Origin of the sequence: Enterobacter sichuanensis, assembly GCF_009036245.1 — a bacterium.
In the GTDB taxonomy this organism is placed as follows: Bacteria; Pseudomonadota; Gammaproteobacteria; order Enterobacterales; family Enterobacteriaceae; genus Enterobacter; species Enterobacter sichuanensis.
The window spans coordinates 4228347-4284099 of the sequence record NZ_CP027986.1; the positions used below are offsets into that span (position 1 = coordinate 4228347).

General features: G+C 52.0%; 66 protein-coding genes, 2 tRNA genes and 4 rRNA genes (2 of these 72 only partly in view). 26 read left to right on the forward strand and 46 right to left on the reverse strand.

Features of this window, described 5'->3' with window-relative positions; genetic code table 11:
- The 10 genes from accB to C1N69_RS20510 form a co-directional block, all read left to right on the forward strand.
- Positions 1-263, forward strand: the 3' portion of a protein-coding gene (gene accB, locus C1N69_RS20465) for an acetyl-CoA carboxylase biotin carboxyl carrier protein (protein ID WP_013098992.1). It extends 202 nt beyond the left edge of the window; the window shows 263 of its 465 coding nt (coding positions 203-465); its start codon lies off the left edge, out of view; its stop codon occupies positions 261-263.
- Between the two features lie 10 nt (positions 264-273).
- Positions 274-1623: an acetyl-CoA carboxylase biotin carboxylase subunit gene (accC, locus tag C1N69_RS20470; RefSeq protein WP_003860388.1), complete on the forward strand. Its 1350-nt coding sequence runs from the start codon at positions 274-276 to the stop codon at positions 1621-1623.
- A gap of 107 nt (positions 1624-1730) precedes the next feature.
- Positions 1731-1973, forward strand: coding sequence for a YhdT family protein (locus tag C1N69_RS20475; RefSeq protein WP_047959562.1), 243 nt, complete (start codon positions 1731-1733; stop codon positions 1971-1973).
- Positions 1963-3411 carry a sodium/pantothenate symporter gene (gene panF / locus C1N69_RS20480; RefSeq protein WP_094919376.1) on the forward strand — a complete coding sequence of 483 codons (1449 nt, stop codon included), beginning with the start codon at positions 1963-1965 and terminating at the stop codon, positions 3409-3411. The genes C1N69_RS20475 and panF overlap by 11 nt, the downstream gene beginning before the upstream one ends.
- 11 nt (positions 3412-3422) lie before the next feature.
- Positions 3423-4304, forward strand: coding sequence for a 50S ribosomal protein L11 methyltransferase (gene prmA / locus C1N69_RS20485; protein ID WP_025756650.1), 882 nt, complete (start codon positions 3423-3425; stop codon positions 4302-4304).
- 129 nt (positions 4305-4433) lie between these two features.
- The gene (locus C1N69_RS20490) at positions 4434-5174 is read left to right on the forward strand and encodes a carbonic anhydrase (protein ID WP_155031950.1); all 741 of its coding nucleotides are present in this window, start codon (positions 4434-4436) and stop codon (positions 5172-5174) included.
- Positions 5175-5504: 330 nt separating this feature from the next.
- Positions 5505-6470 (forward strand): tRNA dihydrouridine synthase DusB, encoded by a 966-nt coding sequence (gene dusB, locus C1N69_RS20495; protein WP_025756648.1) that lies wholly within the window; start codon positions 5505-5507, stop codon positions 6468-6470.
- 23 nt (positions 6471-6493) lie between these two features.
- On the forward strand, positions 6494-6790 hold the full coding sequence (fis, locus tag C1N69_RS20500; RefSeq protein WP_000462905.1) for a DNA-binding transcriptional regulator Fis: 297 nt from the start codon (positions 6494-6496) through the stop codon (positions 6788-6790).
- Between the two features lie 176 nt (positions 6791-6966).
- Positions 6967-7131 carry a DUF2556 family protein gene (locus tag C1N69_RS20505; protein ID WP_025756647.1) on the forward strand — a complete coding sequence of 55 codons (165 nt, stop codon included), beginning with the start codon at positions 6967-6969 and terminating at the stop codon, positions 7129-7131.
- Between the two features lie 139 nt (positions 7132-7270).
- Positions 7271-9352, forward strand: a complete 2082-nt coding sequence (locus tag C1N69_RS20510) for a putative bifunctional diguanylate cyclase/phosphodiesterase (protein WP_095441898.1) — start codon at positions 7271-7273, stop codon at positions 9350-9352.
- Here C1N69_RS20510 and envR read toward each other — a convergent pair.
- The gene (gene envR / locus C1N69_RS20515; RefSeq protein WP_095441897.1) at positions 9268-9984 is read right to left on the reverse strand and encodes an acrEF/envCD operon transcriptional regulator; all 717 of its coding nucleotides are present in this window, start codon (positions 9982-9984) and stop codon (positions 9268-9270) included. The two genes, C1N69_RS20510 and envR, sit on opposite strands and share 85 nt — an antisense overlap.
- 388 nt (positions 9985-10372) lie before the next feature.
- Here envR and C1N69_RS20520 point away from each other — a divergent pair, with 388 nt between their 5' ends.
- The 7 genes from C1N69_RS20520 to C1N69_RS20550 all read left to right on the forward strand — a co-directional run bounded on the left by C1N69_RS20520 (position 10373) and on the right by C1N69_RS20550 (position 19788).
- Positions 10373-11512, forward strand: coding sequence for an efflux RND transporter periplasmic adaptor subunit (locus tag C1N69_RS20520; RefSeq protein ID WP_155031799.1), 1140 nt, complete (start codon positions 10373-10375; stop codon positions 11510-11512).
- An 11-nt stretch (positions 11513-11523) separates the two neighbouring features.
- Positions 11524-14637 carry an efflux RND transporter permease subunit gene (locus C1N69_RS20525; RefSeq protein WP_047959576.1) on the forward strand — a complete coding sequence of 1038 codons (3114 nt, stop codon included), beginning with the start codon at positions 11524-11526 and terminating at the stop codon, positions 14635-14637.
- A 302-nt stretch (positions 14638-14939) separates the two neighbouring features.
- Positions 14940-15161, forward strand: a complete 222-nt coding sequence (locus C1N69_RS20530) for a lipoprotein (protein ID WP_008502867.1) — start codon at positions 14940-14942, stop codon at positions 15159-15161.
- Positions 15162-15634: 473 nt separating this feature from the next.
- On the forward strand, positions 15635-16660 hold the full coding sequence (locus tag C1N69_RS20535; RefSeq protein ID WP_094919383.1) for an amino acid ABC transporter substrate-binding protein: 1026 nt from the start codon (positions 15635-15637) through the stop codon (positions 16658-16660).
- Positions 16661-16727: 67 nt separating this feature from the next.
- Positions 16728-17909, forward strand: coding sequence for an amino acid ABC transporter permease (locus C1N69_RS20540; RefSeq protein WP_047959578.1), 1182 nt, complete (start codon positions 16728-16730; stop codon positions 17907-17909).
- A 9-nt stretch (positions 17910-17918) separates the two neighbouring features.
- Positions 17919-19022: an amino acid ABC transporter permease gene (locus tag C1N69_RS20545; protein ID WP_155031951.1), complete on the forward strand. Its 1104-nt coding sequence runs from the start codon at positions 17919-17921 to the stop codon at positions 19020-19022.
- 7 nt (positions 19023-19029) lie between these two features.
- Positions 19030-19788: an amino acid ABC transporter ATP-binding protein gene (locus C1N69_RS20550; RefSeq protein WP_014171880.1), complete on the forward strand. Its 759-nt coding sequence runs from the start codon at positions 19030-19032 to the stop codon at positions 19786-19788.
- 105 nt (positions 19789-19893) lie between these two features.
- Here C1N69_RS20550 and rrf (C1N69_RS20555) read toward each other — a convergent pair.
- The 6 genes from rrf (C1N69_RS20555) to C1N69_RS20580 form a co-directional block, all read right to left on the reverse strand.
- Positions 19894-20009 (reverse strand): 5S ribosomal RNA (rrf, locus tag C1N69_RS20555).
- A gap of 43 nt (positions 20010-20052) precedes the next feature.
- Positions 20053-20128: transfer RNA gene (locus C1N69_RS20560), tRNA-Thr, on the reverse strand.
- A 14-nt stretch (positions 20129-20142) separates the two neighbouring features.
- A 5S ribosomal RNA gene (rrf, locus tag C1N69_RS20565) occupies positions 20143-20258 on the reverse strand.
- A 70-nt stretch (positions 20259-20328) separates the two neighbouring features.
- Positions 20329-23230: ribosomal RNA gene (locus C1N69_RS20570) — 23S ribosomal RNA — on the reverse strand.
- Between the two features lie 182 nt (positions 23231-23412).
- Positions 23413-23488: transfer RNA gene (locus C1N69_RS20575), tRNA-Glu, on the reverse strand.
- Between the two features lie 85 nt (positions 23489-23573).
- A 16S ribosomal RNA gene (locus tag C1N69_RS20580) occupies positions 23574-25113 on the reverse strand.
- The 16S, 23S and 5S rRNA genes sit together here with 2 tRNA genes alongside, the layout of an rRNA operon.
- Positions 25114-25588: 475 nt before the next feature.
- Between C1N69_RS20580 and C1N69_RS20585 the strand changes: the two genes are divergently transcribed.
- On the forward strand, positions 25589-26143 hold the full coding sequence (locus tag C1N69_RS20585; RefSeq protein ID WP_155031800.1) for a gamma carbonic anhydrase family protein: 555 nt from the start codon (positions 25589-25591) through the stop codon (positions 26141-26143).
- Here the strand turns inward: C1N69_RS20585 and C1N69_RS20590 are convergent.
- The 6 genes from C1N69_RS20590 to dprA are packed head-to-tail and all read right to left on the reverse strand — an operon-like array spanning position 26119 to position 29902.
- Complete coding sequence (locus C1N69_RS20590; RefSeq protein WP_094919583.1) at positions 26119-26367, reverse strand: DUF1488 family protein; 249 nt, start codon at positions 26365-26367, stop codon at positions 26119-26121. The two genes, C1N69_RS20585 and C1N69_RS20590, sit on opposite strands and share 25 nt — an antisense overlap.
- Entirely contained in the window at positions 26364-27182 is an 819-nt protein-coding gene (gene aroE, locus C1N69_RS20595) for a shikimate dehydrogenase (protein WP_094919584.1), read from the reverse strand. The genes C1N69_RS20590 and aroE overlap by 4 nt, the downstream gene beginning before the upstream one ends.
- A gap of 4 nt (positions 27183-27186) precedes the next feature.
- Positions 27187-27759, reverse strand: coding sequence for an L-threonylcarbamoyladenylate synthase type 1 TsaC (tsaC, locus tag C1N69_RS20600; RefSeq protein ID WP_155031801.1), 573 nt, complete (start codon positions 27757-27759; stop codon positions 27187-27189).
- A complete protein-coding gene (locus tag C1N69_RS20605; RefSeq protein WP_025759202.1) occupies positions 27752-28306 on the reverse strand; it encodes a DNA topoisomerase family protein in 555 nt (184 codons plus the stop codon). The genes tsaC and C1N69_RS20605 overlap by 8 nt, the downstream gene beginning before the upstream one ends.
- Positions 28307-28332: 26 nt before the next feature.
- Complete coding sequence (smg, locus tag C1N69_RS20610) at positions 28333-28806, reverse strand: DUF494 family protein Smg (RefSeq protein ID WP_008503477.1); 474 nt, start codon at positions 28804-28806, stop codon at positions 28333-28335.
- The gene (gene dprA / locus C1N69_RS20615; protein ID WP_047959583.1) at positions 28778-29902 is read right to left on the reverse strand and encodes a DNA-protecting protein DprA; all 1125 of its coding nucleotides are present in this window, start codon (positions 29900-29902) and stop codon (positions 28778-28780) included. Before dprA ends, smg begins: the two co-directional genes overlap by 29 nt.
- Positions 29903-30029: 127 nt before the next feature.
- On the opposite strand from dprA, the gene def reads away from it, so the two are divergent.
- The 5 genes from def to mscL all read left to right on the forward strand — a co-directional run bounded on the left by def (position 30030) and on the right by mscL (position 34807).
- The gene (gene def / locus C1N69_RS20620; RefSeq protein ID WP_025759205.1) at positions 30030-30539 is read left to right on the forward strand and encodes a peptide deformylase; all 510 of its coding nucleotides are present in this window, start codon (positions 30030-30032) and stop codon (positions 30537-30539) included.
- 25 nt (positions 30540-30564) lie between these two features.
- Positions 30565-31512, forward strand: coding sequence for a methionyl-tRNA formyltransferase (fmt, locus tag C1N69_RS20625; RefSeq protein ID WP_045286886.1), 948 nt, complete (start codon positions 30565-30567; stop codon positions 31510-31512).
- Between the two features lie 52 nt (positions 31513-31564).
- Positions 31565-32851, forward strand: coding sequence for a 16S rRNA (cytosine(967)-C(5))-methyltransferase RsmB (gene rsmB / locus C1N69_RS20630; RefSeq protein WP_155031802.1), 1287 nt, complete (start codon positions 31565-31567; stop codon positions 32849-32851).
- A gap of 22 nt (positions 32852-32873) precedes the next feature.
- Positions 32874-34250: a Trk system potassium transporter TrkA gene (gene trkA, locus C1N69_RS20635; RefSeq protein WP_025759209.1), complete on the forward strand. Its 1377-nt coding sequence runs from the start codon at positions 32874-32876 to the stop codon at positions 34248-34250.
- A 146-nt stretch (positions 34251-34396) separates the two neighbouring features.
- A complete protein-coding gene (gene mscL / locus C1N69_RS20640) occupies positions 34397-34807 on the forward strand; it encodes a large-conductance mechanosensitive channel protein MscL (RefSeq protein WP_025759210.1) in 411 nt (136 codons plus the stop codon).
- Here mscL and C1N69_RS20645 read toward each other — a convergent pair whose 3' ends face one another.
- From C1N69_RS20645 to C1N69_RS23045, 33 genes are all read right to left on the reverse strand, one after another.
- Positions 34808-35023, reverse strand: coding sequence for an alternative ribosome-rescue factor A (locus C1N69_RS20645; RefSeq protein WP_094919586.1), 216 nt, complete (start codon positions 35021-35023; stop codon positions 34808-34810). It lies immediately after the preceding gene.
- A gap of 57 nt (positions 35024-35080) precedes the next feature.
- Positions 35081-35506: a Zn(2+)-responsive transcriptional regulator gene (gene zntR / locus C1N69_RS20650; protein ID WP_025759212.1), complete on the reverse strand. Its 426-nt coding sequence runs from the start codon at positions 35504-35506 to the stop codon at positions 35081-35083.
- A 2-nt stretch (positions 35507-35508) separates the two neighbouring features.
- Entirely contained in the window at positions 35509-35877 is a 369-nt protein-coding gene (locus C1N69_RS20655; protein ID WP_045286776.1) for a DnaJ family domain-containing protein, read from the reverse strand.
- Between the two features lie 107 nt (positions 35878-35984).
- Positions 35985-36368 carry a 50S ribosomal protein L17 gene (rplQ, locus tag C1N69_RS20660; protein WP_001216368.1) on the reverse strand — a complete coding sequence of 128 codons (384 nt, stop codon included), beginning with the start codon at positions 36366-36368 and terminating at the stop codon, positions 35985-35987.
- 40 nt (positions 36369-36408) lie between these two features.
- Positions 36409-37398 carry a DNA-directed RNA polymerase subunit alpha gene (locus C1N69_RS20665; protein WP_002919219.1) on the reverse strand — a complete coding sequence of 330 codons (990 nt, stop codon included), beginning with the start codon at positions 37396-37398 and terminating at the stop codon, positions 36409-36411.
- A gap of 25 nt (positions 37399-37423) precedes the next feature.
- Positions 37424-38044, reverse strand: a complete 621-nt coding sequence (rpsD, locus tag C1N69_RS20670) for a 30S ribosomal protein S4 (RefSeq protein WP_004868345.1) — start codon at positions 38042-38044, stop codon at positions 37424-37426.
- 32 nt (positions 38045-38076) lie between these two features.
- A complete protein-coding gene (rpsK, locus tag C1N69_RS20675) occupies positions 38077-38466 on the reverse strand; it encodes a 30S ribosomal protein S11 (RefSeq protein WP_003863312.1) in 390 nt (129 codons plus the stop codon).
- Between the two features lie 16 nt (positions 38467-38482).
- A complete protein-coding gene (gene rpsM / locus C1N69_RS20680; protein ID WP_008503488.1) occupies positions 38483-38839 on the reverse strand; it encodes a 30S ribosomal protein S13 in 357 nt (118 codons plus the stop codon).
- A gap of 146 nt (positions 38840-38985) precedes the next feature.
- Positions 38986-39102 carry a 50S ribosomal protein L36 gene (rpmJ, locus tag C1N69_RS20685; RefSeq protein ID WP_000868187.1) on the reverse strand — a complete coding sequence of 39 codons (117 nt, stop codon included), beginning with the start codon at positions 39100-39102 and terminating at the stop codon, positions 38986-38988.
- A 31-nt stretch (positions 39103-39133) separates the two neighbouring features.
- Positions 39134-40465: a preprotein translocase subunit SecY gene (gene secY, locus C1N69_RS20690; RefSeq protein WP_003863305.1), complete on the reverse strand. Its 1332-nt coding sequence runs from the start codon at positions 40463-40465 to the stop codon at positions 39134-39136.
- 7 nt (positions 40466-40472) lie between these two features.
- Positions 40473-40907 (reverse strand): 50S ribosomal protein L15, encoded by a 435-nt coding sequence (gene rplO / locus C1N69_RS20695; protein ID WP_003863304.1) that lies wholly within the window; start codon positions 40905-40907, stop codon positions 40473-40475.
- A gap of 3 nt (positions 40908-40910) precedes the next feature.
- The gene (gene rpmD, locus C1N69_RS20700) at positions 40911-41090 is read right to left on the reverse strand and encodes a 50S ribosomal protein L30 (protein ID WP_003863301.1); all 180 of its coding nucleotides are present in this window, start codon (positions 41088-41090) and stop codon (positions 40911-40913) included.
- Between the two features lie 6 nt (positions 41091-41096).
- Positions 41097-41597, reverse strand: a complete 501-nt coding sequence (rpsE, locus tag C1N69_RS20705) for a 30S ribosomal protein S5 (RefSeq protein WP_003863299.1) — start codon at positions 41595-41597, stop codon at positions 41097-41099.
- Between the two features lie 14 nt (positions 41598-41611).
- On the reverse strand, positions 41612-41965 hold the full coding sequence (gene rplR, locus C1N69_RS20710; RefSeq protein WP_003863297.1) for a 50S ribosomal protein L18: 354 nt from the start codon (positions 41963-41965) through the stop codon (positions 41612-41614).
- Positions 41966-41974: 9 nt separating this feature from the next.
- Complete coding sequence (rplF, locus tag C1N69_RS20715; protein WP_003863296.1) at positions 41975-42508, reverse strand: 50S ribosomal protein L6; 534 nt, start codon at positions 42506-42508, stop codon at positions 41975-41977.
- 12 nt (positions 42509-42520) lie between these two features.
- A complete protein-coding gene (gene rpsH, locus C1N69_RS20720; protein ID WP_006178918.1) occupies positions 42521-42913 on the reverse strand; it encodes a 30S ribosomal protein S8 in 393 nt (130 codons plus the stop codon).
- A 30-nt stretch (positions 42914-42943) separates the two neighbouring features.
- Complete coding sequence (rpsN, locus tag C1N69_RS20725) at positions 42944-43249, reverse strand: 30S ribosomal protein S14 (protein WP_003863291.1); 306 nt, start codon at positions 43247-43249, stop codon at positions 42944-42946.
- Between the two features lie 14 nt (positions 43250-43263).
- The gene (gene rplE, locus C1N69_RS20730) at positions 43264-43803 is read right to left on the reverse strand and encodes a 50S ribosomal protein L5 (RefSeq protein WP_001096202.1); all 540 of its coding nucleotides are present in this window, start codon (positions 43801-43803) and stop codon (positions 43264-43266) included.
- Between the two features lie 14 nt (positions 43804-43817).
- Positions 43818-44132 (reverse strand): 50S ribosomal protein L24, encoded by a 315-nt coding sequence (gene rplX / locus C1N69_RS20735; RefSeq protein ID WP_155031803.1) that lies wholly within the window; start codon positions 44130-44132, stop codon positions 43818-43820.
- Positions 44133-44142: 10 nt separating this feature from the next.
- Positions 44143-44514, reverse strand: a complete 372-nt coding sequence (gene rplN, locus C1N69_RS20740) for a 50S ribosomal protein L14 (protein WP_002919748.1) — start codon at positions 44512-44514, stop codon at positions 44143-44145.
- A 166-nt stretch (positions 44515-44680) separates the two neighbouring features.
- Positions 44681-44935, reverse strand: coding sequence for a 30S ribosomal protein S17 (gene rpsQ / locus C1N69_RS20745; RefSeq protein WP_008503489.1), 255 nt, complete (start codon positions 44933-44935; stop codon positions 44681-44683).
- Positions 44935-45126: a 50S ribosomal protein L29 gene (gene rpmC / locus C1N69_RS20750; protein ID WP_013099027.1), complete on the reverse strand. Its 192-nt coding sequence runs from the start codon at positions 45124-45126 to the stop codon at positions 44935-44937. The genes rpsQ and rpmC overlap by 1 nt, the downstream gene beginning before the upstream one ends.
- Complete coding sequence (rplP, locus tag C1N69_RS20755; RefSeq protein WP_002919759.1) at positions 45126-45536, reverse strand: 50S ribosomal protein L16; 411 nt, start codon at positions 45534-45536, stop codon at positions 45126-45128. Before rplP ends, rpmC begins: the two co-directional genes overlap by 1 nt.
- A gap of 12 nt (positions 45537-45548) precedes the next feature.
- Positions 45549-46250 (reverse strand): 30S ribosomal protein S3, encoded by a 702-nt coding sequence (rpsC, locus tag C1N69_RS20760; protein ID WP_000529945.1) that lies wholly within the window; start codon positions 46248-46250, stop codon positions 45549-45551.
- Positions 46251-46267: 17 nt separating this feature from the next.
- Entirely contained in the window at positions 46268-46600 is a 333-nt protein-coding gene (gene rplV, locus C1N69_RS20765; protein ID WP_002919773.1) for a 50S ribosomal protein L22, read from the reverse strand.
- A gap of 14 nt (positions 46601-46614) precedes the next feature.
- Positions 46615-46893: a 30S ribosomal protein S19 gene (gene rpsS / locus C1N69_RS20770; protein WP_001138117.1), complete on the reverse strand. Its 279-nt coding sequence runs from the start codon at positions 46891-46893 to the stop codon at positions 46615-46617.
- A 16-nt stretch (positions 46894-46909) separates the two neighbouring features.
- The gene (rplB, locus tag C1N69_RS20775; RefSeq protein WP_008457150.1) at positions 46910-47731 is read right to left on the reverse strand and encodes a 50S ribosomal protein L2; all 822 of its coding nucleotides are present in this window, start codon (positions 47729-47731) and stop codon (positions 46910-46912) included.
- Between the two features lie 17 nt (positions 47732-47748).
- On the reverse strand, positions 47749-48051 hold the full coding sequence (rplW, locus tag C1N69_RS20780; protein ID WP_000617546.1) for a 50S ribosomal protein L23: 303 nt from the start codon (positions 48049-48051) through the stop codon (positions 47749-47751).
- Positions 48048-48653, reverse strand: coding sequence for a 50S ribosomal protein L4 (gene rplD / locus C1N69_RS20785; protein ID WP_000424395.1), 606 nt, complete (start codon positions 48651-48653; stop codon positions 48048-48050). The genes rplW and rplD overlap by 4 nt, the downstream gene beginning before the upstream one ends.
- Positions 48654-48663: 10 nt before the next feature.
- Positions 48664-49293, reverse strand: coding sequence for a 50S ribosomal protein L3 (gene rplC, locus C1N69_RS20790; RefSeq protein WP_003863274.1), 630 nt, complete (start codon positions 49291-49293; stop codon positions 48664-48666).
- Positions 49294-49325: 32 nt separating this feature from the next.
- Positions 49326-49637, reverse strand: coding sequence for a 30S ribosomal protein S10 (rpsJ, locus tag C1N69_RS20795; protein WP_001181005.1), 312 nt, complete (start codon positions 49635-49637; stop codon positions 49326-49328).
- A gap of 244 nt (positions 49638-49881) precedes the next feature.
- Positions 49882-50025, reverse strand: coding sequence for a hypothetical protein (locus tag C1N69_RS22765; protein ID WP_161599387.1), 144 nt, complete (start codon positions 50023-50025; stop codon positions 49882-49884).
- A gap of 230 nt (positions 50026-50255) precedes the next feature.
- A complete protein-coding gene (locus C1N69_RS23045; RefSeq protein WP_244956312.1) occupies positions 50256-51716 on the reverse strand; it encodes a peptidoglycan-binding domain-containing protein in 1461 nt (486 codons plus the stop codon).
- 146 nt (positions 51717-51862) lie between these two features.
- Between C1N69_RS23045 and gspC the strand changes: the two genes are divergently transcribed.
- The 3 genes in view from gspC to gspE are tightly spaced (at most 9 nt apart) and all read left to right on the forward strand, a layout consistent with a single transcriptional unit that may run on beyond the window.
- Positions 51863-52678, forward strand: a complete 816-nt coding sequence (gene gspC, locus C1N69_RS20805) for a type II secretion system protein GspC (protein ID WP_155031804.1) — start codon at positions 51863-51865, stop codon at positions 52676-52678.
- 9 nt (positions 52679-52687) lie between these two features.
- Positions 52688-54664: a type II secretion system secretin GspD gene (gene gspD / locus C1N69_RS20810; protein ID WP_155031953.1), complete on the forward strand. Its 1977-nt coding sequence runs from the start codon at positions 52688-52690 to the stop codon at positions 54662-54664.
- A protein-coding gene (gene gspE / locus C1N69_RS20815) for a type II secretion system ATPase GspE (RefSeq protein ID WP_155031805.1) crosses the window boundary here: on the forward strand, positions 54661-55753 show its 5' portion. 383 nt of this gene lie beyond the right edge of the window; 1093 of the gene's 1476 nt are visible here — the first part of the coding sequence; its start codon is at positions 54661-54663; the stop codon falls past the right edge of the window. Before gspD ends, gspE begins: the two co-directional genes overlap by 4 nt.

Consider the following 55753-nt stretch of genomic DNA (forward strand, 5'->3'; position numbering starts at 1 on the left):
CCGCACCTGCCGCTGCAGCAGAAATCAGTGGTCACATCGTACGTTCCCCAATGGTTGGTACTTTCTACCGCACCCCGAGCCCGGACGCGAAGGCGTTCATCGAAGTGGGTCAGAAAGTCAACGTAGGCGATACCCTGTGCATCGTTGAAGCGATGAAAATGATGAACCAGATCGAAGCAGACAAATCAGGTACTGTGAAAGCGATTCTGGTCGAAAGTGGTCAGCCGGTTGAATTTGACGAGCCGCTGGTCGTCATCGAGTAACGAGGCGAACATGCTGGATAAAATTGTTATCGCCAACCGCGGCGAGATCGCACTGCGTATTCTTCGTGCCTGTAAAGAGCTGGGCATCAAGACCGTCGCTGTGCACTCAAGCGCGGATCGCGATTTAAAACACGTATTGCTGGCGGATGAGACGGTCTGTATTGGCCCGGCTCCGTCCGTAAAAAGCTATCTGAACATCCCGGCTATCATCAGCGCCGCTGAAATCACCGGCGCGGTGGCAATTCATCCGGGTTACGGCTTCCTCTCTGAGAACGCCAACTTTGCTGAGCAAGTTGAACGCTCTGGCTTTATCTTCATCGGTCCGAAAGCTGACACCATCCGCCTGATGGGCGACAAAGTGTCCGCGATCACCGCGATGAAGAAAGCCGGTGTTCCAACTGTTCCAGGCTCTGACGGCCCTCTGACCGACGACATGGATGCTAACCGTGCTCATGCGAAACGCATTGGCTACCCGGTTATTATCAAAGCGTCCGGCGGCGGCGGCGGTCGCGGTATGCGCGTTGTGCGCAGCGATGCTGAACTGGCGCAGTCCATCTCCATGACCAAAGCTGAAGCGAAAGCCGCGTTCAGCAATGACATGGTATACATGGAAAAATACCTGGAAAACCCACGCCACATCGAAATTCAGGTGCTGGCTGACGGTCAGGGTAACGCTATCTATCTGGCAGAACGTGACTGTTCCATGCAGCGTCGTCACCAGAAAGTGGTCGAAGAAGCACCCGCACCGGGCATCACTCCGGAACTGCGTCGCTACATCGGCGAGCGTTGCGCCAAAGCGTGTGTCGATATCGGCTATCGCGGTGCGGGTACCTTCGAGTTCCTGTTCGAAAACGGCGAGTTCTACTTCATTGAGATGAACACCCGTATTCAGGTTGAACACCCGGTTACCGAAATGATCACCGGCGTTGACCTGATCAAAGAGCAACTGCGTATTGCTGCCGGTCAGCCGCTGTCCATCAAGCAGGAAGAAGTTGTGGTGAAAGGCCATGCGGTCGAGTGCCGTATCAACGCCGAAGACCCGAACACCTTCCTGCCAAGCCCGGGTAAAATCACGCGTTTCCACGCGCCGGGTGGCTTTGGTGTGCGTTGGGAGTCTCATATCTACGCCGGTTACACTGTACCGCCGTACTATGACTCGATGATCGGCAAGCTTATCTGCTACGGTGAAAACCGTGATGTGGCGATTGCCCGCATGAAGAACGCCCTGCAGGAACTGATCATCGACGGTATCAAAACCAACGTTGATCTGCAGATGCGTATCATGAGCGATGAGCACTTCCAGAATGGTGGTACCAACATCCACTATCTGGAGAAAAAACTCGGTCTGAACGAGAAGTAATAAAGCAGCGTTGCAAAAAGGCCGGATTTCCGGCCTTTTTTATTTCTGGGGCCAGGAAAGCCTCATCATGTACAATCCCCGCTTTCTTCATCCACAAGGGACAAACAATGGACAAACGTTTTGTTCAGGCCCATAAAGAAGCGCGCTGGGCGCTGTGGCTGACCCTTCTCTATCTTGCTGCATGGTTAGTAACCGCTTACTTACCTGACTCCAGTATCGGTATTACCGGCCTGCCGCACTGGTTTGAAATGGCCTGCCTGCTCGTACCGCTGATCTTCATCCTCCTTTGCTGGGCAATGGTGAAGTTCATTTATCGCGACATTTCCCTGGAGGACGACGATGCAGCTTGAAGTCATTCTGCCACTGATCGCTTACTTGCTGGTCGTATTTGGGTTGTCCGTGTATGCCATGCGTAAAAGGAGCACCGGCACCTTTCTGAACGAATACTTCCTCGGCAGCCGTTCGATGGGGGGCATTGTTTTAGCGATGACGCTGACAGCCACCTATATCAGTGCCAGTTCGTTTATAGGTGGTCCCGGTGCCGCCTACAAATACGGATTAGGCTGGGTGCTGCTGGCGATGATCCAGCTTCCGGCCGTCTGGCTCTCTCTGGGGATACTCGGCAAGAAGTTTGCTATCCTGGCGCGTCGCTATAACGCCGTGACGCTAAACGACATGCTTTTTGCCCGTTATCGCAGCCGTTTACTGGTATGGCTGGCAAGTCTTAGCCTGCTGGTCGCCTTTATTGGCGCAATGACGGTGCAGTTTATCGGCGGAGCCCGTCTGCTGGAAACCGCAGCAGGGATCCCGTACGAAACGGGCCTGCTTATCTTCGGGATCAGTATCGCGCTCTATACGGCGTTTGGTGGATTCCGCGCCAGCGTACTGAACGACACCATGCAGGGCCTGGTGATGCTCATCGGAACCATTGTGCTGCTGGTGGGGGTTGTCCATGCAGCTGGAGGGCTGAGCCACGCGGTTGAAACCCTTGAAGCGATTGACCCGAAACTGGTCGCTCCGGAGGGCGCAGATGACATCCTTTCGCCAACCTTTATGACCTCGTTCTGGGTGCTGGTCTGCTTCGGGGTTATTGGTCTGCCGCATACCGCCGTACGCTGTATCTCATATAAGGACAGTAAAGCAGTCCACCGCGGGATTATTATCGGGACCATTGTGGTGGCGATACTGATGCTGGGAATGCATCTGGCAGGGGCACTGGGCCGGGCCGTGATTCCGGACCTCACCGTGCCCGATCTGGTGATCCCAACCCTGATGGTGAAAGTGCTGCCACCGTTTGCTGCCGGGATTTTCCTTGCCGCGCCGATGGCAGCCATTATGTCGACCATCAACGCTCAGCTGCTGCAAAGTTCCGCTACGATTATCAAAGATCTCTATCTGAATTTGCGTCCTGAGCAGATGGAAAACGAACGACGCTTAAAGCGCATGTCTGCCGTAATTACGCTGGTATTAGGCGCGCTGCTGCTGCTTGCCGCATGGCGTCCGCCGGAGATGATCATCTGGCTAAATCTGCTGGCGTTTGGCGGCCTTGAAGCCGTTTTCCTCTGGCCGCTGGTGTTAGGGCTCTACTGGGAACGGGCGAATGCTGCGGGCGCTTTGAGCGGCATGATTGTCGGCGGTGTGCTGTATGCCGTTCTCGCAACGTTTAAAATTCAGTACCTGGGCTTCCATCCGATTGTGCCTTCGTTACTGCTAAGTTTACTGGCGTTTGTGGTGGGGAACCGTTTTGGTCAGCCCGTCCCACAACCTGTGATTTCTACTGATAAATAAAGAGTTTTGCCATGCCGTGGATCCAACTAAAACTGAACACAACCGGCGCTAACGCCGAGGAACTGAGCGATGCGCTGATGGAGGCCGGTTCGGTCTCTATCACCTTCCAGGACACGCATGACACGCCGGTCTTTGAGCCACTGCCGGGCGAAACCCGCCTGTGGGGCGACACCGACGTTATTGGCCTGTTTGATGCCGAAACTGACATGAAAGAAGTGGTCGCCATTCTGGAAAACCATCCGCTGCTGGGCGCGGGCTTTGCTCACAAAATCGAACAGCTGGAAGACAAAGACTGGGAACGCGAGTGGATGGATAACTTCCACCCCATGCAGTTCGGCAAACGTCTGTGGATCTGTCCGAGCTGGCGTGAAGTCCCTGATGAAAACGCCGTTAACGTGATGCTCGATCCGGGCCTGGCGTTTGGTACAGGCACCCATCCAACTACGTCCCTGTGCCTGCAGTGGCTGGATGGCCTGGATCTTGACGGTAAGACAGTGATCGACTTCGGGTGCGGATCCGGGATCCTCGCCATTGCCGCACTGAAACTGGGCGCGGCAAAAGCCATCGGGATCGATATCGATCCACAGGCGATTCAGGCCAGCCGCGATAATGCTGAGCGCAACGGCGTCTCCGATCGTCTGGAGCTGTATCTCCCGGACGCGCAACCAGACGCCATGAAAGCCGATGTGGTAGTCGCAAACATTCTGGCGGGTCCACTGCGCGAGCTGGCGCCGTTAATCAGCGTGCTGCCCGTTGAGGGCGGTCTGCTGGGGCTCTCCGGCATTCTGGCAAGCCAGGCTGACAGCGTATGCGAAGCCTATGCCGATCTCTTCACTCTCGACCCGGTGGTGGAAAAAGAAGAGTGGTGCCGTATCACCGGCCGTAAAAAATAAGCTTTTGGCGTGGTCATCTGACCACGCCGCTTTCCCTGCCGATCGGCTTCATTCCTCTACTCATTCTCCGGTAAAATATCCACACAAATCATGTTGATTTGTATTACAAAAATTCACCGGAAGAATATGATGAAACACATTACAGGCAAGGCAGCGCTGCTGGCGCTGAGCATGGTTACGGCTTCAGCATTCGCATCACACTGGGGCTACGAAGGGAAGGAATCACCGGAACACTGGGGCGAACTGGACGAGGCATACAAGACCTGTCAGAAAGGAATGAACCAGTCGCCGATTAATATTGATTCGACCCTGGACGCCCATCTCTCCCCGCTACAAACGCACTACACTGATGGCCCCGTGACGCTGACGAACAATGGCCACACCATTCAGGCAAGTGAACCGGCTGACACCCGCGATACGATCACGCTGGATAAGCAAACCTGGACGTTACAACAGTTCCATTTCCACTCTCCGAGCGAAAACACCGTTCACGGCAAGAAATATGCAATGGAAATGCACCTGGTTCATAAAAATGCCGCAGGGGAGCTGACGGTGGTTGCGGTGATGTTCGATAAAGGCGCCGCAAACCCGGAGCTTGAAAAGCTGTGGAGCGTGATGCCTCAGTTGGCCGAGCAGAACGTCTCCATCAAAGGAGATCTCAACCTGAATACGCTGCTGCCGGAAGATAAAACGTACTTCCGCTTTAGCGGTTCACTGACCACGCCTCCGTGTTCAGAAGGCGTCACCTGGATTGTGCTTAAGCACCCGATGACAGTCTCCGCAGAACAGCTCGATAAGTTTACCCATACCATGCATCACGATAATAACCGTCCGGTACAGTCTCTGCATGGACGTGTAGTGGTCGAATAAGAGGCATTTCTCGCAATACGATCATCTTCTAAAATGCGACGCAGATCGCAAAGAAGCGGGATAAACTGCTGCTAAAAACAGCAGAATATCCCGCTTCAGTGACGCTTTTATTCAGAAATGACGAGAAGTTACGGTAAATTGTAAGCGTCCATAAAATAACCATCCCCGCCTAACATAATGATTTAAATAGTGAATAATTTTGAACAGAAAGACAGAGCGGCGATTCCATGATCTATAACAGTGGATTGTTCAAAGTTTGGCCTTTCATCTCGTGCAAAAAATGCGTAATATACGCCGCCTTGCAGTCACAGTATGGTCATTTCTTAACTCATGCGCATCGGACACCACCAGCTTAGAAATCGCCTGATCGCAGCCCCAATGGCAGGTATAACAGACCGGCCGTTCAGGACGCTGTGTTATGAGATGGGAGCCGGTTTAACCGTATCCGAGATGATGTCGTCTAACCCGCAGGTCTGGGAAAGCGATAAATCCCGCCTTCGGATGGTGCACATTGATGAACCAGGTATCCGCACCGTGCAAATTGCCGGAAGCGTGCCTGAAGAGATGGCAGATGCCGCGCGGATTAACGTGGAAAGTGGTGCCCAGATTATTGATATCAATATGGGGTGCCCGGCCAAAAAGGTGAATCGCAAGCTTGCAGGTTCAGCCCTTCTGCAATACCCCGATCAGGTGAAATCTATCCTGACGGCGGTTGTCAGCGCAGTGGACGTTCCTGTTACGTTGAAGATTCGCACGGGTTGGTCGCCGGAACACCGTAACTGTGTAGAAATTGCCCAACTGGCCGAAGACTGTGGCATTCAGGCCCTGACCATTCATGGACGCACTCGCGCCTGTTTGTTCAACGGTGAAGCTGAATACGACAGCATTCGGGCAGTTAAGCAGAAAGTTTCCATTCCGATTATCGCGAATGGCGACATAACTGACCCGCTTAAAGCCAGAGCTGTGCTCGACTATACGGGAGCTGATGCTCTGATGATAGGACGTGCCGCTCAGGGAAGACCCTGGATCTTCCGGGAAATCCAGCATTATCTGGACACTGGGGAGCTGCTTGCCCCCCTGCCACTGGCAGAGGTTAAGCGCTTGCTTTGTTCGCATGTTCGGGAATTGCATGACTTTTATGGTCAGGCAAAAGGGTACCGAATTGCGCGTAAACACGTCTCCTGGTATCTCCAGGAGCATGCTCCAGATGACCAGTTTCGGCGCACATTCAACGCCATAGAGGATGCCAGCGTACAGCTGGAGGCGTTGGAGGCATACTTCGAAAATCTTGCGTAATGAAATAAAGAGCTGACAGAACTATGTTCGAACAACGCGTAAATTCTGACGTACTGACCGTTTCTACCGTTAACTCTCAGGACCAGGTAACTCAAAAGCCCCTGCGTGACTCGGTTAAACAGGCACTGAAGAACTATTTTGCTCAACTGAATGGTCAGGATGTTAATGACCTGTATGAGCTGGTACTGGCTGAAGTTGAACAGCCACTGTTGGACATGGTGATGCAATACACCCGCGGTAACCAAACCCGCGCTGCGCTGATGATGGGTATCAACCGTGGTACTCTGCGTAAGAAACTGAAAAAATACGGCATGAACTAATTTCGGTTAGCAAATGCTTGTTTAAAAAGGCGCTACCTGGCATGGGGATGCGCCTTTTTTATTACTTTCTCTTCTCCGTCAACGCTGTGTAAACCTTCGTTTATCCCGCTTTTAAAGCTCGGTTTTTCGTGTATATTTCACCCACCCTACTGGCGCTCTTCTCGCGGAATGACACAATGATTCGTAAATACTGGTGGCTGGTTGTCTTTGCAATCTCCGTTTTCATTTTCGATACACTGCTGATGCAGTGGATTGAACTGATGAGCACCGAAACCGATAAGTGTCGCAATATGAACTCCGTGAATCCGCTCAAGTTGGTGAACTGCTCAGAACTCGACTGACCGCCCGATTGCGCAAACCACCCTGCTATTACCCAGTAAAAACGGGGATTTAAATCCCTTTGAGCCGTTACCTTACGGTGATAATGTCTCGCCCTTCTCAACCGCTCTGGCGTAACTTCACACTCGAGTAGAACCGACCATGCTGGTTAGCCAATACAACTCAATCCTTGTCGTCCTCTCCTTTGTTGTTGCCATCCTTGCGGCGTATACCGCCCTGAATATGGCTGCACGTGTCGCCGGGAGTCAGGGCGTCGCCGCACGCGTCTGGCTGGCTGGCGGGGGCATTGCAATGGGCATTGGCGTGTGGGCCATGCATTTTATTGGCATGCTGGCGATGGACCTCTCCATGAGCATGAGCTACAACGCCACCCTGACGGTGTTATCCATGGTTATCGCCGTGGGATCGTCACTGTTTGCGCTGTGGCTTGTCAGCGGCGAACAATTGCGCTTGCGCCGTCTGCTGCCAGGCGCGCTGGTGATGGGTGGTGGTATTGTTGCCATGCATTACACCGGCATGGCGGCGCTGGAAGTGATGCCCGGGATTATCTGGGATAAGCTCTGGGTCGCCATTTCGGTTATGATTGCCCTTGCCGCTTCACTCGCGGCACTCTGGCTAACCTTCCGCCTGCGCCACGAAGCCGCGCAGGTCGTACTGATGCGCATGGGTGCCGCCATCACCATGGGGATTGCCATTGCCGGTATGCACTACGCCGGGATGAAAGCCGCGCAGTTCCCGATGTCCACCATGGTTCATCATGACGGTATAAACGGGAGCTGGCTGGCGGTGCTGGTCAGCGTCGTCGCGCTCTCTATTCTTGGGATCACCCTGCTGGTGTCGATGCTGGATGCCCGTCTCCAGGCACGCACCGCCCTTCTGGCCTCATCGCTTGCAGAAGCGAACCGGGAACTCGCACAACTGGCCCTGCATGATACCCTGACGCGGCTGCCCAACCGTATTCTTCTGGAAGACAGACTCGATCAGGCCATCAGCAAAGCCGATCGGGAAGGCACCCGTTTTGCGCTGATGTTCATGGATCTCGACGGTTTTAAAGCCGTCAATGATGCCTACGGCCATGATGTCGGGGACAGGCTGCTGGTCGCCGTCACGCAGCGTCTGCTGCTTCTCCTGAAAGGCCAGTTCACCCTTGCACGTATCGGCGGTGATGAGTTTGTTCTGCTGGCAGAGGGTGAAGGTCCCGACGATGCGGCCTCGCTGGCAAATTCGCTGGTGCATGCCATCGATACCCCGTTCAATCTCGACCCCTATGAACTGGTGGTGACCCTCAGTATTGGCATCGCACTTTATCCTCACGACGGCAAAACCGAGCGCGAGCTGATGTTTAATGCCGATGCCGCGATGTATCACACGAAGCATATGGGCCGGAACGGTTACCACTTTTTCCAGCCCTCCATGAATACCCTGGCGCAGACCCATCTTCAGTTAATGAACGATCTGTGGATGGCGATCGATCGTGATGAGCTACGCCTGCTGTATCAGCCAAAATTTCACGCTCCCGCAGGGCCGGTTCTCGGCTTTGAGGCGTTATTACGCTGGCAACATCCAAAGCAGGGATTACTGACTCCGGACCTCTTCCTGCCGCTGGCGGAAAAAACGGGGCTGATCATCCCCATTGGCAACTGGGTCATTAATGAAGCCTGCCGCCAGCTGCGGGAATGGCATCTTCAGGGGCATCAAAGCTGGTCAATGGCGGTCAACCTGTCAACGTTGCAGTTCGAACAACCTTCGCTGGTTAAAACGGTTCTCGACTGCCTGGCGCGTCATCATGTGCCGCCGGAAATGTTGATCCTGGAAGTGACGGAGACCACGGCAATGAGCAACCCGGATGAAAGTGTGCGGGTGCTGACAGAGCTGACGGATGCAGGCGTGAAGGCCTCCATTGATGATTTTGGCACCGGATATTCAAGCCTGCTCTATCTCAAGCGCTTGCCGGCCTGCGAACTCAAGATCGACAGGGCATTTGTGAAAGAGTTAAGCGGTGAGAGCGAGGATGCCACCATTGTTTCGGCGATTGTGGCCCTCGCAAAAACGCTTAACCTGAAAGTCGTGGCGGAAGGGGTGGAAACCGAAGCACAGCAAAACTTTTTGACCGAGCTTGGCTGTAACACCCTTCAGGGTTATCTGTTAGGTAAACCTGTCAGCGCGCAGACCGTAGAGGCACTTTGTGCCCGGGGAGAAATGTTACCTGGCGCGGAGCTGTAATCATCATGAGGCGATACGCGAACGATCGGGAGTGTCGCCAGAATGCTATCGACGAGGGCGGGCGCCTGCTGGTAGAGATTAAAACTGTCGTTATTCATTAACCAGTTTTTAATGATTCCGCTAAAAAAACCGTGAAATACGATCAAGGTGAGGTCCACATTCATCCTGGGTGAAATAATCCCCCGTGAAATACAGCCCTCCAGCGTGACACGTAACGCGTCATCATTGAACCCAATACGCTTTCTGATTTCACTTTCTGAAATCATATCGCTGCTAAATTCACACTTATGATACAGAATTTGTAAAAGCGCACATTGCCGCGGCTCATGGGCAATATACTGCAATGCTGTAATAAACTGCTCACGAAGCATTAACAACGGATCGTCACTTTCGGAAAGGGAAAGCCGGTCGCGAATAATATCGCGAAGCGGTAATTGCTGTTCCCAGATGGCATTAAAAATTTCAGATTTACTGGTGAAGTGCCAGTAGATCGCGCCGCGCGTCACCCTGGCGGCATCCGCGATATCCGTCAGCGTCGTATTGGCTACGCCACGTGATGCAAACTGTCCGATAGCCGCCTCAATCAGCTGCTGTCGGGTCTGTTGAGCCTCTTCTTTCTTTTTACGCGCCATAGACGACTACTCGTTATACACAAGGTTTATAGATATTGCTGCGTTCATAAAAATGAAAGTATTCACCAATTTCCGTTTTCATTTTGCACAAAAAAAGTCAACGCACATAATTTATCATTAATACAAATACATTAAGCCAATTAAATTCATGACCTGAATGAATGGACAACCTTAAACGCTGTTTATCTGATAATTATGCCAGACGTATATTACCGTAAACCTCAGGCCCGATTCTGATTTTGTCTTCAGGCCAGCTCATTCGCACTTATAAATTAAAAAACATTAAATACCCTCATTATTATACGCAGCTACATTTTATTTTTTATCCCTCTGCCCCAACTACCGGTTCATGACATATATCGGTTAATGGGTATTTAAAGGAACAGTAATGACGAATCATTTCAGACGCTTACCCTTATCCGGTTTCATTGTCTGCGCGGTACTGCTCACTGGATGCGATGGTCAGGAAAAACAACAACAACCCCCGCAGGCACCTCAGGTCAGCGTGCATATCGTGAAAAGCGCGCCTCTGGCTGTTACCACTGAACTCCCGGGCAGAACCGACGCTTTTCGGGTTGCGGAGGTTCGTCCTCAGGTTAGCGGCATCATCCTGCGTCGCAACTTCAAGGAAGGGAGTGATGTTAAAGCGGGTGAGTCACTTTATCAGATTGATCCCGCGACCTATCAGGCAGCCTATGACAGCGCGAGAGGCGAGCTGGCGAAGGCCCAGGCGGCAGCCAATATTGCGCACCTGACCGTGAAACGTTATCTCCCACTGGTGGGCACACAGTATGTCAGCAAGCAGGAGTATGACCAGGCTGTAGCAACGGCTCAGCAGGCAGACGCCAGCGTCGTTGCTGCCAAAGCCGGTGTTGAAAGCGCGCGTATTAACCTTGCGTACACCAAAGTTACGTCTCCTGTCGATGGCCGCATCGGTAAATCCAGCGTAACCGAAGGGGCTCTCGTCACCAACGGACAAGCCACAGCCCTGGCAACGGTCCAGCAGCTTGATCCGATTTATGTCGATGTCACCCAGTCCAGTAATGAGTTTATGCGTCTGAAACAGACGAGTCTGCAAAAAGGCGAGTCCGCCAGTACCGTTGAGCTGCTGATGGAGAATGGGCAGCCCTACCCACTGAAAGGCACTTTGCAGTTCTCTGACGTCACGGTCGATGAGAGTACCGGCTCGATAACCCTGCGCGCCATTTTCCCGAATCCGCAACATCTGCTGTTACCCGGCATGTTCGTTCGTGCCCGCATTGATGAAGGCACGCAGCCGGATGCAATCCTGGTTCCACAGCAGGGTGTGACCCGTACGCCGCGAGGCGATGCAACCGTTATGGTGGTGAACGATAAAAACCAGGTTGAGGCACGTACCGTCGTCGCCCCGCAGGCAATTGGCGATCGCTGGCTGGTAACGGAAGGGCTGAAAAACGGTGACCGCGTTATTGTCAGCGGGTTACAGAAAGTCAGACCGGGGGCAACCGTGGTCGCCACGCCTGATACCACCACCGCTCCAGCCAGTTAAGGGACGACAACATGGCTAATTTCTTTATTCAGCGGCCGGTTTTCGCCTGGGTACTTGCCATCATTTTAATGATTGCCGGCGGGCTGGCCATTCTCAAACTTCCCGTCGCACAGTATCCGACCATTGCGCCTCCTGCGGTGGCGATATCCGCAACCTATCCGGGGGCTGATGCCCAAACGGTGCAGGATACCGTGACTCAGGTTATCGAACAGAACATGAACGGTATCGATAACCTGATGTATATGTCTTCCACCAGCGACTCGGCAGGTAACGTCACGATCACCCTCACCTTCGAGTCAGGAACCGACCCAGACATCGCCCAGGTGCAGGTTCAGAACAAACTGCAGCTCGCCATGCCGCTCCTGCCGCAAGAGGTACAGCAACAAGGGATTGGCGTTGAGAAGTCCAGCAGCAGCTTCCTGCTGGTCGCAGGTTTTGTTTCAGATAACAAACATCTCACGCAGGATGACATCTCCGACTATGTCGCCTCAAACGTCAAAGATGCCATCAGCCGAACGTCTGGCGTCGGCGACGTCCAGCTGTTTGGCGCCCAGTATGCGATGCGCATCTGGCTCGACAGCAATGCGATGAACAAATATCAGCTGACGCCGCTGGATATTATCAACCAACTGAAAACGCAGAATGACCAGATAGCGGCAGGCCAGTTGGGTGGAACGCCGTCTATTCCCGGGCAGCAGCTGAACGCCTCGATCATCGCGCAAACCCGCCTGAAATCACCGGAAGAGTTTGGCCGGGTCACGCTCAAAGTGAATCAGGATGGCTCGATGGTGCATCTGAAGGATGTGGCTCGCATTGAGCTGGGCGGCGAAAACTACAACATGGTGACAAAAATCAATGGGCAGGCGGCAACCGGCCTGGGGATTAAGCTGGCGACCGGGGCAAATGCGCTGGACACGGCGGCAGCCATCAAGAGCAAGCTGGCGCAACTGCAGCAGTTCTTCCCGCAGGGGCTGAAAGTTGTCTACCCCTATGACACCACACCTTTTGTGAAAATCTCCATCCACGAAGTGGTAAAGACCCTGTTTGAAGCGATTATTCTCGTCTTCCTGGTCATGTACCTGTTCCTGCAAAACCTGCGGGCGACACTCATCCCGACTATCGCGGTTCCGGTCGTTCTGCTGGGGACCTTCGCGGTTCTGGCGGCGTTCGGTTTCTCCATCAATACCCTGACAATGTTCGGCATGGTGCTGGCGATAGGTCTGTTGGTGGATGACGCCATCGTGGTCGTCGAGAACGTTGAACGCGTCATGGTAGAAGACAAGCTGCCGCCGAAAGAGGCCACGCAGAAATCGATGGGGCAAATCCAGGGTGCGCTGGTGGGGATCGCCATGGTGCTCTCAGCGGTCTTTATTCCAATGGCCTTTTTTGGCGGTTCAACGGGGGCAATCTATCGCCAGTTCTCACTGACGATCGTTTCCGCCATGGCGCTCTCCGTACTGGTTGCGCTGATCCTGACGCCCGCACTCTGTGCAACATTGCTCAAGCCCGTCTCCGGCGACCATCATGCGCAGAAAGGGGGGTTCTTCGGCTGGTTTAATGCGCGCTTTGATAAAAGTGTGGAGCACTACAGCAACAGCGTGAGCGGTATTTTGCGCAAGACCGGCCGCTATCTGGTGGTGTATGTCATTATTGTCGGCGGAATGGCGGTGCTCTTCCTTCGTTTACCGACCTCCTTCCTGCCCGAAGAGGATCAGGGGGTGTTTATGACGATGGTTCAGCTCCCGGCGGGGGCAACCCAGACGCGCACTCAGCAGGTCCTCGACCAGGTTCAGGATTACTATCTGAACAAAGAGAAGGCGAATGTGGAATCCGTCTTTACCGTTAATGGCTTTAGCTTTAGCGGCCAGGGTCAGAACTCCGGCATTGCCTTCATCAGCCTGAAGCCCTGGGAGGAGCGCCCGGGGGCGGAAAATGGCGTCGAAGCCATTGTAGGTCGCGCGACTAAAGCCTTCAGTCAGATTAAGGATGGTCTCGTGTTCCCGTTTAACCTGCCTGCAATTATTGAACTGGGTACCGCCACGGGCTTCGACTTTGAGCTGATTGACCAGGCTAACCTGGGGCATACCCAGCTGACGCAGGCGCGTAACCAACTGCTCGGCATGGTGAAAGAGCACCCTGATCTGCTGGTTCGCGTGCGTCCTAACGGTCTTGAAGATACACCTCAGTTCAAGCTGGATGTCGATCAGGAGAAAGCACAGGCGCTGGGTGTCAGTATTTCTGACGTCAACCAGACGATCTCGACGGCGTTAGGTGGCACCTATGTGAATGACTTTATCGATCACGGACGCGTGAAAAAGGTCTACGTCCAGGCCGACGCAAAATTCCGTATGCTGCCAGGCGATATTAACAACCTTTACGTGCGCAGCGCGAATGGGGAAATGGTCCCGTTTTCTGCCTTTAGCAACGCGCACTGGGTCTATGGTTCACCTCGCCTGGAGCGCTACAACGGGATGCCATCAATGGAGATCCTCGGTGAATCAGCCCCGGGGAAAAGTACCGGTGAGGCGATGGTGATGATGGAAAGCCTGGCGGCAAAACTGCCCTCCGGCATCGGCTATGACTGGACGGGAATGTCTTATCAGGAGCGGCTTTCGGGTAACCAGGCGCCGGCGCTGTACGCCATTTCACTGATTGTGGTGTTCCTGTGTCTGGCGGCCCTGTATGAAAGCTGGTCCATTCCGTTCTCAGTCATGCTGGTGGTGCCGCTGGGTGTCATTGGTGCGCTGCTTGCAGCGTCGCTGCGCGGGTTAAACAATGACGTCTATTTCCAGGTCGGCCTGCTGACGACGATTGGTTTATCGGCGAAAAACGCCATCCTGATCGTCGAGTTTGCCAAAGACCTGATGGAGAAAGAAGGTAAAGGTATTATTGAAGCTACACTGGAGGCGTCAAGGATGCGCCTTCGCCCCATCCTGATGACCTCCCTGGCCTTTATTCTCGGCGTCATGCCGCTGGTGATCAGCACCGGGGCCGGGAGCGGCGCGCAAAACGCGGTGGGTACGGGCGTGATGGGAGGGATGCTTTCCGCAACGCTTCTGGCCATTTTCTTCGTGCCCGTTTTCTTTGTGGTTGTCCGCCGACGATTCACCCGCCATAAAGAGTAATGTTTTCCTGAAAGGCACCTTTGGTGCCTTTTTATTTTTAACATAAACAACGAATTAGACTTTACAAAATAGCAGCGTTAAAACCAGGGTGGTTTGCATTAAGTAAAAACAGCCTTTTGCAGCTTCATAATTTCTCCATTAATTCTTCCTGAAACCGACTTTTCTCCACGATTTTTACAAACGACATAAATTGAGATTATTCCTCGTGTAACACGGTCTTACCCCGGTGGTAAAATAACCTCCAGTTCGCTAATTGCCCTCCTGGCTTTATAGCGGACGAGAAATAATACTGAGGTAACATCATGAAAAGATTCATTTCCGTTGCACTCCTCGCTGCGTTGCTTGCTGGTTGCGCGCACGACTCTCCATGTGTACCGGTTTACGATGACCAGGGCCGACTGGTTCATACCAATACCTGTATGAAAGGCACTACCCAGGATAACTGGGAAACAGCGGGTGCTATCGCCGGTGGTGCAGCCGCTGTGGCGGGTTTGACGTTGGGTATCGTTGCCCTGACCAAATAACATCTGTTCAGAAGCGCGGCTCCGGCCGCGCTTTTGCTTTTAAAGAGTGCAGTGTTTTCAAATAAGTAAAAAAATAGCCCCGTATTTATTCACATAATTAATTTCAGCCAGAAGCCAGTCACAACTTTTCCGTATACTCATTTAAATTTCATATTCTATCGTGATGATTTTCACACATTATTCCTATTGAATACCCTGCCAATATTCACTCTGGAAACTATCTCTACATTTCCTCTGACTCTCGTTAAAACTTTTGCTCCGATTTGTGGCACAGGTTGTAATTTCGCACCGTTTCGGGGCGCTCGTTTTATTTAAGCCTGTCTACACTCAGCATTAAGCGTTCACTTCTCACTTATTTTGTCGAACGCAAAACTGGCATTACGTTTGCTTTATAAACGTTGGCCAACGCCACAGACAGGTAAAGCGTTTTTAAAACGCCTCTATAACGATAAATTCGCCACACAGGATGCATTATGAAAAAGACGATGATAGCCAGCCTGGCCGCTGCAGGCATGTTGTTTGCCGTAGCCGGTCAAGCCCATGCGGGAACGACACTGGATGCCGTTAAAAAGAAAGGTTTTGTTCAATGTGGTATCAGTGACGGTTTGCCTGGCTTCTCCTATGCCGATGCGAACGGCAAATTTACCGGTATTGATGTGGATGTCTGCCGTGGCGTCGCTGCTGCCGTTTTTGGTGATGACAGCAAAGTAAAATATACCCCGCTGACGGCGAAAGAGCGCTTTACGGCGCTGCAGTCCGGCGAGGTAGACATGCTCTCCCGTAATACCACCTGGACCTCCTCCCGCGACGCGGGTATGGGAATGTCATTTACCGGCGTGACCTATTATGACGGCATCGGCTTCCTGACCCATAACAAAGCGGGCCTGAAAAGCGCGAAAGAACTGGATGGTGCCACCGTCTGTATCCAGGCTGGTACTGATACCGAGCTGAACGTCGCAGACTATTTCAAAGCAAATAACATGAAGTACACCCCTGTGACATTTGACCGCTCGGATGAATCGGCTAAAGCGCTGGAGTCCGGTCGTTGTGACACCCTGGCTTCTGACCAGTCACAGCTGTATGCCTTACGTATTAAGCTGAGCAACCCGGCTGAGTGGATTGTCCTGCCTGAAGTGATCTCAAAAGAACCTCTCGGACCCGTGGTACGCCGTGGCGATGAAGACTGGTTCTCCATTGTTCGCTGGACATTGTTCGCCATGCTGAACGCAGAAGAGATGGGCATCAGCTCGAAAAACGTGGATGAGAAAGCCGCGAATCCATCCAACCCGGATATGGCGCACCTGCTCGGTAAAGAGGGTGATTTCGGTAAAGATCTGAAGCTGGATAACAAGTGGGCTTACAACATCATCAAACAGGTGGGCAACTACTCTGAGATCTTTGAGCGCAATGTGGGATCGGATAGCCCGCTGAAGATCAAACGCGGCCAGAACAATCTCTGGAATAACGGCGGTATTCAGTACGCGCCACCAGTACGTTAAGTCATAGCTGTAACGGGCACTGCTCAGGCGGTGCCCACTCCAGAGTCATGGTTATTGAGGTTTCTTTATGTCCCATCGCCGCTCAGCCGTAAAAGGATCGCTATCCTTTTCTCATCCCGCGGTCCGCGCCTGGCTATTCCAGATTATTGCTATCGTTGCGGTTGTTCTCATCGCCGTGTATCTCATCCATAACACAATCACCAACCTGAATAACCGCGGCATTACCTCCGGTTTTGCGTTTTTGGATCGCAGCGCAGGGTTTGGCATTGTTCAGCACCTTATTGATTACCAGGAAGGAGACACCTACGGACGCGTGTTCGTCGTCGGTTTATTGAATACGCTGTTGGTCTCGGCGCTGTGTATCGTCTTCGCATCGATACTGGGGTTCTTTATCGGCCTGGCGCGTCTTTCTGAAAACTGGCTCCTGCGGAAACTGTCAACTGTTTATATCGAGACGTTCCGTAATATCCCACCACTGCTGCAGATCTTCTTCTGGTATTTCGCCGTACTGCGTAACCTTCCGGGTCCGCGTCAGGCCGTCGACGCGTTTGAGTTGTTTTTCCTCAGTAACCGAGGGTTGTCCATTCCTTCTCCTCTGCAAGGAGAAGGGCTGTATGCGTTCATCGCCGCAATTGTGATAGCGCTTGTTCTCTCAGCCGGAGTATTCCGTTTTAATCGCAAGCATCAGATCAAAACCGGGCAGCTTCGCAGAACCTGGCCCACGGCGGCCGTCCTGATTGTTTGCCTGCCGCTGCTGGCACACTGGCTGTTCGGAGCAGCGCTACACTGGGATATTCCGCATCTGCGTGGCTTTAACTTTCAGGGCGGGATGGTATTAATTCCTGAGCTGGCAGCACTGACGCTGGCGCTGTCGATTTATACGTCCGCGTTTATCGCTGAGATTATCCGAGCAGGGATCCAGGCCGTACCTCACGGACAGCACGAGGCGGCACGCTCTCTGGGTTTGCCCCATACCGTGACGCTTCGCCAGGTCATCATTCCTCAGGCTTTACGGGTCATTATTCCTCCCCTGACCAGCCAGTATCTGAACATTGTCAAAAACTCGTCGCTGGCCGCAGCCATAGGCTACCCCGATATGGTGTCACTCTTCGCCGGAACCGTGCTTAACCAGACCGGACAAGCCATTGAAACCATCGCGATCACCATGTCTGTCTATCTGATCATCAGCCTGGTGATTTCATTGCTGATGAACCTTTATAACCGTCGTATAGCACTGGTCGAGCGCTAAGGATCTATGATGACAAAAGCGATACTGTCGCAAGCCTCGCGCCCTGCCAATTCGACAGGTGGACGCTTCATTCTGTGGGCGCGTAAGAATCTGTTCTCCAGCTGGAGTAATAGCCTGCTGACGATCGTCTGTATGTGGCTAATGTGGGAATTGATCCCGCCTCTGCTGAACTGGGCATTTTTACAGGCTAACTGGGTCGGTACCACCCGGGCAGACTGCACCAAAGCTGGCGCTTGCTGGGTATTTATTCATGAGCGTTTCGGTCAGTTCATGTATGGATTGTATCCACATGAACAGCGCTGGCGGATAAATCTGGCGCTGGTCATCGGCCTGCTCTCTGTCGCGGTCATGTTCTGGAAAAAGCTGCCTCATCGTGGACGCTACATTGCCGGCTGGGCGGTGGTTTATCCCATCATTGTCTGGATACTGCTGTATGGCGGTTTCCTGGGGCTGGAACGCGTAGAAACACGCCAGTGGGGCGGACTGACGCTGACGCTGATTATCGCTTCGGTGGGGATAGCCGGCGCACTGCCGTGGGGGATTTTACTTGCCCTGGGACGGCGTTCAAAAATGCCGATCGTACGCGTGCTCTCCGTTATCTTCATTGAGTTCTGGCGCGGCGTGCCGCTTATCACCGTTCTGTTTATGTCTTCGGTCATGCTGCCGCTGTTTATGGCAGAAGGCACCACGATAGACAAACTGATCCGTGCGCTGGTCGGGGTGATTCTCTTCCAGTCAGCCTATGTTGCTGAAGTTGTACGAGGTGGGCTGCAGGCGTTACCTAAAGGCCAGTACGAAGCAGCGGAATCACTGGCGCTCGGTTACTGGAAAACGCAGGGACTGGTCATTCTTCCACAAGCTCTCAAGCTGGTTATCCCGGGACTGGTCAACACAATCATTGCCCTCTTCAAAGATACCAGCCTGGTGATCATCATCGGGTTGTTCGATCTCTTTAGCAGCGTGCAACAGGCCACCGTGGACCCTGTCTGGCTGGGCATGTCCACAGAAGGATATGTCTTTGCAGCCCTTATCTACTGGATCTTTTGTTTTAGCATGTCGCGCTACAGCCAGCATCTGGAAAAGCGCTTTAACACCGGGCGTACACCGCACTGAGGAAATTATGAGCCAAATAACTATGACACCCGCCGACGCGATGATTACGCTGGAAAATGTGAATAAATGGTACGGACAGTTCCATGTCCTGAAAGACATTAATCTCAAGGTAAAGCAGGGGGAACGCATCGTTCTTTGCGGCCCTTCCGGCTCCGGGAAATCCACAACCATTCGCTGTATTAACCATCTTGAAGAACATCAGCAAGGACGCATTGTGGTTGATGGTATCGAGCTGAATGAAGATATCCGCAACATTGAACGCGTGCGTCAGGAAGTGGGAATGGTATTCCAGCACTTTAATCTTTTTCCACACCTGACCGTTCTGCAGAACTGTACGCTTGCGCCAATTTGGGTACGAAAGATGCCGAAAAAGGAAGCGGAGGCGCTGGCAATGCACTACCTTGAACGCGTACGTATTGCAGAGCATGCCAATAAATTTCCTGGTCAGATATCGGGTGGCCAACAGCAGCGCGTGGCTATCGCCCGCTCGCTTTGTATGAAGCCGAAAATTATGCTGTTTGATGAACCGACGTCAGCCCTGGATCCTGAGATGGTGAAAGAGGTGCTGGATACCATGATTGGGCTGGCACAATCCGGCATGACCATGCTGTGTGTAACACATGAAATGGGATTCGCGAGAACCGTGGCCGACCGGGTGATTTTTATGGATCGCGGAGAGATTGTTGAGCAGGCGCCGCCGGATGAGTTCTTTGCCCATCCTAAGTCAGAACGCACGCGAGCCTTCCTGTCGCAGGTGATTCATTAATCTGCTGTCTTGCCCGGAGGCGCGTTGCCTGCCGGGCCTACGGTTTTCACGGCAATCATAACGCAAAAAGGCCATCCTTTCGGATGGCCTTTTCACTTGTTTGATGTCTGGCAGTTCCCTACTCTCACATGGGGAGACCCCACACTACCATCGGCGCTACGGCGTTTCACTTCTGAGTTCGGCATGGGGTCAGGTGGGACCACCGCGCTAAAGCCGCCAGACAAATTCTTTTACTTCTTGCCGAACTTTAACCTAAGTATAAAGTGGTGCTGATACCCAGAGTCGAACTGGGGACCTCACCCTTACCAAGGGTGCGCTCTACCAACTGAGCCATATCAGCACGCTAAATTTGATGCCTGGCAGTTCCCTACTCTCACATGGGGAGACCCCACACTACCATCGGCGCTACGGCGTTTCACTTCTGAGTTCGGCATGGGGTCAGGTGGGACCACCGCGCTAAAGCCGCCAGGCAAATTCTGTTTAATCTGTATCAAAGCTGAAACTTGTGTCGTCTCTTCGCCAAAACATCTTCGGCGTTGTAAGGTTAAGCCTCACGGTTCATTAGTATCGGTTAGCTCAACGCATCGCTGCGCTTACACACCCGACCTATCAACGTCGTCGTCTTCAACGTTCCTTCAGGAGACTTAAAGTCTCAGGGAGAACTCATCTCGGGGCAAGTTTCGTGCTTAGATGCTTTCAGCACTTATCTCTTCCGCATTTAGCTACCGGGCAGTGCCATTGGCATGACAACCCGAACACCAGTGATGCGTCCACTCCGGTCCTCTCGTACTAGGAGCAGCCCCCCTCAATTCTCCAGCGCCCACGGCAGATAGGGACCGAACTGTCTCACGACGTTCTAAACCCAGCTCGCGTACCACTTTAAATGGCGAACAGCCATACCCTTGGGACCTACTTCAGCCCCAGGATGTGATGAGCCGACATCGAGGTGCCAAACACCGCCGTCGATATGAACTCTTGGGCGGTATCAGCCTGTTATCCCCGGAGTACCTTTTATCCGTTGAGCGATGGCCCTTCCATTCAGAACCACCGGATCACTATGACCTGCTTTCGCACCTGCTCGAGCCGTCACTCTCGCAGTCAAGCTAGCTTATGCCATTGCACTAACCTCCTGATGTCCGACCAGGATTAGCTAACCTTCGTGCTCCTCCGTTACTCTTTGGGAGGAGACCGCCCCAGTCAAACTACCCACCAGACACTGTCCGCAACCCGGATTACGGGTCTACGTTAGAACACCAGCCATTAAAGGGTGGTATTTCAAGGACGGCTCCATGCAGACTGGCGTCCACACTTCAAAGCCTCCCACCTATCCTACACATCAAGGACCAGTGTTCAGTGTCAAGCTATAGTAAAGGTTCACGGGGTCTTTCCGTCTTGCCGCGGGTACACTGCATCTTCACAGCGAGTTCAATTTCACTGAGTCTCGGGTGGAGACAGCCTGGCCATCATTACGCCATTCGTGCAGGTCGGAACTTACCCGACAAGGAATTTCGCTACCTTAGGACCGTTATAGTTACGGCCGCCGTTTACCGGGGCTTCGATCAAGAGCTTCGCGTTGCCGCTAACCCCATCAATTAACCTTCCGGCACCGGGCAGGCGTCACACCGTATACGTCCACTTTCGTGTTTGCACAGTGCTGTGTTTTTAATAAACAGTTGCAGCCAGCTGGTATCTTCGACTGATTTCAGCTCCACCCGCAGGGGCTTCACCTACATATCAGCGTGCCTTCTCCCGAAGTTACGGCACCATTTTGCCTAGTTCCTTCACCCGAGTTCTCTCAAGCGCCTTGGTATTCTCTACCTGACCACCTGTGTCGGTTTGGGGTACGATTTGATGTTACCTGATGCTTAGAGGCTTTTCCTGGAAGCAGGGCATTTGTTACTTCAGCACCGTAGTGCCTCGTCATCACACCTCAGCGTTAAAAGGTACCGGATTTACCTGGAACCTCCGCCTACATGCTTAAACCGGGACAACCGTCGCCCGGCTAACATAGCCTTCTCCGTCCCCCCTTCGCAGTAACACCAAGTACAGGAATATTAACCTGTTTCCCATCGACTACGCCTTTCGGCCTCGCCTTAGGGGTCGACTCACCCTGCCCCGATTAACGTTGGACAGGAACCCTTGGTCTTCCGGCGAGCGGGCTTTTCACCCGCTTTATCGTTACTTATGTCAGCATTCGCACTTCTGATACCTCCAGCAACCCTCACAGGCCACCTTCAACGGCTTACAGAACGCTCCCCTACCCAACAACACATAGTGTCGCTGCCGCAGCTTCGGTGCATGGTTTAGCCCCGTTACATCTTCCGCGCAGGCCGACTCGACCAGTGAGCTATTACGCTTTCTTTAAATGATGGCTGCTTCTAAGCCAACATCCTGGCTGTCTGTGCCTTCCCACATCGTTTCCCACTTAACCATGACTTTGGGACCTTAGCTGGCGGTCTGGGTTGTTTCCCTCTTCACGACGGACGTTAGCACCCGCCGTGTGTCTCCCGTGATAACATTCTTCGGTATTCGTAGTTTGCATCGGGTTGGTAAGCCGGGATGGCCCCCTAGCCGAAACAGTGCTCTACCCCCGAAGATGAGTTCACGAGGCGCTACCTAAATAGCTTTCGGGGAGAACCAGCTATCTCCCGGTTTGATTGGCCTTTCACCCCCAGCCACAAGTCATCCGCTAATTTTTCAACATTAGTCGGTTCGGTCCTCCAGTTAGTGTTACCCAACCTTCAACCTGCCCATGGCTAGATCACCGGGTTTCGGGTCTATACCCTGCAACTTAACGCCCAGTTAAGACTCGGTTTCCCTTCGGCTCCCCTATACGGTTAACCTTGCTACAGAATATAAGTCGCTGACCCATTATACAAAAGGTACGCAGTCACACCCGAAGGTGCTCCCACTGCTTGTACGTACACGGTTTCAGGTTCTTTTTCACTCCCCTCGCCGGGGTTCTTTTCGCCTTTCCCTCACGGTACTGGTTCACTATCGGTCAGTCAGGAGTATTTAGCCTTGGAGGATGGTCCCCCCATATTCAGACAGGATACCACGTGTCCCGCCCTACTCTTCGAGTTCACAGCCTGTGTGTTTTCGTGTACGGGACTATCACCCTGTACCGTCGGACTTTCCAGACCGTTCCACTAACACACAAGCTGATTCAGACTCTGGGCTGCTCCCCGTTCGCTCGCCGCTACTGGGGAATCTCGGTTGATTTCTTTTCCTCGGGGTACTTAGATGTTTCAGTTCCCCCGGTTCGCCTCGTTAACCTATGTATTCAGTTAACGATAGTGTGTCGGAACACACTGGGTTTCCCCATTCGGACATCGCCGGGTCAAAGGTTCATATCACCTCGCCGGCGCTTTTCGCAGATTAGCACGTCCTTCATCGCCTCTGACTGCCAGGGCATCCACCGTGTACGCTTAGTCGCTTAACCTCACAACCCGAAGATGTTTCACTTCTGATTGCGAAAATTTGAGAGACTCGAACACACATAACATGTGTGTCGTTTCAATTTTCAGCTTGATCCAGATTTTTAAAGAGCAAATATCTCAAACATGACTCGTAAGTCAGTTTTGAGATATGACGGCAGGTGACTTTCACTCACGAACCAGCAAGTGGCGTCCCCTAGGGGATTCGAACCCCTGTTACCGCCGTGAAAGGGCGGTGTCCTGGGCCTCTAGACGAAGGGGACGTGTCAGTCTCAATCGCAAGACGCCTTGCTTTTTACTTTTCATCAGACAATCTGTGTGAGCACTACAAAGGCAGGTTCTTTAAGGTAAGGAGGTGATCCAACCGCAGGTTCCCCTACGGTTACCTTGTTACGACTTCACCCCAGTCATGAATCACAAAGTGGTAAGCGCCCTCCCGAAGGTTAAGCTACCTACTTCTTTTGCAACCCACTCCCATGGTGTGACGGGCGGTGTGTACAAGGCCCGGGAACGTATTCACCGTAGCATTCTGATCTACGATTACTAGCGATTCCGACTTCATGGAGTCGAGTTGCAGACTCCAATCCGGACTACGACGCACTTTATGAGGTCCGCTTGCTCTCGCGAGGTCGCTTCTCTTTGTATGCGCCATTGTAGCACGTGTGTAGCCCTACTCGTAAGGGCCATGATGACTTGACGTCATCCCCACCTTCCTCCAGTTTATCACTGGCAGTCTCCTTTGAGTTCCCGGCCTAACCGCTGGCAACAAAGGATAAGGGTTGCGCTCGTTGCGGGACTTAACCCAACATTTCACAACACGAGCTGACGACAGCCATGCAGCACCTGTCTCAGAGTTCCCGAAGGCACCAATCCATCTCTGGAAAGTTCTCTGGATGTCAAGAGTAGGTAAGGTTCTTCGCGTTGCATCGAATTAAACCACATGCTCCACCGCTTGTGCGGGCCCCCGTCAATTCATTTGAGTTTTAACCTTGCGGCCGTACTCCCCAGGCGGTCGACTTAACGCGTTAGCTCCGGAAGCCACGCCTCAAGGGCACAACCTCCAAGTCGACATCGTTTACGGCGTGGACTACCAGGGTATCTAATCCTGTTTGCTCCCCACGCTTTCGCACCTGAGCGTCAGTCTTTGTCCAGGGGGCCGCCTTCGCCACCGGTATTCCTCCAGATCTCTACGCATTTCACCGCTACACCTGGAATTCTACCCCCCTCTACAAGACTCTAGCCTGCCAGTTTCGAATGCAGTTCCCAGGTTGAGCCCGGGGATTTCACATCCGACTTGACAGACCGCCTGCGTGCGCTTTACGCCCAGTAATTCCGATTAACGCTTGCACCCTCCGTATTACCGCGGCTGCTGGCACGGAGTTAGCCGGTGCTTCTTCTGCGGGTAACGTCAATTGCTGTGGTTATTAACCACAACACCTTCCTCCCCGCTGAAAGTACTTTACAACCCGAAGGCCTTCTTCATACACGCGGCATGGCTGCATCAGGCTTGCGCCCATTGTGCAATATTCCCCACTGCTGCCTCCCGTAGGAGTCTGGACCGTGTCTCAGTTCCAGTGTGGCTGGTCATCCTCTCAGACCAGCTAGGGATCGTCGCCTAGGTGAGCCGTTACCCCACCTACTAGCTAATCCCATCTGGGCACATCTGATGGCAAGAGGCCCGAAGGTCCCCCTCTTTGGTCTTGCGACGTTATGCGGTATTAGCTACCGTTTCCAGTAGTTATCCCCCTCCATCAGGCAGTTTCCCAGACATTACTCACCCGTCCGCCACTCGTCACCCGAGAGCAAGCTCTCTGTGCTACCGTTCGACTTGCATGTGTTAGGCCTGCCGCCAGCGTTCAATCTGAGCCATGATCAAACTCTTCAATTTAAAAGTTTGATGCTCAATGAATTAAACTTCGTAATGAATTACGTGTTCACTCGTTGAGACTTGGTATTCATTTTTCGTCCGAGGACGTTAAGAATCCATGTCACTTTGAGTGCCCACACAGATTGTCTGATAAATTGTTAAAGAGCAGTTGCAACGCGGCTTTCGCTCACCGTTGCGAGGTGGCGTATATTACGCTTTCCTCTTTCAGAGTCAACCCGTTATTTCAGGATTTTTTCTCTTCAACCGACCGGGCTGTTTGTGAAGTGATTCACATCCGCCGTGTCGATGGAGGCGCATTATAGGGATCCCAATTTTTAGCACAAGTGTTTTTTAGATCTTTTTTTTCGACTGCTGATTTTCCGTGCTTTTCGCTGAAATCCCGCCCGATTTGTTTAAATATTGACGCATTTTGCCTTGTCTCGATCCCATAATATGATCACCGTATTGTGTATAGCGCTCATCCTTAGAGGTAGATATGCCTGCAGTATTACGTCCTTATAAAGATCTGTTCCCCCAAAAAGGCGATCGCGTGATGATCGACGCCAGCAGCGTGGTCATTGGTGATGTCCGAATGGCCGACGACGTCAGCATCTGGCCGCTTGTCGCCATCAGGGGAGATGTAAACTATGTGTCTATTGGCGCCCGTACCAATATTCAGGACGGTAGCGTTCTGCATGTCACGCACAAATCCTTTTATAACCCGGAAGGCAATCCACTCATCATTGGCGAAGATGTTACCGTCGGCCATAAAGTGATGCTTCACGGCTGCACTGTCGGAAATCGGGTGCTTGTTGGCATGGGATCGATTCTGCTGGATGGCGTCATAGTAGAAGATGACGTCATGATTGGTGCCGGTAGCCTTGTCCCGCAGAACAAACGACTGGAGAGCGGCTATCTCTATCTGGGAAGCCCGGTAAAACAGATCCGCCCCCTTAAGGAGGCAGAGATCGAAGGATTAAAATACTCAGCGAACAACTACGTAAAATGGAAAAATGACTACCTGAATCAGGACAACCAAACCCAGCCCTGATCGTCTTCCTGCTGTTCGCGGATTAAATCGCTGGCTTCCTCTTCCAGATCCCAGCGATTTTCACAAAATACGGCTATCGGGTCCGCACCGCCAAAACGACGCAACAGCGTATCCCCCAAAATGGCGCAGGTAAGTTGCATCCCCTGTACCAGCACCGGGAAACAGACCGCTTGTTTACCCTCATCCCAGAACTCCCGGTCCGGAAAGTGAATGGCCTGATTCACGCCGATAACTCCTGCTTTAGCTTTTCAATAACCGGCTCAACTGCAGGCAACACGCCATGCCAGAGCAGCACCGCATGCGCGGCCTGACCCACCAGCATTCCCAGCCCATCGGCGATATGCTTCGCGCCGTGTTGTTCACACCAGTTCAGGAAAGGCGTCTTCCCTTTCTGATAGAACATGTCATAGAAGTACATATGCGCGTTTACCAGCGAAGCGGGGATGGCCGGGATCTCGCCGTTGATACCGCTGGAGGTGGCATTGATAATAAGATCGAACTCACGATCGGCAAGATCGTCAAGCGCTACCGCACTCACGCTACCGGTATGTGCAAACAATGCCGCCAGCGCTTCTGCCCGGGAAAAGGTCCTGTTGGTAATGGTCACCGCACAGTCCAGGGAAAGCAGAGGCAACAGGACTCCCCGCGATGCGCCCCCCGCACCAATCAGCAGGATCCGAAATCCCGGTTTGATAAACGAGAGTCTTTCCAGATCGCTTAGTAAACCAATTCCGTCAGTGTTATCACCCAGAAGGCGCCCATCCTCAAGCCGTTTCAGGGTATTTACTGCCCCAGCAAGTGAAGCGCGCTCGGTCAGCTCATCCGCACGTTCGAAGGCTTCCTCTTTAAAAGGAACGGTCACATTCGCGCCTTTACCGCCCGCGGCGAAAAAAGCCTCCAGTGTTGGAATAAATGTATCCACCGGGGCCAGTACGCGGCCATAGGGATGATCTATCTGCAGTTGCTCCGCAAATTGCTGATGGATCCACGGCGACTTACTGTGTGCAATCGGGTTACCAAAAACAGCATAGGTTTCCATGAGATTACCCCTGGCGAAAACGTTCGCCGGTCAAAGCGTCACGAATTTCGGACGGATTCAGGCGCCCTCCCGTTTCACCGACAGCAACAGGGAAGTCATTTCCGAACTGCGCCAGTACTTCTTCGGTTGTCCGACAGGGTGGCAACCCGGTCAGGTTGGCGCTGGTTGAAACCAGCGGTTTACCAAATGCCAGGCAAAGCTCGACCACCAGCGGATGATCAGTGACGCGGACAGCGAGGGAATCAAAGCGTCCGGTTAACCAGCGCGGCGTTGTCGGCTGCGCCGGGAAGACAAAGGTCACTGGCCCTGGCCACGCGGAGAAGATCGTCTCGCGCTGCGCCGGCGTCAGAATAGAGTCATCAATATAGGGTTTAAGCTGCTCATAATTCGCAGCGATCAAAATCAGCCCTTTCTCGACGGGTCTTTGTTTTAAGGTAAGCAGGCGGCTCACAGCCGTCTCGCTGTCGGGATCGCAACCGACCCCGAAAACAGCTTCAGTTGGATAGGCGATGACGTCTTCGTTTTTCAGGACATCCACCATATGCGCAATGGAGCCTGATTGCAGGTTATTATTCACTATTTTGATCCGCCGAAACCGGCTTTCCACATTGTTTACTGGCGCAGAAGCATTTCATGCCTTGAGCCGTTTTCTTCTCGATAAGTAGCGGATAATTGCAATACGTGCAGATGCCCGCTACCGGTTTGAAATTGATAACGAACTGGCATTCAGGGTAGCGATCGCAGGAATGGAAGGTCTTACCAAAGCGAGAACGACGTTGTACCAGCTGTCCGCGCTGGCATTGAGGACAGGCAATAGCCGTTTCATCAGGCTTATCAATTTGTTCTGTATGTTCACATTCCGGATAACGGCTACATCCAATAAACATGCCGAAACGCCCCTGACGGAGCGCAAGCTCACCACCGCAGAGAGGGCAAAGCTGACCCTCCAGAATTTTAACGATATGTCCATCCGCCTGGCTTTTCAGAGGACGAACATAATCACATTCCGGATAGTGAGAACAACCGAGAAACGGGCCGTGTTTCCCGGACCGAATAACAAGTTCAGCCCCGCACTGCGGGCAGGGCTCATTTTTATGCACCGTGAACAGTGCTGATTTGGCCATAACAACTCTTGGTGCTGCGCATTGAATTAGTGCAGCATACCTTCATTCACTTCAAAGAGTAATTCTTCCATTTGCTGATAGGCATTTTCACAGCCCGGGATATTAAACAGAACCATCAGGATCACCCACTTGAGATCTTCCAGTTCAAATTCTGCCGTATCCAGCGCCATGACGCGCTCTATCACCATTTCTCTCGTTTCGAGGTTTAACACCTGAATCTGCTCAAGGAATAAAATGAACCCCCGGCAGCTGGCGTCCAGCCTTTCACACTCTTCAGCGGTATAGATGCGTACGGACAGTGGGTCAGAAGCAAGCTGCATCGGTTCGGCAAGGCCTTCCTGATAATCAGCCAGTTTTTCCAGCCACATCAACGCATTATAGATGTCTTCCCGCTCAAACCCCGCATCGGTAAGATCCTGTGTCAACTTGTCCTGATCCACTCGCATTTCTGCTTCGTTATGGATGTAAGTCTCAAACAAATACATCAGTACGTCGAACATGGCATGCCCTCCTTAATCGGACATAGCCGCCGGGTACAGCTGCGATCCACCCTGCTAACTCCAGTTCGAGTAGCTGTGCTACCGTTACTGGCACAGGTTGGCCGGCACGTTCAGCGACAACGTCAACAGGTGTTACCTCATCTCCTACGTTAGCCAGGAGCTTGGGAAATGGCAATGCCACCTTTCCCTGATCTGATGAATAATGTCGCTTTTCGGGATCTTCCTGCAGACATTGCAAGCCATATTGCAAATTTTCAAGAATGTCTCCTACTTCCGTTACCGGTGTTGCCCCTTGTTTAATCAGCCAGTGCGGCCCTTCACAACCGGGGTTACCTATCGGGCCGGGCAAGGCAAAAACGTCCCTTCCCTGTTCAAGCGCGCAGCGTGCCGTGACCAGCGACCCGCTGCGGCGTGCCGCTTCAACCACCAGCACGCCCTGACTCAGCCCGCTGATAATCCGATTACGACGCGGAAAGTTTGCCGGTCTGGGCTGCGCCGAAAGCGGAAACTCAGAAACAATCGCGCCGTCAGATTCGATAAGCCGCATCGCCAGTGCCTGATGCCGGCGCGGATAAATGCTAAAAAGACCGTTTCCCAGCACGGCAACACTTCGACCTTTTACTGACAGCGCTGCGCTGTGAGCAACGCCGTCAATCCCGCAGGCCAGCCCGCTGGTGATCGTTAGCCCGCTTTGTGAAAGTTGTTCGCACAGGATTTTCCCCCATCGCTCGCCGTACCATGACGGTGCACGACTCCCGACGACCGCCAGCTGCACAGTATTAAGCGTCTCAGGATTGCCTTTCACGAATAGCGCCCCGGGATAATCAGGGATCGCGCGGAGCAAAGGGGGATAAAGTGGATGACTGGCCGTCAATAAATGATGTCCCGGCTGCTCAAGCCACCTCAGGCTACGCTCCAGCTCACTCTCCTCTGGCGCAAAGAACCGTTCAGCCTGCCTTGCTGTCAGCCCGGCCTTTCTGACAACGAGCGTATCGATCCTCTCCTGCTGCTGCAGTTGTGAAGCCGCTTCAAGCATGACATCGCCATACAGAGAAGCTGTGTGTATTAGCCGTAGCCATATTTCAGTAGACGTCATCCTTTCCCCTGCCATAAGCGGCCTGCGCAATCATTGCGATTGGTCACTGATGCTGTCAATCGATGGGGGATTTGTCTAGAATAGAGAGAGTATTCTTATCAACTCCTGAACACGACTCTGGAAATTTATGGCAGTTTTGCAAGTGTTACATATTCCGGACGAGCGCCTTCGCATCGTCGCTGAACCGGTCAAAGAAGTGAATGCAGAAATCCAGCGTATCGTTGATGATATGTTCGATACCATGTACGCCGAAGAAGGCATTGGTCTGGCGGCAACGCAGGTGAACATTCACAAGCGTATTATCGTGATCGACGTTTCTGAGAATCGCGATGGTCGTCTGGTGCTGATCAACCCAGAGCTGCTTGAAAAGAGCGGCGAGACAGGTATTGAGGAAGGTTGTCTGTCCATTCCCGAACAGCGTGCTTTAGTCCCTCGTGCCGAAAAAGTGAAAATTCGCGCACTGGATCGCGATGGCAATCCGTTCGAACTGGAAGCAGACGATCTGCTGGCGATTTGTATTCAGCATGAGATGGATCACCTGGTCGGTAAACTGTTTATCGATTACCTCTCGCCGCTGAAACAGCAGCGTATTCGTCAGAAAGTAGAGAAACTGGATCGTTTGCGCTCTCGCGCATAACATCCCCCCGGATACAAGGATCACCGTGTCTAAAACACTACGCATTATCTTCGCGGGAACCCCTGACTTTGCAGCGCGTCATCTTGACGCGCTGTTATCTTCTGGTCACCAGATTGTTGGCGTCTTTACCCAGCCGGACCGTCCGGCAGGTCGCGGTAAAAAACTGATGCCGAGCCCGGTAAAGGTACTGGCAGAAGAGCATGGGCTTCCCGTTTTCCAGCCCGCATCGTTACGCCCACAGGAAAATCAGCAGCTTGTTGCTGACCTGAATGCCGACGTGATGGTGGTGGTGGCTTACGGTTTAATTCTGCCAAAAGCTGTGCTTGATATGCCTCGCCTGGGTTGCATCAACGTGCATGGTTCCCTGCTCCCGCGCTGGCGTGGTGCTGCACCTATCCAGCGCGCTCTGTGGGCGGGTGATGCTGAAACGGGCGTCACCATCATGAAGATGGATGTAGGTTTAGACACTGGCGATATGCTGTATAAACTGGCCTGCCCTATTACAGCAGACGATACCAGCGGCACACTGTATGACAAGCTGGCAGAGCTCGGTCCGCAAGGCCTTATCGAGACGCTCCAGCAGCTTGCTGACACCACGGCAAAACCGGAAGTTCAGGATGAGGCGCAGGTGACGTATGCCGAAAAGCTGAGCAAAGAAGAAGCACGGCTCGACTGGTCGCTCTCTGCCGCTCAACTTGAACGCTGCATTCGCGCTTTTAATCCGTGGCCGATGAGCTGGATGGAGATTGATGGGCAGCCGGTAAAAGTCTGGAAAGCCTCCGTCATTAACGGTAATACCACCGCTGAACCCGGTACGATTATTGATGCCAGCAAGAACGGTATCCAGGTGGCGACTGCGCAAGGGATCCTGAATCTTGAATCGCTACAGCCGGCCGGTAAGAAAGCCATGAGCGCTCAGGATCTGTTAAATTCCCGTCGCGAATGGTTTATTCCGGGCAATCGCCTTGCCTGAACAAACTTCTTCTTAAGGCCCGGTGTTTCCGGGCATTTTTATTTCTACGGTTATGAAAAAACAAAATCTACGCAGTATGGCGGCTCAGGCCGTTGAGCAGGTTATCGAGCAGGGCCAGTCATTGAGTAATGTCCTGCCTCCACTGCAACAAAAAGTCTCTGATAAAGACAAAGCTCTGCTTCAGGAGCTCTGCTTTGGCGTCCTGCGCACACTCTCTCAACTTGAGTGGTTGATTAATAAGCTGATGTCACGCCCAATGACAGGCAAGCAGCGTACCGTACATTATTTGATTATGGTGGGCTTTTATCAGCTCCTTCATACCCGTATCCCACCTCATGCCGCGCTGGCAGAGACGGTGGAAGGTGCCGTTACAATTAAACGTCCTCAGCTGAAAGGGCTGATCAACGGCGTACTGCGTCAATTCCAGCGACAGCAGGACGAACTGCTGGCGGAATTTGCGCAGAGCGAAACGCGTTTCCTGCACCCGGAATGGCTGCTGAAACGCCTGAAAAAAGCCTGGCCACAACAGTGGCAAAATATTGTCGAAGCCAATAATGAACGTCCGCCGATGTGGCTACGCGTGAATCGTAACCATCATTCTCGCGATGCCTGGCTGGCTTTGCTGGAAGAGGCAGGGATGAGCGGCTTTACCCATGATGCTTATCCTGATGCGGTGCGTTTAGCGTCCCCTGCTCCGGTACATGCATTACCCGGCTTTGATAAGGGCTGGGTAACGGTACAGGATGCCTCAGCTCAGGGCTGCATGACCTGGCTTGAACCCAAAAATGGTGAGCAGATCCTCGATTTGTGCGCTGCACCTGGGGGCAAAACGACGCATATTCTTGAAGTGGCTCCGCAGGCCAGCGTCATGGCGGTAGATGTTGATGAACAGCGTCTTTCACGCGTCTATGACAACCTTAAGCGTCTGGGCATAAAGGCACAGGTTAAGCAAGGCGATGGACGTAAACCGGCAGAATGGTGTGGTGAAACACAATTCGATCGCATTTTACTGGATGCCCCCTGCTCTGCGACCGGCGTAATTCGTCGTCATCCGGACATCAAGTGGTTACGCCGCGACCGAGACATCAAGGAACTTGCCCAGCTGCAGTCCGATATTCTCGACGCCATCTGGCCGCATCTTAAACCTGGCGGTACGCTGGTGTATGCAACCTGCTCGATACTTCCGGAAGAAAACAGTCAGCAAATCGCGGCTTTCCTCAAACGTACCCCGGACGCGGCACTGCGCGATACGGGAACATCTGAATCTCCGGGTCAGCAGAACCTGCCAGGTGCAGAAGAGGGTGATGGCTTCTTTTACGCTAAGCTAATCAAAGAGTGATGTTGAGAACAGGTCACGGGATATGAAGATTATCATTCTGGGTGCAGGACAGGTTGGCGGGACGCTGGCAGAAAATCTGGTTGGCGAAAATAATGACATCACCATTGTTGATACCAATGGCGATCGCCTGCGCGTTTTACAGGACAAATTTGACCTGCGTGTTGTGCAGGGACATGGTTCGCACCCGCGCGTGCTTCGTGAGGCGGGTGCCGACGATGCCGACATGCTGGTTGCGGTGACCAGTTCTGACGAAACCAATATGGTGGCCTGTCAGGTGGCCTACTCACTTTTCAACACGCCAAACCGAATCGCGCGTATCCGCTCACCGGACTATGTTCGCGATGCGGAAAAACTGTTTAATTCAGAAGCGGTCCCTATTGATCATCTTATCGCGCCAGAACAGCTGGTCATCGACAATATCTATCGTCTGATCGAATATCCAGGCGCTCTGCAGGTGGTCAACTTTGCCGAAGGTAAAGTGAGCCTGGCAGTCGTCAAGGCCTATTACGGTGGGCCATTGATCGGTAATGCGCTTTCCACCATGCGCGAGCATATGCCGCATATCGATACGCGCGTCGCGGCCATCTTCCGCCACGACAGACCTATTCGCCCGCAAGGCTCAACAATTGTCGAAGCAGGTGATGAGGTCTTCTTTATTGCAGCCTCACAGCATATTCGTGCGGTGATGAGTGAGCTTCAGCGGCTGGAAAAACCCTATAAACGCATTATGCTGGTCGGCGGTGGCAATATCGGTGCTGGTCTGGCACATCGACTGGAAAAAGATTACAGCGTTAAGTTGATCGAGCGCGATCAACAGCGTGCTGCTGAACTGGCGGAAAAACTGCAAAATACGATCGTATTTTATGGCGATGCGTCAGATCAGGAGTTGCTGGCTGAAGAGCATATTGATCAAGTTGATCTCTTTATTGCTGTCACCAACGACGACGAGGCGAATATTATGTCCGCCATGCTCGCCAAACGTATGGGTGCCAAAAAGGTCATGGTGCTAATCCAGCGCCGGGCATATGTTGATCTGGTTCAGGGAAGTGTGATTGATATTGCTATTTCTCCTCAGCAGGCGACAATTTCCGCCCTCCTGAGCCATGTTCGTAAAGCGGATATTGTCGGTGTGTCATCGCTTCGTCGCGGCGTAGCGGAAGCCATTGAAGCGGTCGCACACGGAGATGAAACCACATCTCGCGTCGTGGGCCGTTCGATCGACGAAATTAAGCTGCCACCAGGCACTATTATCGGCGCCGTTGTGCGCGGGAATGATGTCATGATTGCCAATGATAATTTACGTATTGAGCAAGGCGATCATGTGATTATGTTCCTGACCGATAAAAAGTTTATTACCGACGTCGAACGTTTGTTCCAGCCAAGTCCATTCTTCCTCTAATGTGTCGGGTGCGTGAAAAAGCGCACCCGCACTTTATCCTCTTCATTTTTGTGCCTTTTATTTTTCATATCGTTTAATTATCCCGAATGGCAATTAGCTAATCATTTGTTAAACTTATAGTCGTCAGCTGGCACAAGGAGAATAAAATGAGTTTTATTAAAGAATTCCGCGAATTTGCAATGCGCGGGAACGTGGTGGATTTGGCAGTGGGTGTCATTATTGGTGCAGCATTCGGCAAGATTGTTTCATCATTAGTCGCCGACATTATCATGCCACCTTTAGGGTTGTTAATCGGTGGCATTGATTTCAAACAATTCGCTTTCACGCTGCGTGAAGCACAAGGTGATGTTCCGGCAGTCGTGATGCACTACGGCGTATTTATTCAGAACGTATTTGATTTTGTGATCGTCGCATTTGCCATTTTTATGGCTATAAAACTGATCAACAAACTCAACCGTAAAAAAGAAGAGCCGGCTGCAGCGCCTGCACCAACGAAAGAAGAAGTGCTGCTGAGTGAGATTCGCGATCTGTTAAAAGAGCAGAACAACCGCGTTTAATCAAAAGCTTAAAGCGGGAAGGCCAGTGGTAAAGAAGCGATTCGCTTGTTTGCCACTGGCCTCCCAGTTACCCCGTTTTGCATGTTTATCTTTGCGCAGATAACTTCCTTTCCCTTTTTTATTCTTCTCAACACGCTGTCTGAATAACGGGTCGTGAAGTAACGCCTCAATGGCATTGTCCTTAATTTGTCCTTTCGTGTGCTGATAGCGGCTCATAATTTCTCCTGAGCATGGTGAATGACGACGGGAGTCTAGACCCGGATGGACTAAAAATCAACAGCCCTCAGTTTCTCCACTGGCACCCTGTTCAAGGGCTTCAAGAATTGAACAATAAATACTGCTGTGGGCCGTACCGCAGCAGGCATCATTCAGCCTCTGCAGAGAACGCTGCATGGTTTGCAGCTCCTGAATGCGCGCTTCAACTTCATCCAGCCGGGCCTGCACAATACTTTTAGATTCCTGACAGGTGTGATGTTCGGGATCGATGCGGATCGATAATAATTCCCGGATCGCGTCCAGCGTAAAGCCGAGCTGACGCGCATAACGAATGAACCGCAGGCGCTGAAGATCATTATCGGTGTAAAGGCGAAAGCCACCTTCAGTCCGAACTTCATGATCGATCATCTGTTGCTTTTCATAATACCGGATAGTATCCGGCGTGACGTTCGCGAGCTTCGCAAGTTCACCAATGCGGTACATAGCTACTCCTCGTTTATTTTCTGCATCAATCTTTCACAATATTCGCCGCGCAGAAAATCTGTATTCATCCCTGCCTGGCGAAGCTTGAGTTCAAGCAGCGCGAGCCTGCGGCTAAGCTCAGCGTGTCGAGGATCGTCCTGATGGATCCCTTTGAGGAGATCGACCATTTCGACAGCCTCTCTGCGTTGTTCAAGCTCCGGAGGAAGACAACCTGCATTTTTCAGTAACCGATATCCGGCCCGTAGTTCCGGGGCAATATGCGAATCATCATCCAGCACAAGCGGTTCGCCGCTTCCCGGAAGATCGTCGAATTCGCCTTTCTTTTGGGCATCGCAAATATGGCGTTCTGCCCACTGGTCAAGCAACCACATTATCAGCTCCAGGGGATGAACAGAATTAATACAAACATTGTAGAGAAGTGGGGGTATCGCGGATATAAAAAAACCCGCCGGAGCGGGTTTTTTTACGTTACTGCAGATTACTCTGCAGCAGCTTCTGCTTTCTCTGAACGATCAACCAGCTCGATGTAAGCCATCGGCGCGTTGTCGCCTGCACGGAAACCACACTTCAGAATACGAGTGTAACCACCGGCACGGCTCGCGAAACGCGGGCCCAGCTCGTTAAACAGTTTTGCCACGATCTCGTTATCACGAGTGCGGGCGAATGCCAGACGACGATTAGCAACGCTGTCAGTCTTGGCAAGAGTAATCAGCGGCTCAACTACGCGACGCAGCTCTTTCGCTTTAGGCAGGGTCGTCTTGATGATTTCATGACGAACCAGTGAACCTGCCATGTTGCGGAACATAGCCTGGCGATGGCTGCTGTTGCGGTTCAGTTGACGACCACTCTTACGATGGCGCATGACCTTATCCTTCTCAGTAAAACCTTAACCTGTGATCCGGTTACTCGTCAGCAATGCTTGCCGGTGGCCAGTTTTCCAGGCGCATGCCCAGAGACAGACCACGTGAAGCCAGCACGTCTTTAATCTCGGTAAGAGATTTTTTACCCAGGTTCGGCGTTTTCAGCAACTCAACCTCGGTACGCTGTACCAGATCACCGATATAGTGGATAGCTTCTGCCTTGAGGCAGTTAGCAGAGCGGACAGTCAATTCGAGATCGTCAACAGGGCGCAGCAGGATCGGATCGAATTCTGGTTTCTCTTCTTTCACTTCCGGCTGACGAACATCACGTAAGTCAACGAAAGCTTCCAGTTGTTCTGCCAGGATGGTTGCCGCACGACGAATCGCCTCTTCAGGATCGATTGTGCCGTTGGTTTCCATTTCGATGACCAGCTTGTCCAGGTCGGTACGCTGTTCTACACGCGCTGCTTCAACATTGTAGGCAATACGCTCTACAGGGCTGTAGCATGCGTCGACCAGCAGACGGCCGATTGGGCGCTCATCTTCTTCCGAATGAATTCGGGCAGAAGCCGGCACATAACCACGACCGCGCTGAACTTTGATACGCATGCTAATAGCTGCGTTCTCATCGGTCAGGTGGCAGATCACGTGCTGCGGCTTGACGATTTCAACATCACCGTCGTGGGTGATGTCGGCTGCAGTCACAGGGCCAATGCCAGATTTATTCAGAGTAAGAATAACTTCATCTTTACCCTGAACTCTCACCGCCAGCCCTTTCAGGTTGAGCAGGATTTCAAGGATATCTTCCTGAACGCCTTCTTTGGTGCTGTACTCATGAAGTACACCATCAATCTCAACCTCGGTCACCGCGCAACCCGGCATCGATGAGAGCAGAATACGGCGCAGTGCGTTACCCAGAGTATGGCCAAAGCCACGCTCTAAAGGCTCAAGGGTCACCTTGGCGTGCGTCGAACTCACTTGCTCGATATCTACCAGGCGCGGTTTTAGAAACTCTGTCACAGAACCCTGCATTGTGTCCTCTCTTTGGTACTAAGCTTTACTTGGAGTAAAGCTCGACGATCAGGTGTTCGTTAATGTCCGCAGACAGATCAGAACGTTCTGGCTGACGCTTGAACGTACCTTCCATCTTGCCAGCATCAACTTCCAGCCAGGTTGGCTTTTCACGCTGCTCAGCCAGCTCCAGAGCGGCCTTCACGCGAGATTGCTTTTTCGCTTTCTCACGAATGCTAACAACGTCATTCGCTTTAACCTGATAAGAAGCGATGTTAACAACACGACCGTTTACCATGATTGCTTTGTGGCTAACCAGCTGACGTGATTCAGCACGAGTAGCGCCGAAGCCCATACGGTATACAACGTTGTCCAGACGACCTTCCAGCAGAGCCAGCAGGTTTTCACCTGTGTTGCCTTTCAGACGTGCTGCTTCTTTATAGTAGTTACGGAACTGACGCTCCAGCACACCGTACATACGGCGAACTTTTTGCTTTTCACGCAACTGCACACCATAGTCAGACAGACGCGGTTTACGCGCACCGTGCTGGCCAGGAGCTTGTTCAATTTTACACTTGGTATCGATCGCGCGAACGCCAGACTTAAGGAATAAGTCGGTGCCCTCACGACGGCTCAGCTTGAGCTTAGGACCCAAATATCTTGCCATTTTCTATCTCCAACTAACCTAAAAAACGAGCGTTATACGCGACGTTTTTTCGGCGGACGACAACCGTTATGAGGGATCGGAGTCACATCAGTAATATTAGTGATGCGGAAACCAGCGGCGTTCAGAGCGCGAACAGTAGATTCACGACCCGGACCCGGACCTTTAACCATAACTTCCAGATTCTTGATGCCGTATTCTTTTACGGCTTCTGCGCAACGCTCTGCTGCAACCTGAGCTGCGAACGGAGTGGATTTGCGAGAACCACGGAAACCGGAACCACCGGCTGTTGCCCAACCCAATGCGTTACCCTGACGATCAGTAATAGTAACGATGGTGTTGTTGAAAGAAGCATGGATATGAGCCACGCCGTCAGAGACTTGTTTTCTTACACGTTTACGTGCACGAACTGGTGCCTTTGCCATTATTCAATCACCCCGATTATTTCTTGATCGGTTTGCGCGGACCCTTACGGGTACGTGCGTTGGTCTTAGTACGCTGACCGCGCACTGGCAGACCACGACGATGACGCAAACCGCGATAGCAACCAAGATCCATCAGGCGCTTGATGCTCATGCTGATTTCACGGCGCAGATCACCTTCAACGACAAATTTGGCAACTTCGTCACGCAGCGTGTCGATTTGTTCTTCAGACAGCTCACTGATCTTAACATCTTCAGCGATACCCGCTGCAGCCAGAATGGCTTTAGAACGGGTCTTGCCGATGCCGTAGATCGAAGTTAATGCGATCACAGCATGTTTCTGATCAGGAATGTTAATGCCTGCTATACGGGCCACTATGCACTCCTACTATTTAATATGTACGCACCATGCTGAAAAGCCCGTTTTCAGGATACTCAAATGGAAACGTACAGACATACAAAAGATTGGCTGGCTAATCTAGCCAGCTCAACCCAACTTTGCAAGAAAAATATGCGAAATAATCAGCCTTGGCGCTGTTTATGCTTCGGCTCGGCACTGCAAATCACACGGATGACACCATCACGCTTAACGATTTTGCAGTTACGGCATAATTTCTTGACGGAAGCACGAACTTTCATTTTTACTCTCCGTAACTTCTCAGGCGACCAATTAGCGGCCGTAGCCTTTCAGGTTCGCCTTCTTCAATGCAGACTCATACTGACTGGACATCATCAGAGTTTGCACTTGAGCCATAAAGTCCATAATCACGACAACAACGATAAGCAGTGAGGTCCCACCGAAGTAGAACGGTACTTTCATTGCATCACGCATGAACTCCGGGATCAGGCAGATAAAAGTAATATAGAGCGCACCAACCAAAGTCAGGCGGGTCATTACTTTATCGATATACTTCGCCGTTTGCTCTCCCGGACGAATTCCTGGTACAAATGCACCGGACTTCTTCAGGTTATCTGCTGTTTCACGCGGGTTGAAGACCAACGCCGTGTAGAAGAAACAGAAGAAGATGATCGCAGACGCATAGAGTAACACATAAAGTGGTTGCCCAGGCTGCAAATACAGCGAAATTGTTGTCAGCCAGTTCCAACCAGTACCGCCCCCGAACCATGACGCGATGGTTGCCGGGAACAGAATAATACTGGAAGCGAAGATCGCCGGGATTACCCCCGCCATATTCACTTTCAGCGGTAAATGTGTGCTCTGTGCAGCATAGACACGACGACCTTGCTGACGCTTAGCGTAGTTCACCACAATGCGGCGTTGACCACGTTCAACGAAGACAACAAAGAACGTCACTGCAAATACTAATACTGCAACCAACAGCAACAGGAGGAAGTGCAGGTCGCCTTGACGCGCTTGCTCGATAGTATGGGCGATGGCTGGCGGGAGACCCGCGACAATACCGGCGAAGATAATGATTGAGATACCGTTACCGATACCACGCTCAGTAATCTGTTCGCCGAGCCACATCAGGAACATTGTCCCTGTGACCAGACTCACAACAGCGGTGAAATAGAATGCAAAGCCTGGGTTTAATACCAGGCCCTGCATACCAGGCATATTCGGAAGACCGGTAGCAATACCGATCGACTGGAATATTGCCAGCACCAGAGTACCGTAACGGGTGTACTGACTAATCTTACGACGTCCAGACTCCCCTTCTTTCTTCAACTCTGCCAGGGCCGGATGAACGACCGTCAGCAGCTGGATGATAATTGATGCCGAAATGTACGGCATAATACCCAGAGCAAAGATAGAAGCACGGCTGAGAGCACCACCAGAGAACATGTTGAACATTTCAATGATGGTGCCTCGCTGTTGCTCAAGCAGTTTGGCAAGTACAGCGGCATCGATACCAGGAATCGGAATAAAAGAGCCAATACGGAACACAATCAGCGCGCCGATAACAAACAGCAGTCTGCGTTTCAGCTCGCCAAATCCACCTTTGGCACTTTGAAAATCTAATCCCGGTTGCTTAGCCATCTGCTACTTATTCCTCAATTTTACCGCCAGCAGCTTCGATAGCAGCACGAGCACCTTTAGTAACACGCAGGCCACGAACAGTTACCGGAGTAGACACTTCACCAGCCAGGATCACTTTCGCGAACTCGATCTGGATACCGATAATGTTAGCTGCTTTCAGCGTGTTCAGGTCTACAACGCCGCCTTCAACTTTCGCCAGGTCAGACAGACGGATTTCCGCTGTGATCGCTGCTTTGCGAGAGGTGAAGCCGAACTTCGGCAGACGACGGTACAGTGGCATCTGGCCACCCTCGAAACCGCGACGTACGCCACCGCCAGAACGAGAGTTCTGACCTTTGTGACCACGACCACCGGTTTTGCCGAGGCCAGAACCGATACCACGACCCAGGCGTTTACCCGCCTTTTTAGAGCCTTCGGCCGGAGACAGAGTATTTAAACGCATCTCTTACTCCTCAACTTTAACCATGAAGTAAACCGCGTTGACCATACCACGAACAGCAGGAGTATCCTCGCGCTCAACGGTATGACCAATACGACGCAGACCCAGGCCAAGCAGCGTTGCCTTGTGTTTCGGCAGACGACCGATTGCACTGCGGGTTTGAGTGATTTTAATAGTCTTTGCCATGGTCAATTACCCCAGAATTTCTTCAACGGATTTACCACGCTTGGCAGCGACCATTTCTGGAGAATTCATATTTTCCAGGCCATCAATAGTTGCACGAACCACGTTGATCGGGTTGGTGGAACCATATGCTTTAGCCAGAACGTTATGAACCCCAGCAACTTCCAGAACGGCGCGCATTGCACCACCGGCGATGATACCGGTACCTTCTGAAGCTGGCTGCATGAATACACGAGAACCCGTGTGAACACCTTTTACAGGGTGCTGCAGGGTGCCGTTGTTCAGCGCGACGTTAATCATGTTGCGACGGGCTTTTTCCATCGCTTTCTGGATCGCTGCTGGAACTTCACGCGCTTTACCGTAACCAAAACCAACGCGACCGTTACCATCGCCTACTACAGTCAGAGCTGTGAAGGAGAAAATACGACCACCTTTAACGGTTTTAGATACGCGGTTTACCGCGATCAGCTTTTCCTGCAGTTCGCCAGCCTGTTTTTCGATGTGAGCCATCTTACACCTCTACCTTAGAACTGAAGGCCAGCTTCACGGGCAGCATCTGCCAGTGCCTGGACACGACCATGATATTGGAACCCGGAACGGTCAAAGGAAACATTGCTGATGCCTTTTTCCAGAGCGCGTTCAGCAACAGCTTTACCTACAGCTGCAGCGGCGTCTTTGTTACCGGTGTACTTCAATTGTTCTGAGATAGCTTTTTCTACAGTAGAAGCAGCTACCAGAACTTCAGAACCGTTCGGAGCAATTACCTGTGCGTAAATATGACGCGGGGTACGATGTACCACCAGGCGAGTTGCACCCAGCTCTTTGAGCTTGCGGCGTGCGCGGGTCGCACGACGGATACGAGCAGATTTCTTATCCATAGTGTTACCTTACTTCTTCTTAGCCTCTTTGGTACGCACGACTTCGTCGGCGTAACGAACACCCTTGCCTTTGTAAGGCTCAGGACGACGGTAGGCGCGCAGATCTGCTGCAACCTGACCGATCAGCTGTTTATCAGCGCCTTTCAGCACGATTTCAGTTTGAGTCGGGCATTCTGCAGTGATACCGGCCGGCAGCGGATGCTCAACAGGGTGTGAGAAGCCCAGAGACAGGCCTACTGCATTCCCTTTGATAGCTGCACGATAACCTACACCAACCAGCTGAAGCTTTTTAGTGAAGCCTTCGGTAACACCAACAACCATTGAGTTCAGCAGGGCACGCGCGGTACCAGCCTGAGCCCAACCATCCACGAAACCATCACGTGGACCGAAGGTCAGAGCGTTATCTGCATGTTTAACTTCAACAGCTTTGTTGAGGGTACGAGTCAGCTCGCCGTTTTTACCTTTGATCGTAATAACCTGACCGTCGATTTTTACATCAACGCCGGCAGGAATAACGACCGGTGCTTTAGCAACACGAGACATTCTTTCCTCCGATTAGGCTACGTAGCAGATAATTTCGCCACCAAGACCAGCCTGGCGCGCTGCACGATCAGTCATAACACCTTTAGAGGTAGAAACAACTGCGATACCAAGACCAGCCATAACTTTTGGCAGCTCATCTTTTTTCTTATAGATGCGCAGGCCTGGGCGGCTGACACGCTGAATGCTTTCTACAACAGCTTTACCCTGGAAATACTTGAGAGTAAGTTCCAGTTCCGGCTTGGTGTCGCCTTCAACTTTAAAATCTTCGATAAAACCTTCTTCCTTCAGCACGTTGGCAATTGCCACTTTCAGCTTGGCGGAAGGCATGGTGACCGCAACTTTGTTCGCGGCCTGACCGTTACGGATACGGGTCAGCATATCCGCGATCGGATCTTGCATGCTCATCTGTCTTTACTCCCGTGATTCAATTGGTAATTACCAGCTAGCCTTTTTCAAGCCTGGCACTTCACCGCGCATAGCGGCTTCACGCAGTTTGATACGGCTCAACCCAAACTTGCCCACATAACCATGTGGACGACCTGTTTGACGACAGCGGTTACGCTGACGAGACGGGCTGGAATCACGCGGCAGAGACTGCAGCTTGAGAACCGCATTCCAACGATCTTCGTCGGAAGCGTTCACATCAGAAATGATCGCTTTCAGTTCAGCGCGTTTAGCGAAGAATTTATCAGCTAAAGCTACGCGCTTTACTTCGCGTGCTTTCATTGATTGCTTAGCCATTCAGTAACCCTACCTTACTTGCGGAACGGGAAGTCAAAGGCAGCCAGCAGAGCACGGCCTTCTTCATCAGATTTCGCAGTAGTGGTAATGGTAATATCCAAACCACGCACGCGGTCGACTTTATCGTAGTCGATTTCTGGGAAGATGATCTGCTCACGGACACCCATGCTGTAGTTACCACGACCGTCGAAAGACTTAGCGGACAAGCCACGGAAGTCACGGATACGTGGAACAGCAATAGTGATCAGGCGCTCAAAGAACTCCCACATGCGTTCGCCACGCAGAGTTACTTTACAGCCGATCGGATAGCCCTGACGGATTTTGAAGCCTGCAACTGATTTGCGTGCTTTGGTGATCAGCGGTTTTTGACCGGAGATTGCTGTCAGGTCAGCTGCTGCGTTATCCAGCAGTTTCTTGTCAGCGATCGCTTCACCAACACCCATGTTCAGGGTGATCTTCTCGACCCGAGGGACTTGCATGACAGAATTGTAGTTAAACTCAGTCATGAGTTTCTTAACTACTTCGTCTTTGTAGTAATCATGCAGTTTCGCCATCGTACTACTCCAAATTACTTGATAGTTTCGCTGTTAGACTTGAAGAAACGGACTTTTTTACCGTCTTCGAATCTAAAGCCTACACGGTCAGCCTTGCCGGTAGCCGCATTGAAGATTGCAACGTTAGAAACCTGAATAGCAGCTTCTTTTTCAACGATGCCGCCTGGTTGGTTCAGGGCCGGAACCGGCTTCTGATGTTTCTTAACCAGGTTGATACCTTCAACGACGATTTTGCCGGAAGACAGAACATTTTTCACTTTACCGCGTTTACCTTTATCTTTACCGGTTAACACGATAACTTCGTCATCACGACGGATTTTCGCTGCCATGATTCGCTCCTTAGAGTACTTCTGGTGCCAGAGAGATAATTTTCATGAACTTCTCAGTACGAAGTTCACGAGTTACCGGCCCAAAGATACGCGTGCCGATAGGCTGCTCGCTGTTATTGTTTAAAATAACGCATGCATTACCATCGAAGCGAATGACAGAACCGTCAGGGCGACGAACACCCTTCTTGGTGCGCACCACTACCGCCTTCAGCACATCACCTTTTTTGACCTTACCACGTGGAATTGCTTCCTTGATGGTGATCTTGATGATGTCGCCTACGCCTGCGTAGCGACGGTGCGAGCCACCCAGAACCTTGATACACATTACGCGACGTGCACCGGAGTTGTCGGCGACGTTCAGCATAGTCTGTTCTTGGATCATTTTAGTGCTCCGCTAATGTCAACTACTACCTGAGACTCTAAAATCAGAGCCGTTAAAAAGCCCCATATCGAGGGCGCGGCATTATAACACCGCTTCTGCAATATGGGTAGAAAAAATAAACGGCTCATCGCTGAGCCGTTTATTCGTATTGAGAACGCGTACTGTATTACAGAACCGCTTTCTCTACAACGCGAACCAGCGTCCAGGACTTAGTCTTGGACAGTGGACGGCATTCACGGATTTCAACCTTGTCGCCGATACCACATTCGTTGTTCTCGTCATGTACGTGCAGTTTGGTCGTACGCTTGATGAATTTACCGTAGATCGGGTGTTTCACAATGCGTTCGATAGCAACAACGATGGATTTCTCCATTTTGTCGCTAACAACACGACCTTGCAGAGTACGGATTTTATCGGTCATTACGCACCCGCCTTCTCAGTCAGTAAAGTCTTAACGCGTGCAACATTGCGACGCACTTGCTTCAGCAGGTGAGTCTGTTGCAGCTGGCCACTTGCAGCCTGCATACGCAGGTTGAACTGCTCACGCAGCAGGTTCAGCAGCTCAGCGTTCAGCTCTTCAACGCTCTTTTCACGCAGCTCTTTTGCTTTCATTACATCACCGTCTTAGTTACAAAGGTGGTTTTGATAGGCAGTTTCGCTGCTGCCAGGCCGAAGGCTTCACGGGCCAGCTCTTCCGGAACACCGTCCATTTCATACAGGACTTTGCCCGGTTGGATCAAGGCAACCCAGTACTCCACGTTACCTTTACCTTTACCCATACGAACTTCCAGCGGCTTCTCGGTGATCGGTTTGTCCGGGAATACACGGATCCAGATCTTACCTTGACGCTTAACTGCACGGGTCATTGCACGACGTGCTGCTTCGATCTGACGTGCAGTCAGACGACCACGGCCAACAGCTTTCAGACCGAAAGTGCCGAAGCTAACATCCGTACCCTGCGCCAGACCACGGTTGCGGCCTTTGTGCACTTTACGGAATTTTGTACGCTTTGGTTGTAACATCAGCGACGCTCCTTATTTACGGCCTTTACGCTGCTGCTTTTTAGGTTGAGCAGCCGGTTTTTCCGGTTGTTCAACAGCAGCCATACCACCCAGGATCTCACCTTTGAAGATCCATACCTTAACGCCGATTACACCGTAAGTGGTGTGCGCTTCAGAGGTGTTGTAGTCGATGTCAGCACGCAGAGTGTGCAGCGGTACGCGACCTTCACGGTACCATTCGGTACGTGCGATTTCCGCGCCGCCCAGACGGCCGCTAACTTCAACTTTGATACCTTTAGCGCCCAGACGCATTGCGTTCTGTACAGCACGCTTCATAGCACGACGGAACATAACACGACGTTCCAGCTGAGAAGTGATGCTGTCAGCAACCAATTTAGCGTCCAGTTCAGGCTTACGAACTTCAGCGATATTGATCTGTGCAGGAACGCCAGCGATATCCGCTACGACCTTGCGCAGTTTTTCTACGTCTTCGCCTTTCTTACCGATAACGATGCCAGGACGAGCAGTGTGAATAGTCACACGGATGCTCTTAGCTGGACGCTCGATAACGATACGAGATACAGACGCTTTAGCCAGTTCCTTAGTCAGGTACTGACGTACTTTAAAATCGCTGTCCAGGTTGTCAGCGAATTCTTTGGTGTTCGCAAACCAGGTAGAGTTCCATGGTTTTACAATACCCAGGCGAATACCATTAGGATGTACTTTCTGACCCATTGCTAGTCTCCAGAGTCTCAGCGATCGGACACAACCACAGTAATGTGGCTGGTGCGCTTCAGGATGCGATCTGCACGACCTTTCGCACGCGGCATAATGCGCTTCATGCTTGGGCCTTCATCTACGAAAATTTTCGCAACTTTCAGATCGTCGATGTCAGCGCCATCGTTGTGTTCAGCGTTAGCAATGGCAGATTCCAGTACTTTCTTGACCAATACCGCAGCTTTCTTGTTGGTATAGGTCAGGATGTCCAGGGCCTGCGACACTTTCTTACCGCGAATCAGGTCAGCAACAAGGCGAACCTTCTGAGCAGAAGAACGAGCATGGCGATGTTGAGCTAAAGTTTCCATCTCTTCCTCCTACCTTATTTCTTCTTCGCTTTTTTATCAGCAGCGTGGCCGCGATAAGTACGAGTCGGTGCGAATTCACCCAGTTTGTGACCAACCATTTCGTCGGTAACAAAGACTGGAACGTGCTGACGACCATTATGGACAGCGATGGTCAAACCGATCATGTTAGGAAAGATCGTTGAACGACGGGACCAAGTGCGCAGGGGCTTCTTGTCTCCGCTTTCCACCGCTTTCTCTACCTTCTTCAGCAAGTGCAGGTCAATAAAAGGACCTTTCTTGAGAGAACGTGGCATGGCTTATCCTCTAAAATTATTTGCTACGGCGACGTACGATAAATTTATCAGTACGCTTGTTGCTGCGGGTCTTCTTACCTTTGGTCTGAACGCCCCACGGAGATACCGGGTGCTTACCAAAGTTACGACCTTCACCACCACCATGTGGGTGGTCGACTGGGTTCATCGCAGTACCGCGAACGGTAGGACGAACACCACGCCAGCGTGCAGCACCTGCTTTACCCAGAACGCGCAGCATATGCTCAGCATTGCCAACTTCGCCCAGAGTAGCGCGGCAGTCTGCTTCGACTTTACGCATTTCACCAGAACGCAGACGCAGGGTGACATAAGCACCGTCACGCGCAACGATCTGAACGTAAGTACCCGCGGAACGCGCCAGCTGACCGCCTTTACCTGGTTTCATTTCTACGTTATGAACGGTAGAACCAACCGGGATATTGCGCATCGGCAGGGTGTTGCCTGCTTTGATTGCAGCATCAACGCCAGACTGAATCTGGTCGCCAGCTTTCAGGCCTTTAGGGGCCAGGATGTAACGGCGTTCGCCGTCTTTGTACAGAACCAGCGCGATGTTCGCGGAACGGTTCGGATCGTACTCAAGACGTTCAACAACTGCTGGGATACCGTCTTTGTTGCGTTTGAAGTCAACAATACGATAAGCCTGCTTGTGGCCACCACCGATGTGACGAGTGGTGATACGGCCATTGTTGTTACGACCACCGGATTTGCTGTTTTTTTCCAGCAACGGAGCAAAAGGTTTGCCCTTGTGCAGCTCAGGGTTAACCACTTTAACTACGTGGCGACGACCCGGAGATGTCGGTTTACATTTAACAACTGCCATTGTATTACTCCTCCGACTTACTCAGCGCCGCCAACGAAGTCCAGATTCTGGCCTTCTTTCAGGGTGACGTAAGCTTTTTTCCAGTCGCTACGACGACCGATACGCTGTCCGTGACGTTTAACTTTCCCTTTAACTACCAGGGTGTTAACGACTTCGACTTCGACTTCAAACAGTTTCTGCACAGCAGCTTTGATCTCTGCTTTGGTCGCGTCTTTAGCAACTTTGAGAACGATGGTGTTTGTTTTTTCCATCGCAGTAGACGCTTTTTCAGAAACGTGCGGTGCGCGAAGCACCTTCAGCAGACGTTCTTCACGAATCATGCCAGCATCTCCTCAACTTGCTTAACAGCATCAGCAGTCATTACGACTTTGTCGAAGGCGATCAGGCTAACCGGGTCGATACCAGTCGCATCGCGTACGTCAACCTTGTGCAGGTTACGTGCGGCCAGGAACAGGTTCTCGTCCAGCTCACCGGTGATGATCAGCACATCTTCCAGAGCCATGTCTTTCAGTTTCTGTGCCAGCAGCTTAGTTTTAGGCGCTTCTACAGAGAACTTCTCGACAACGATCAGACGATCCTGACGTACCAGTTCGGACAGGATGCTTTTCAGCGCGCCGCGGTACATCTTTTTGTTAACTTTTTGACTGTGGTCCTGTGGACGCGCAGCGAAGGTCACGCCACCTGAACGCCAGATCGGGCTCTTGATAGAACCTGAACGCGCACGGCCGGTACCTTTCTGGCGCCATGGCTTTTTGCCAGAACCAGTTACTTCAGCACGAGTCTTCTGAGCACGAGTACCCTGACGAGCACCAGCTGCATAAGCAACAACAACCTGGTGAACCAGCGCTTCGTTGAAATCACGACCGAAGGTAGTTTCGGAAACAGTCAGCGCGCTCTGCGCGTCTTTCAATACTAATTCCATTGCTATCCCCTTACGCCTTCACAGCTGGTTTAACGATCAGGTCGCTACCGGTTGCACCCGGGACCGCACCTTTAACCAGCAGCAGGTTGCGCTCAGCGTCAACACGTACTACGTCCAGGCTCTGAACGGTTACACGTTCGTTGCCCAGCTGACCTGCCATTTTCTTGCCTTTGAACACTTTGCCCGGAGTCTGGTTCTGACCGATAGAACCCGGAACGCGGTGAGACAAGGAGTTACCGTGAGTAGCGTCCTGGGTACGGAAGTTCCAGCGCTTAACGGTACCAGCAAAACCTTTACCTTTAGAGGTACCGGTTACGTCAACTTTTTTAACGTCAGCAAACAGCTCAACGCTAATGTCCTGACCTACGGTGAACTCTTCGCCTTCAGCAAGACGGAATTCCCACAGACCACGGCCAGCTTCTACGCCAGCTTTAGCGAAGTGACCCGCTTCTGGTTTGGTTACACGGTTAGCTTTTTTAGCACCAGTGGTAACCTGAATAGCGCGGTAGCCATCGTTAGCCAGATCTTTAACCTGAGTAACGCGGTTTGCTTCAACTTCGATTACGGTTACTGGGATAGAAACGCCATCTTCAGTGAAGATGCGGGTCATACCCACTTTTTTACCGACTAAACCAATCATTGTTTCAACCTCTCAATCGCTCGATGACCTGATTAACCCAGGCTGATCTGCACGTCTACACCGGCAGCCAGATCCAGACGCATCAGAGCATCAACGGTTTTCTCAGTTGGCTCAACGATGTCAACCAGACGCTTGTGAGTGCGGATTTCGTACTGATCGCGCGCGTCTTTGTTAACGTGCGGGGAGATCAGAACGGTGAAGCGCTCTTTGCGGGTCGGCAGCGGGATCGGACCACGGACTTGCGCACCAGTGCGCTTAGCAGTCTCGACGATTTCCGCGGTTGATTGATCGATCAGACGATGATCAAACGCTTTAAGGCGGATACGGATTCTTTGGTTCTGCATGAGACCAGAGCTCCAATTATTTTATAAACGAAAATGATTACTCCTCAAACCCATTACGATTGATGGGAGAGTGTAACCGTTCTTACGTAGCTCCCCAATTGGGAGCATTGTTGAGTAACAAAATGAGCTACTCAGGTTCATATCGAACCAGCCGTCAATTACGACAAGCCCGCGCATTATACGTATTTACGGACGTAATGCAAGCCGACTGTGTCGATATTAACCAACCTTTCGACGAGACCGTTTATTGACGGTCGATATCAGCCATCGCCTGCTTTACCCGGGCCCGGAGATCGGCGTTGATTTCAGGTGCCTCTGGCGTCGCTGGCGTCTCATCAACACGCTCTTCAAAGACCGTCTCTTCCCCCTCTTCTTCGGGTACGGGCAAGGGGCGTTTCTTATAGACATAGTGTGCATCTGACAGGTAATAGGCTTGAGGAGCGGTCTCTGCGCGAGACGGCAGAGAGAACCCGCAGCTAATATAATAGCCCGTCAAAACGCAGCCAGTGCCGTACGTTAACCAGAGAAAGCCTCCCCAAACGCAACGCCAAAAGGTCACCGGCATGTCTGGGCGGATAAAAATGTCCCCCCCGCACGGATACACTTCTTTTTTGTCACTCATCTCTTTTCCTCATCCTGAGCTAGCGTCGGACTCTCCCCCAGCGCCTGCCAGAGACGAATAAGCGAGAGTTGCCCCATCACACCATCCGCTTTAATCTTGTGTTGGGTCTGAAACTGACGCACTTTTTCAGCTAACAGCGGACTCCACTCTCCTGTCCCCTCAGCTTCAACGTTTAACAGACGGCTCAGCATCGTATCGAGCCAGACAATATCGTCGGGACTGCTTTTCCTTGTTATGCTCGCATTACCCTCCGGCGAGGGTTTCCACATCCGCGTCGAGCTTCCCGTCCATACCGTGCTAAACCAGGTCTTATCAACAATCCACGTGTGACTGCCGGTAAGCACGGTAAACGTCTTATCCCCTCCTCCAATGACCACCACCGGCAAAAGGAGAGTCTCCATCTTCAGTGTGGCTATCCAGGGAAGGCCCTGGTACTGCAGCGTCTCGAGAGTGTCATTGCCGGAGAGACAGGCCATCCCGCCCCGGTACGCCTGATCGCACCATGCTTCACCGTTGTCTACCTCATAACCCCAAACGCGATAAAGTAACGCGAGCGATTCACTGGTAGACATAATCTCTGATGTCAATGTCAGGGGAGGAGAGACGGACCGGGATAACGCGACGGACAGCAGGCTTTCTGGCTCCGGTAGCCAGCGGGACAAAGGAAGAGAAAAATACCGGCCTGCGGCCCCACACAGCACCGCCACGACGATTAACGCCAGGCAAGTCCGGCGAGGATGGTGCGTCGCGGGTAAATAGCGCAAGGCAGCTTGCTGTAGCGCCGGCGCAACAGCAGCCTGCTCTTCTTTATTACGACGAATAAATTTTCCTGTCCGGGCGACAAAATGGAGATTGCCGTGACAGCGACGCATAACCTCTCTAACGAAGCGCTCCGCCAGTACACCCGACTCCTCAGGTTCAATGCCAGCATGAGCCGCAATGACCTCCCGGCAATCCTCCTTGTCCGGGAAAGGTATCTCGAACCATACCGGGTGCAATTTCCGCAGGCGGCGCTGCAAACGGTGACCAAATGTCCCGGTTAATAACAATCGGGCGTTTGGCATGATGGCGATAAAATCCTGAACCGTTGACATCAGCCTGTTACCGGCGCGCTGGCCATCTTCCAGCACAAACAGCGGTAAGCCTTCCTTCATCTCCCCCATTACGCCAGACAGTCCACTCCAGATCGCGCCAAAGGAGAATACCCGCCCGGTTAAGCCGCCCTCGATTTGGGTATCCGCCAGCACTATCCATTCCTGCTGGTATCCTTTACGGGTGAGTAGACCTAGCGTCAGAGCGCGATGCGCCCACGCAGCGACAATCCCCCGCGCAAGTAAGCTTTTCCCCGCCCCCTTTGCGCCGTGCAGTATTAGCCACGGTTCGTTGTTCAGCGTTGAAATAAGGGCGCGCCGTAACAGACGATGCCGGGTAGTATAAATAGCATTGAATTCGTCCATGAATAATGACATCCCTGTATAATATCTTTTTCCTAAAGAGTGAAAGCTTGCGGCAAAAGACTTGCTGCTAACTCAGCTGAATTATATTATCGCCCTCCTTAACAATAAACAGATTGTGTTTTTTAGTCATACTAAGTGATAAATTCATGACGGCTATATTTAGAGCTTTAACCAACGCTCCTCTTTATCGCATTCTGTGCGGTGGCATTATATTGATATGTATTATAACGATGTTAACTTGCATAAATACCGGATATCTTCTCTGGTCTGAAAATCATTCAACACCACAAAAGATTAAAGATATAAATTTAGCAAATACACCAACAGATAAATATAAATGGAAATTATCATCAACCGCGTCAGACACGATTAAAATGGAACAGACAACAAGAAAAGAGGCGTTCCGGCTACCTGATATCCGTTTACGCGGTATTATTCACAGCTCGGATAAATTAACCTCCCGAGCGATCCTGCAGGAAGCAGGAGAACAGAATGTCTATTCGGTTAATGCGACGCTTAAATCAGCGAATACCGTTCGTATCAAAGCGATCTCTCAAAATCAGGTCACTTTCTCCTCCGGCGGGCACGAACAGCAGCTCACGCTGCTTTCAGAACTGAGTGTGTCTGACGCGCCCAGCGAACCGTTCTCTGGCAATGAGGCTCAGACGAACATTGCCTTGTCGGAGTATATCCAGACCAGTCCCGTAGAAGATAAATATGCCTTGCGCGGATTACGTCTGTTACCCCGGAATAATGCCACATCATTCGCACATGCCTCCCTTGAACCCGGTGATATCGCCGTTCAGCTGAATAATATTTCACTGACGAAGCGGGAGAACATCGCAAAAGCGCAGGACGCACTGAACCATCTTCAGCGCGTTCAATTCACTTTGATACGGAAATCATTGCCTCTGGTGATTAATGTTTCCGTTCAGCAGTTCCAGGAAGGAAAGGAAAATTAAATGGTAAGGATGCCCTCTGTCCGGAAAAAGAGTGCCCTTTCGCTGCTCTTTCTGCTCGCCTTTGCCGCGAAACCCGGATATCCCGCTGACTACACCGCAAACTTTAATGAGGCGGATATTCGAACCTTTGTCAGCATTGTGGGCCAAAACATGGGGAAAAACATTCTTATTGACCCCGACGTTAAAGCGACGATTTCCGTCAGAAGTGCAGATACATTTAATGAAGAGGAATATTACCAGTTTTTCCTGAGCGTCCTCGACCTGTATGGCTTTTCACTTATAAGCCTTGATAATGGCTTACTGAAAGTGGTTCGTTCTGAAAAAGTGAAGACCCTGCCGGGAAAACTCACGAATGGATCCATGCCCGGCAGAGGGGATGAACTGGTGACGCGTATTGTTTCGCTGGAAAATGTTCCCGCACGGGCGTTATCCCCGCTGCTGCGTCAGATGCTGGATGGCGGGAACGTGGGTAACGTTGTGCATTATGAACCCTCAAATACGCTGATCATCACCGGCAAGGCATCAACCGTTAATCGTCTGCTGGAAGTCGTTAAACGTGTCGATGTGATGGGCGATAAAAAAGAGCAGGTCATCCCGCTGAAATACGCCTCGGCCAGCGATCTGGCCGACGTGCTCAATGACCTGGCGCGCGAGAGCGGAAAAGAGGCCCAACCTGCCACACTCCAGACGCGAGTCGTTGCCGACAAAAGAACGAATGCCCTCATTATCAGCGGTTCAGACCGCGCACGGGCGCGGATCCAACAGCTCATTTCGCGTCTCGACACGCAAGAGCAGGGGCAAGGCAATACACGCGTCTGGTATCTGAAATATGCCAAGGCGGACAAACTTGTCGAGGTCCTGACGGGTGTCACACAAAAATTGACCGAGGAGAAAAACGGCGCCGCGAAAACCACCAGCAGCAGCGGCAATGGTATATCCATTACTGCCGACGAACAGACGAACTCCCTGGTGGTCACCGCCGACCAAGGGATTCTTCAGCAACTGGATGAGGTCATCGCGAAACTGGACATCCGACGGGCGCAGGTTCTGGTTGAAGCCATCATCGTAGAAGTGCAGGACGGCAAAGGGCTGAATCTGGGCGTGCAGTGGGCTAATAAAAACGTGGGCGCTCAGCAGTTTACCAAAACCGGTCTCCCTATCTTTAACGCCGCGCAAGGTATCAGCGAATTTAAAGCTCAGGGCGGTATTACCAGCGACAATCCGGCATACGACCTCTTTAAAAATTATAACGGTCTCGCGGCAGGCTTCTTTAATGGCGACTGGGGCGTGCTGCTGACAGCTCTGAATACCGACAACAAAAACGATATTCTCTCGACACCCAGCATCGTCACCCTCGATAACAAAGAAGCCGCGTTTAACGTGGGCCAGGATGTTCCCGTACTTTCCGGCTCCCAGACCACCTCTGGCGATAATATTTACAGCACCGTCGAACGTAAAACAGTTGGCACCAAGCTGAAAGTCACCCCGCAGATTAATGAGGGCGATTCGGTGCTGATGGAGATCGAGCAAGAGGTATCCAGCGTCGACACGTCTGCCACCTCCTCATCACTTGGGCCGACATTCAATACCCGCACCATTCAGAATGCCGTACTGGTGAAGAGCGGTGAAACCGTCGTGCTTGGCGGTTTAATGGATGACGCAAGTAAACAGGAAGTCTCCAAAGTCCCTCTGCTGGGTGACATTCCCCTGATTGGGCAACTTTTCCGTTACACCTCAAATGAAAAAAGCAAACGCAATCTGATGGTCTTTATCCGCCCGACCATTATCCGGGATGACGAGGTGTATCGCTCGCTGTCACGGGATAAATACACGGGCTTCAAAGAGATGCAGAAAGAGAGAAGCGACCAGCGCAGCGGCAAACTCATTAATGTAGATGATATCGAAACGCTGGATGACCGGGCGTTTAATAACACGCCTGCAATGCCTGCCGCTAAAAACCCTTTCAGCGGGGGTGAAGCGAAGTGAGCCCGCTTGCCTGGAAAAAAGCACAACGCTATAGCATTGCCATTCAGAAGCAGGAACTGTTCTACACGACCAGCACCACGCTTGAGCATATGCTTGAGGTTGCCTCCATGGCCCGCGACTGCACGCAGTTTACCCGGCTCGCTTCGCAACAGTTTACGGAAAAGCTGGAGCAGCTCTATCAACCTTCTGGTGGTTCAGCCCAGCTTATTGCCGAAGATATGAATAATTCGGACGATCTGAGTGCGCTTTCCGATGAGATCCCCACGAATGAAGACCTGCTCAACGAGCAGTCCGACGCGCCAGTGATCCGGCTGATTAATGCGGTGCTTAGCGAAGCGCTTAAGGAGCACGCGTCGGATATTCATATTGAAGTCTTTGAAACAACGATGAGTATCCGCTTTCGGGTGGACGGAGTATTGCGTCCGGTGGTTCAACCCAATAAAAAGCTGGCCGCGCTGCTCATCTCCCGTATTAAAATTATGGCCAAACTGGATATTGCCGAAAAGAGACTGCCTCAGGACGGCCGTATCACCTTAAAAATTGGTCATCGCAACGTGGATGTTCGTGTCTCTACGCTGCCCTCACAGCACGGCGAACGGGTTGTTTTACGTCTGCTGGATAAAAGCAGTCTGCGGCTCTCTATTGATAAGCTGGATATGTCTGAAGAGGACATGCGCGATCTCCGGCACCTTATCGCCCTGCCGCACGGCATTATTCTGGTCACAGGCCCCACCGGCTCCGGAAAAAGTACCACGCTGTATGCTCTTCTCTCCGCCCTAAATAGTCCGGAACGTAACGTAATTACCGTCGAAGACCCAATTGAGTACGAGCTGGAAGGCATCGGTCAGACACAGGTAAATAGCCGCGTGGATATGTCTTTTGCCCGCGGATTACGCGCGATTTTACGTCAGGACCCTGACGTGGTGATGGTCGGTGAGATCCGCGATGCTGAAACGGCTCAGATCGCGGTTCAGGCCTCGCTGACCGGGCACCTTGTTCTTTCAACCCTCCATACCAACAGCGCCAGCGGTGCGGTGACCCGCCTGCGGGATATGGGCACGGAATCTTTCCTGCTCTCCTCATCGCTTG

Coding starts and splice junctions, on each gene's coding strand:
- panF (WP_094919376.1), top strand. CDS start 1,963: ATGCAGCTTGAAGTCATTCTGCCACTGATCGCTTACTTGCTGGTCGTA.
- rplD (WP_000424395.1), bottom strand. CDS start 48,653: ATGGAATTAGTATTGAAAGACGCGCAGAGCGCGCTGACTGTTTCCGAA.
- rpsS (WP_001138117.1), bottom strand. CDS start 46,893: ATGCCACGTTCTCTCAAGAAAGGTCCTTTTATTGACCTGCACTTGCTG.
- rpmC (WP_013099027.1), bottom strand. CDS start 45,126: ATGAAAGCAAAAGAGCTGCGTGAAAAGAGCGTTGAAGAGCTGAACGCT.
- rpsE (WP_003863299.1), bottom strand. CDS start 41,597: ATGGCTCACATCGAAAAACAGGCTGGCGAACTGCAGGAAAAGCTGATC.
- gspD (WP_155031953.1), top strand. CDS start 52,688: ATGCCCTCTGTCCGGAAAAAGAGTGCCCTTTCGCTGCTCTTTCTGCTC.
- dprA (WP_047959583.1), bottom strand. CDS start 29,902: ATGACGTCTACTGAAATATGGCTACGGCTAATACACACAGCTTCTCTG.
- rpsD (WP_004868345.1), bottom strand. CDS start 38,044: ATGGCAAGATATTTGGGTCCTAAGCTCAAGCTGAGCCGTCGTGAGGGC.
- accC (WP_003860388.1), top strand. CDS start 274: ATGCTGGATAAAATTGTTATCGCCAACCGCGGCGAGATCGCACTGCGT.
- C1N69_RS20540 (WP_047959578.1), top strand. CDS start 16,728: ATGTCCCATCGCCGCTCAGCCGTAAAAGGATCGCTATCCTTTTCTCAT.
- trkA (WP_025759209.1), top strand. CDS start 32,874: ATGAAGATTATCATTCTGGGTGCAGGACAGGTTGGCGGGACGCTGGCA.
- C1N69_RS20525 (WP_047959576.1), top strand. CDS start 11,524: ATGGCTAATTTCTTTATTCAGCGGCCGGTTTTCGCCTGGGTACTTGCC.
- C1N69_RS20645 (WP_094919586.1), bottom strand. CDS start 35,023: ATGAGCCGCTATCAGCACACGAAAGGACAAATTAAGGACAATGCCATT.
- C1N69_RS20545 (WP_155031951.1), top strand. CDS start 17,919: ATGACAAAAGCGATACTGTCGCAAGCCTCGCGCCCTGCCAATTCGACA.
- envR (WP_095441897.1), bottom strand. CDS start 9,984: ATGGCGCGTAAAAAGAAAGAAGAGGCTCAACAGACCCGACAGCAGCTG.
- rplB (WP_008457150.1), bottom strand. CDS start 47,731: ATGGCAGTTGTTAAATGTAAACCGACATCTCCGGGTCGTCGCCACGTA.
- rpsK (WP_003863312.1), bottom strand. CDS start 38,466: ATGGCAAAGGCACCAGTTCGTGCACGTAAACGTGTAAGAAAACAAGTC.
- prmA (WP_025756650.1), top strand. CDS start 3,423: ATGCCGTGGATCCAACTAAAACTGAACACAACCGGCGCTAACGCCGAG.
- rsmB (WP_155031802.1), top strand. CDS start 31,565: ATGAAAAAACAAAATCTACGCAGTATGGCGGCTCAGGCCGTTGAGCAG.
- C1N69_RS20505 (WP_025756647.1), top strand. CDS start 6,967: ATGATTCGTAAATACTGGTGGCTGGTTGTCTTTGCAATCTCCGTTTTC.
- rplR (WP_003863297.1), bottom strand. CDS start 41,965: ATGGATAAGAAATCTGCTCGTATCCGTCGTGCGACCCGCGCACGCCGC.
- gspC (WP_155031804.1), top strand. CDS start 51,863: ATGACGGCTATATTTAGAGCTTTAACCAACGCTCCTCTTTATCGCATT.
- C1N69_RS20550 (WP_014171880.1), top strand. CDS start 19,030: ATGAGCCAAATAACTATGACACCCGCCGACGCGATGATTACGCTGGAA.
- C1N69_RS20475 (WP_047959562.1), top strand. CDS start 1,731: ATGGACAAACGTTTTGTTCAGGCCCATAAAGAAGCGCGCTGGGCGCTG.
- fis (WP_000462905.1), top strand. CDS start 6,494: ATGTTCGAACAACGCGTAAATTCTGACGTACTGACCGTTTCTACCGTT.
- rpsN (WP_003863291.1), bottom strand. CDS start 43,249: ATGGCTAAGCAATCAATGAAAGCACGCGAAGTAAAGCGCGTAGCTTTA.
- C1N69_RS20530 (WP_008502867.1), top strand. CDS start 14,940: ATGAAAAGATTCATTTCCGTTGCACTCCTCGCTGCGTTGCTTGCTGGT.
- C1N69_RS20655 (WP_045286776.1), bottom strand. CDS start 35,877: ATGTGGTTGCTTGACCAGTGGGCAGAACGCCATATTTGCGATGCCCAA.
- rplP (WP_002919759.1), bottom strand. CDS start 45,536: ATGTTACAACCAAAGCGTACAAAATTCCGTAAAGTGCACAAAGGCCGC.
- rplO (WP_003863304.1), bottom strand. CDS start 40,907: ATGCGTTTAAATACTCTGTCTCCGGCCGAAGGCTCTAAAAAGGCGGGT.
- rpmJ (WP_000868187.1), bottom strand. CDS start 39,102: ATGAAAGTTCGTGCTTCCGTCAAGAAATTATGCCGTAACTGCAAAATC.
- rplN (WP_002919748.1), bottom strand. CDS start 44,514: ATGATCCAAGAACAGACTATGCTGAACGTCGCCGACAACTCCGGTGCA.
- zntR (WP_025759212.1), bottom strand. CDS start 35,506: ATGTACCGCATTGGTGAACTTGCGAAGCTCGCGAACGTCACGCCGGAT.
- rplC (WP_003863274.1), bottom strand. CDS start 49,293: ATGATTGGTTTAGTCGGTAAAAAAGTGGGTATGACCCGCATCTTCACT.
- C1N69_RS20490 (WP_155031950.1), top strand. CDS start 4,434: ATGAAACACATTACAGGCAAGGCAGCGCTGCTGGCGCTGAGCATGGTT.
- rplQ (WP_001216368.1), bottom strand. CDS start 36,368: ATGCGCCATCGTAAGAGTGGTCGTCAACTGAACCGCAACAGCAGCCAT.
- C1N69_RS23045 (WP_244956312.1), bottom strand. CDS start 51,716: ATGGACGAATTCAATGCTATTTATACTACCCGGCATCGTCTGTTACGG.
- C1N69_RS20520 (WP_155031799.1), top strand. CDS start 10,373: ATGACGAATCATTTCAGACGCTTACCCTTATCCGGTTTCATTGTCTGC.
- dusB (WP_025756648.1), top strand. CDS start 5,505: ATGCGCATCGGACACCACCAGCTTAGAAATCGCCTGATCGCAGCCCCA.
- rplE (WP_001096202.1), bottom strand. CDS start 43,803: ATGGCGAAACTGCATGATTACTACAAAGACGAAGTAGTTAAGAAACTC.
- rpsQ (WP_008503489.1), bottom strand. CDS start 44,935: ATGACCGATAAAATCCGTACTCTGCAAGGTCGTGTTGTTAGCGACAAA.
- rplW (WP_000617546.1), bottom strand. CDS start 48,051: ATGATTCGTGAAGAACGTCTGCTGAAGGTGCTTCGCGCACCGCACGTT.
- C1N69_RS20665 (WP_002919219.1), bottom strand. CDS start 37,398: ATGCAGGGTTCTGTGACAGAGTTTCTAAAACCGCGCCTGGTAGATATC.
- rplV (WP_002919773.1), bottom strand. CDS start 46,600: ATGGAAACTTTAGCTCAACATCGCCATGCTCGTTCTTCTGCTCAGAAG.
- C1N69_RS20605 (WP_025759202.1), bottom strand. CDS start 28,306: ATGGCCAAATCAGCACTGTTCACGGTGCATAAAAATGAGCCCTGCCCG.
- rpsJ (WP_001181005.1), bottom strand. CDS start 49,637: ATGCAGAACCAAAGAATCCGTATCCGCCTTAAAGCGTTTGATCATCGT.
- def (WP_025759205.1), top strand. CDS start 30,030: ATGGCAGTTTTGCAAGTGTTACATATTCCGGACGAGCGCCTTCGCATC.
- rpsC (WP_000529945.1), bottom strand. CDS start 46,250: ATGGGTCAGAAAGTACATCCTAATGGTATTCGCCTGGGTATTGTAAAA.
- C1N69_RS20585 (WP_155031800.1), top strand. CDS start 25,589: ATGCCTGCAGTATTACGTCCTTATAAAGATCTGTTCCCCCAAAAAGGC.
- C1N69_RS20535 (WP_094919383.1), top strand. CDS start 15,635: ATGAAAAAGACGATGATAGCCAGCCTGGCCGCTGCAGGCATGTTGTTT.
- aroE (WP_094919584.1), bottom strand. CDS start 27,182: ATGGAAACCTATGCTGTTTTTGGTAACCCGATTGCACACAGTAAGTCG.
- secY (WP_003863305.1), bottom strand. CDS start 40,465: ATGGCTAAGCAACCGGGATTAGATTTTCAAAGTGCCAAAGGTGGATTT.
- C1N69_RS20510 (WP_095441898.1), top strand. CDS start 7,271: ATGCTGGTTAGCCAATACAACTCAATCCTTGTCGTCCTCTCCTTTGTT.
- smg (WP_008503477.1), bottom strand. CDS start 28,806: ATGTTCGACGTACTGATGTATTTGTTTGAGACTTACATCCATAACGAA.
- rplF (WP_003863296.1), bottom strand. CDS start 42,508: ATGTCTCGTGTTGCTAAAGCACCGGTCGTTATTCCTGCCGGCGTTGAT.
- rplX (WP_155031803.1), bottom strand. CDS start 44,132: ATGGCAGCGAAAATCCGTCGTGATGACGAAGTTATCGTGTTAACCGGT.
- mscL (WP_025759210.1), top strand. CDS start 34,397: ATGAGTTTTATTAAAGAATTCCGCGAATTTGCAATGCGCGGGAACGTG.
- rpmD (WP_003863301.1), bottom strand. CDS start 41,090: ATGGCAAAGACTATTAAAATCACTCAAACCCGCAGTGCAATCGGTCGT.
- rpsH (WP_006178918.1), bottom strand. CDS start 42,913: ATGAGCATGCAAGATCCGATCGCGGATATGCTGACCCGTATCCGTAAC.